The organism is Devosia riboflavina, from assembly GCF_000743575.1.
GTDB lineage: Bacteria > Pseudomonadota > Alphaproteobacteria > Rhizobiales > Devosiaceae > Devosia > Devosia riboflavina.
In genome coordinates this window covers 1-54,909 of record NZ_JQGC01000005.1, presented here as the reverse complement: position 1 = coordinate 54,909, position 54,909 = coordinate 1, and the positions used below count along the sequence as shown (strand labels likewise).

The 54,909-nt window shown below is 61.6% G+C and carries 65 protein-coding genes and 1 tRNA gene (1 of these 66 only partly in view); 17 read left to right on the top strand and 49 right to left on the bottom strand.

Going from position 1 to position 54,909, the window contains the following annotated elements; genetic code table 11:
* Positions 1-261, bottom strand: partial view of a 30S ribosomal protein S7 gene (rpsG, locus tag JP75_RS06660; RefSeq protein WP_035080814.1) — the 5' portion only. The gene continues 210 nt to the left of window position 1, outside the view; the window shows 261 of its 471 coding nt (coding positions 1-261); the start codon lies at positions 259-261; its stop codon lies off the left edge, out of view.
* Positions 262-275: 14 nt separating this feature from the next.
* Positions 276-647, bottom strand: coding sequence for a 30S ribosomal protein S12 (gene rpsL / locus JP75_RS06655; RefSeq protein WP_035080811.1), 372 nt, complete (start codon positions 645-647; stop codon positions 276-278).
* Between the two features lie 417 nt (positions 648-1,064).
* Between rpsL and JP75_RS06650 the strand changes: the two genes are divergently transcribed.
* Positions 1,065-2,246 (top strand): NAD(P)-binding domain-containing protein, encoded by a 1,182-nt coding sequence (locus tag JP75_RS06650; protein WP_084587521.1) that lies wholly within the window; start codon positions 1,065-1,067, stop codon positions 2,244-2,246.
* 82 nt (positions 2,247-2,328) lie between these two features.
* Here JP75_RS06650 and JP75_RS06645 read toward each other — a convergent pair whose 3' ends face one another.
* The 13 genes from JP75_RS06645 to secE all read right to left on the bottom strand — a co-directional run bounded on the left by JP75_RS06645 (position 2,329) and on the right by secE (position 20,307).
* Positions 2,329-3,456 (bottom strand): Gfo/Idh/MocA family protein, encoded by a 1,128-nt coding sequence (locus JP75_RS06645; RefSeq protein WP_035080806.1) that lies wholly within the window; start codon positions 3,454-3,456, stop codon positions 2,329-2,331.
* Positions 3,457-3,504: 48 nt separating this feature from the next.
* Positions 3,505-4,287 carry an ATP-binding cassette domain-containing protein gene (locus tag JP75_RS06640; RefSeq protein WP_035080801.1) on the bottom strand — a complete coding sequence of 261 codons (783 nt, stop codon included), beginning with the start codon at positions 4,285-4,287 and terminating at the stop codon, positions 3,505-3,507.
* Between the two features lie 3 nt (positions 4,288-4,290).
* Positions 4,291-5,415, bottom strand: a complete 1,125-nt coding sequence (locus tag JP75_RS06635) for an ABC transporter permease (protein WP_035080799.1) — start codon at positions 5,413-5,415, stop codon at positions 4,291-4,293.
* 81 nt (positions 5,416-5,496) lie between these two features.
* Entirely contained in the window at positions 5,497-6,438 is a 942-nt protein-coding gene (locus tag JP75_RS06630) for a sugar ABC transporter substrate-binding protein (RefSeq protein WP_152565755.1), read from the bottom strand.
* Between the two features lie 212 nt (positions 6,439-6,650).
* Entirely contained in the window at positions 6,651-7,736 is a 1,086-nt protein-coding gene (locus JP75_RS06625) for an esterase-like activity of phytase family protein (RefSeq protein WP_035080795.1), read from the bottom strand.
* Between the two features lie 338 nt (positions 7,737-8,074).
* Positions 8,075-12,259: a DNA-directed RNA polymerase subunit beta' gene (rpoC, locus tag JP75_RS06620; RefSeq protein WP_035080793.1), complete on the bottom strand. Its 4,185-nt coding sequence runs from the start codon at positions 12,257-12,259 to the stop codon at positions 8,075-8,077.
* Between the two features lie 79 nt (positions 12,260-12,338).
* Entirely contained in the window at positions 12,339-16,472 is a 4,134-nt protein-coding gene (gene rpoB / locus JP75_RS06615; RefSeq protein ID WP_035080790.1) for a DNA-directed RNA polymerase subunit beta, read from the bottom strand.
* 485 nt (positions 16,473-16,957) lie between these two features.
* The gene (rplL, locus tag JP75_RS06610; RefSeq protein ID WP_035080787.1) at positions 16,958-17,332 is read right to left on the bottom strand and encodes a 50S ribosomal protein L7/L12; all 375 of its coding nucleotides are present in this window, start codon (positions 17,330-17,332) and stop codon (positions 16,958-16,960) included.
* A 57-nt stretch (positions 17,333-17,389) separates the two neighbouring features.
* Positions 17,390-17,908: a 50S ribosomal protein L10 gene (rplJ, locus tag JP75_RS06605; protein ID WP_035080785.1), complete on the bottom strand. Its 519-nt coding sequence runs from the start codon at positions 17,906-17,908 to the stop codon at positions 17,390-17,392.
* A gap of 298 nt (positions 17,909-18,206) precedes the next feature.
* Positions 18,207-18,899 (bottom strand): 50S ribosomal protein L1, encoded by a 693-nt coding sequence (gene rplA, locus JP75_RS06600; protein WP_035080782.1) that lies wholly within the window; start codon positions 18,897-18,899, stop codon positions 18,207-18,209.
* A gap of 5 nt (positions 18,900-18,904) precedes the next feature.
* Positions 18,905-19,333, bottom strand: a complete 429-nt coding sequence (gene rplK, locus JP75_RS06595) for a 50S ribosomal protein L11 (RefSeq protein WP_035080780.1) — start codon at positions 19,331-19,333, stop codon at positions 18,905-18,907.
* A 212-nt stretch (positions 19,334-19,545) separates the two neighbouring features.
* Complete coding sequence (gene nusG, locus JP75_RS06590; protein ID WP_035080778.1) at positions 19,546-20,076, bottom strand: transcription termination/antitermination protein NusG; 531 nt, start codon at positions 20,074-20,076, stop codon at positions 19,546-19,548.
* A 36-nt stretch (positions 20,077-20,112) separates the two neighbouring features.
* Positions 20,113-20,307, bottom strand: coding sequence for a preprotein translocase subunit SecE (gene secE, locus JP75_RS06585; RefSeq protein WP_035080774.1), 195 nt, complete (start codon positions 20,305-20,307; stop codon positions 20,113-20,115).
* A 257-nt stretch (positions 20,308-20,564) separates the two neighbouring features.
* On the opposite strand from secE, the gene JP75_RS06580 reads away from it, so the two are divergent.
* Positions 20,565-20,831 carry a hypothetical protein gene (locus tag JP75_RS06580; protein ID WP_035080773.1) on the top strand — a complete coding sequence of 89 codons (267 nt, stop codon included), beginning with the start codon at positions 20,565-20,567 and terminating at the stop codon, positions 20,829-20,831.
* A gap of 7 nt (positions 20,832-20,838) precedes the next feature.
* On the opposite strand, the gene JP75_RS06575 is transcribed toward JP75_RS06580, so the two are convergent.
* Positions 20,839-21,540: a carbonic anhydrase gene (locus tag JP75_RS06575; protein WP_035080772.1), complete on the bottom strand. Its 702-nt coding sequence runs from the start codon at positions 21,538-21,540 to the stop codon at positions 20,839-20,841.
* Between the two features lie 137 nt (positions 21,541-21,677).
* Between JP75_RS06575 and JP75_RS06570 the strand changes: the two genes are divergently transcribed.
* Positions 21,678-21,753 (top strand) — tRNA-Trp (locus tag JP75_RS06570).
* 438 nt (positions 21,754-22,191) lie between these two features.
* On the top strand, positions 22,192-22,881 hold the full coding sequence (locus tag JP75_RS06560) for an SOS response-associated peptidase (RefSeq protein WP_035080769.1): 690 nt from the start codon (positions 22,192-22,194) through the stop codon (positions 22,879-22,881).
* Here the strand turns inward: JP75_RS06560 and JP75_RS06555 are convergent.
* Together JP75_RS06555 and JP75_RS26475 are read right to left on the bottom strand one after the other, a co-directional pair.
* Positions 22,878-23,300, bottom strand: coding sequence for a hypothetical protein (locus JP75_RS06555; protein WP_152565752.1), 423 nt, complete (start codon positions 23,298-23,300; stop codon positions 22,878-22,880). The two genes, JP75_RS06560 and JP75_RS06555, sit on opposite strands and share 4 nt — an antisense overlap.
* Before the next feature lie 130 nt (positions 23,301-23,430).
* Complete coding sequence (locus tag JP75_RS26475) at positions 23,431-23,604, bottom strand: hypothetical protein (protein WP_160194653.1); 174 nt, start codon at positions 23,602-23,604, stop codon at positions 23,431-23,433.
* A gap of 122 nt (positions 23,605-23,726) precedes the next feature.
* Here JP75_RS26475 and JP75_RS06550 point away from each other — a divergent pair, with 122 nt between their 5' ends.
* The gene (locus JP75_RS06550; RefSeq protein ID WP_035080767.1) at positions 23,727-24,176 is read left to right on the top strand and encodes a hypothetical protein; all 450 of its coding nucleotides are present in this window, start codon (positions 23,727-23,729) and stop codon (positions 24,174-24,176) included.
* Here JP75_RS06550 and JP75_RS26470 read toward each other — a convergent pair whose 3' ends face one another.
* Positions 24,177-24,386, bottom strand: coding sequence for a hypothetical protein (locus tag JP75_RS26470; protein ID WP_160194652.1), 210 nt, complete (start codon positions 24,384-24,386; stop codon positions 24,177-24,179). It abuts the gene before it with no gap.
* Between JP75_RS26470 and JP75_RS26465 the strand changes: the two genes are divergently transcribed.
* Positions 24,387-24,848 (top strand): hypothetical protein, encoded by a 462-nt coding sequence (locus tag JP75_RS26465; RefSeq protein WP_160194651.1) that lies wholly within the window; start codon positions 24,387-24,389, stop codon positions 24,846-24,848. It begins immediately after the preceding gene.
* Positions 24,820-25,140 (top strand): hypothetical protein, encoded by a 321-nt coding sequence (locus tag JP75_RS26150; protein ID WP_160194650.1) that lies wholly within the window; start codon positions 24,820-24,822, stop codon positions 25,138-25,140. The genes JP75_RS26465 and JP75_RS26150 overlap by 29 nt, the downstream gene beginning before the upstream one ends.
* A 65-nt stretch (positions 25,141-25,205) precedes the next feature.
* Here the strand turns inward: JP75_RS26150 and JP75_RS06530 are convergent, their stop codons facing one another.
* The 30 genes from JP75_RS06530 to JP75_RS06380 all read right to left on the bottom strand — a co-directional run bounded on the left by JP75_RS06530 (position 25,206) and on the right by JP75_RS06380 (position 50,593).
* Complete coding sequence (locus JP75_RS06530; protein ID WP_035080761.1) at positions 25,206-25,724, bottom strand: lysozyme; 519 nt, start codon at positions 25,722-25,724, stop codon at positions 25,206-25,208.
* Between the two features lies 1 nt (position 25,725).
* Positions 25,726-25,935, bottom strand: a complete 210-nt coding sequence (locus tag JP75_RS06525) for a DUF7940 domain-containing protein (protein WP_035080760.1) — start codon at positions 25,933-25,935, stop codon at positions 25,726-25,728.
* A 23-nt stretch (positions 25,936-25,958) separates the two neighbouring features.
* Entirely contained in the window at positions 25,959-26,990 is a 1,032-nt protein-coding gene (locus JP75_RS06520; RefSeq protein ID WP_051960442.1) for a phage late control D family protein, read from the bottom strand.
* A gap of 2 nt (positions 26,991-26,992) precedes the next feature.
* Complete coding sequence (locus JP75_RS06515) at positions 26,993-27,217, bottom strand: tail protein X (RefSeq protein ID WP_035080759.1); 225 nt, start codon at positions 27,215-27,217, stop codon at positions 26,993-26,995.
* The gene (locus JP75_RS06510; RefSeq protein ID WP_051960441.1) at positions 27,214-27,633 is read right to left on the bottom strand and encodes a phage tail protein; all 420 of its coding nucleotides are present in this window, start codon (positions 27,631-27,633) and stop codon (positions 27,214-27,216) included. The genes JP75_RS06515 and JP75_RS06510 overlap by 4 nt, the downstream gene beginning before the upstream one ends.
* Positions 27,630-29,816 carry a hypothetical protein gene (locus JP75_RS06505; RefSeq protein WP_035080757.1) on the bottom strand — a complete coding sequence of 729 codons (2,187 nt, stop codon included), beginning with the start codon at positions 29,814-29,816 and terminating at the stop codon, positions 27,630-27,632. The genes JP75_RS06510 and JP75_RS06505 overlap by 4 nt, the downstream gene beginning before the upstream one ends.
* A 104-nt stretch (positions 29,817-29,920) precedes the next feature.
* The gene (locus tag JP75_RS06500; RefSeq protein ID WP_051960440.1) at positions 29,921-30,313 is read right to left on the bottom strand and encodes a hypothetical protein; all 393 of its coding nucleotides are present in this window, start codon (positions 30,311-30,313) and stop codon (positions 29,921-29,923) included.
* 2 nt (positions 30,314-30,315) lie between these two features.
* Positions 30,316-30,852 (bottom strand): phage major tail tube protein, encoded by a 537-nt coding sequence (locus tag JP75_RS06495; protein WP_035080748.1) that lies wholly within the window; start codon positions 30,850-30,852, stop codon positions 30,316-30,318.
* 15 nt (positions 30,853-30,867) lie between these two features.
* Positions 30,868-32,364: a phage tail sheath protein gene (locus tag JP75_RS06490; RefSeq protein ID WP_051960439.1), complete on the bottom strand. Its 1,497-nt coding sequence runs from the start codon at positions 32,362-32,364 to the stop codon at positions 30,868-30,870.
* A gap of 71 nt (positions 32,365-32,435) precedes the next feature.
* Positions 32,436-32,795 carry a DUF1353 domain-containing protein gene (locus tag JP75_RS06485; protein WP_035080746.1) on the bottom strand — a complete coding sequence of 120 codons (360 nt, stop codon included), beginning with the start codon at positions 32,793-32,795 and terminating at the stop codon, positions 32,436-32,438.
* A 2-nt stretch (positions 32,796-32,797) separates the two neighbouring features.
* Positions 32,798-33,301 (bottom strand): hypothetical protein, encoded by a 504-nt coding sequence (locus tag JP75_RS06480; RefSeq protein ID WP_035080745.1) that lies wholly within the window; start codon positions 33,299-33,301, stop codon positions 32,798-32,800.
* Positions 33,302-33,310: 9 nt separating this feature from the next.
* On the bottom strand, positions 33,311-34,345 hold the full coding sequence (locus tag JP75_RS06475) for a hypothetical protein (protein ID WP_035080744.1): 1,035 nt from the start codon (positions 34,343-34,345) through the stop codon (positions 33,311-33,313).
* 9 nt (positions 34,346-34,354) lie between these two features.
* A complete protein-coding gene (locus JP75_RS25165) occupies positions 34,355-34,885 on the bottom strand; it encodes a phage upper tail fiber protein (RefSeq protein WP_051960438.1) in 531 nt (176 codons plus the stop codon).
* Complete coding sequence (locus tag JP75_RS06465; RefSeq protein WP_035080742.1) at positions 34,885-38,085, bottom strand: DUF4815 domain-containing protein; 3,201 nt, start codon at positions 38,083-38,085, stop codon at positions 34,885-34,887. The genes JP75_RS25165 and JP75_RS06465 overlap by 1 nt, the downstream gene beginning before the upstream one ends.
* Positions 38,085-39,200, bottom strand: coding sequence for a phage tail protein (locus JP75_RS06460; protein ID WP_035080740.1), 1,116 nt, complete (start codon positions 39,198-39,200; stop codon positions 38,085-38,087). Before JP75_RS06460 ends, JP75_RS06465 begins: the two co-directional genes overlap by 1 nt.
* The gene (locus tag JP75_RS06455; RefSeq protein WP_035080735.1) at positions 39,201-40,061 is read right to left on the bottom strand and encodes a baseplate assembly protein; all 861 of its coding nucleotides are present in this window, start codon (positions 40,059-40,061) and stop codon (positions 39,201-39,203) included.
* A gap of 26 nt (positions 40,062-40,087) precedes the next feature.
* Positions 40,088-40,468, bottom strand: a complete 381-nt coding sequence (locus tag JP75_RS06450; protein WP_035080732.1) for a hypothetical protein — start codon at positions 40,466-40,468, stop codon at positions 40,088-40,090.
* Entirely contained in the window at positions 40,468-40,656 is a 189-nt protein-coding gene (locus JP75_RS06445) for a hypothetical protein (protein ID WP_035080729.1), read from the bottom strand. Before JP75_RS06445 ends, JP75_RS06450 begins: the two co-directional genes overlap by 1 nt.
* Before the next feature lie 10 nt (positions 40,657-40,666).
* On the bottom strand, positions 40,667-41,236 hold the full coding sequence (locus JP75_RS25160; RefSeq protein ID WP_160194649.1) for a phage baseplate assembly protein V: 570 nt from the start codon (positions 41,234-41,236) through the stop codon (positions 40,667-40,669).
* Positions 41,229-41,936 (bottom strand): hypothetical protein, encoded by a 708-nt coding sequence (locus JP75_RS06435; protein ID WP_035080727.1) that lies wholly within the window; start codon positions 41,934-41,936, stop codon positions 41,229-41,231. The genes JP75_RS25160 and JP75_RS06435 overlap by 8 nt, the downstream gene beginning before the upstream one ends.
* Positions 41,933-42,343 (bottom strand): hypothetical protein, encoded by a 411-nt coding sequence (locus JP75_RS06430; RefSeq protein ID WP_035080724.1) that lies wholly within the window; start codon positions 42,341-42,343, stop codon positions 41,933-41,935. Before JP75_RS06430 ends, JP75_RS06435 begins: the two co-directional genes overlap by 4 nt.
* Before the next feature lie 3 nt (positions 42,344-42,346).
* Entirely contained in the window at positions 42,347-43,372 is a 1,026-nt protein-coding gene (locus JP75_RS06425; RefSeq protein ID WP_035080722.1) for a major capsid protein, read from the bottom strand.
* Between the two features lie 11 nt (positions 43,373-43,383).
* Positions 43,384-44,052 (bottom strand): head decoration protein, encoded by a 669-nt coding sequence (locus tag JP75_RS25155; protein ID WP_051960435.1) that lies wholly within the window; start codon positions 44,050-44,052, stop codon positions 43,384-43,386.
* Between the two features lie 15 nt (positions 44,053-44,067).
* Positions 44,068-45,285 (bottom strand): S49 family peptidase, encoded by a 1,218-nt coding sequence (locus JP75_RS06410; protein ID WP_051960434.1) that lies wholly within the window; start codon positions 45,283-45,285, stop codon positions 44,068-44,070.
* A gap of 20 nt (positions 45,286-45,305) precedes the next feature.
* A complete protein-coding gene (locus tag JP75_RS06405; protein WP_035080719.1) occupies positions 45,306-45,557 on the bottom strand; it encodes a hypothetical protein in 252 nt (83 codons plus the stop codon).
* Complete coding sequence (locus JP75_RS06400; RefSeq protein WP_160194648.1) at positions 45,557-47,263, bottom strand: phage portal protein; 1,707 nt, start codon at positions 47,261-47,263, stop codon at positions 45,557-45,559. The genes JP75_RS06405 and JP75_RS06400 overlap by 1 nt, the downstream gene beginning before the upstream one ends.
* 22 nt (positions 47,264-47,285) lie before the next feature.
* Positions 47,286-49,133: a phage terminase large subunit family protein gene (locus tag JP75_RS06395; protein WP_051960433.1), complete on the bottom strand. Its 1,848-nt coding sequence runs from the start codon at positions 49,131-49,133 to the stop codon at positions 47,286-47,288.
* Entirely contained in the window at positions 49,123-49,644 is a 522-nt protein-coding gene (locus tag JP75_RS06390) for a hypothetical protein (protein ID WP_035080716.1), read from the bottom strand. Before JP75_RS06390 ends, JP75_RS06395 begins: the two co-directional genes overlap by 11 nt.
* On the bottom strand, positions 49,641-49,811 hold the full coding sequence (locus JP75_RS26460; RefSeq protein WP_160194647.1) for a hypothetical protein: 171 nt from the start codon (positions 49,809-49,811) through the stop codon (positions 49,641-49,643). The genes JP75_RS06390 and JP75_RS26460 overlap by 4 nt, the downstream gene beginning before the upstream one ends.
* 203 nt (positions 49,812-50,014) lie before the next feature.
* The gene (locus tag JP75_RS06380) at positions 50,015-50,593 is read right to left on the bottom strand and encodes a hypothetical protein (RefSeq protein WP_035080712.1); all 579 of its coding nucleotides are present in this window, start codon (positions 50,591-50,593) and stop codon (positions 50,015-50,017) included.
* A 747-nt stretch (positions 50,594-51,340) separates the two neighbouring features.
* Here JP75_RS06380 and JP75_RS26145 point away from each other — a divergent pair.
* The 10 genes from JP75_RS26145 to JP75_RS06340 all read left to right on the top strand — a co-directional run bounded on the left by JP75_RS26145 (position 51,341) and on the right by JP75_RS06340 (position 54,885).
* Complete coding sequence (locus JP75_RS26145; protein ID WP_152565748.1) at positions 51,341-51,526, top strand: hypothetical protein; 186 nt, start codon at positions 51,341-51,343, stop codon at positions 51,524-51,526.
* Between the two features lie 99 nt (positions 51,527-51,625).
* Entirely contained in the window at positions 51,626-51,886 is a 261-nt protein-coding gene (locus JP75_RS25150) for a hypothetical protein (RefSeq protein ID WP_051960432.1), read from the top strand.
* Between the two features lie 84 nt (positions 51,887-51,970).
* Positions 51,971-52,105, top strand: a complete 135-nt coding sequence (locus JP75_RS27190) for a hypothetical protein (protein ID WP_280113986.1) — start codon at positions 51,971-51,973, stop codon at positions 52,103-52,105.
* Positions 52,106-52,116: 11 nt separating this feature from the next.
* Positions 52,117-52,668, top strand: a complete 552-nt coding sequence (locus JP75_RS25145; protein WP_051960431.1) for a hypothetical protein — start codon at positions 52,117-52,119, stop codon at positions 52,666-52,668.
* A gap of 2 nt (positions 52,669-52,670) precedes the next feature.
* On the top strand, positions 52,671-53,081 hold the full coding sequence (locus JP75_RS06365; protein WP_035080709.1) for a hypothetical protein: 411 nt from the start codon (positions 52,671-52,673) through the stop codon (positions 53,079-53,081).
* Positions 53,082-53,083: 2 nt separating this feature from the next.
* Positions 53,084-53,320 carry a hypothetical protein gene (locus tag JP75_RS06360; protein ID WP_035080708.1) on the top strand — a complete coding sequence of 79 codons (237 nt, stop codon included), beginning with the start codon at positions 53,084-53,086 and terminating at the stop codon, positions 53,318-53,320.
* Positions 53,320-53,535 (top strand): hypothetical protein, encoded by a 216-nt coding sequence (locus JP75_RS06355; protein ID WP_035080706.1) that lies wholly within the window; start codon positions 53,320-53,322, stop codon positions 53,533-53,535. The genes JP75_RS06360 and JP75_RS06355 overlap by 1 nt, the downstream gene beginning before the upstream one ends.
* An 89-nt stretch (positions 53,536-53,624) precedes the next feature.
* Entirely contained in the window at positions 53,625-53,888 is a 264-nt protein-coding gene (locus JP75_RS06350) for a hypothetical protein (RefSeq protein ID WP_035080704.1), read from the top strand.
* The gene (locus JP75_RS06345) at positions 53,885-54,070 is read left to right on the top strand and encodes a hypothetical protein (RefSeq protein WP_035080703.1); all 186 of its coding nucleotides are present in this window, start codon (positions 53,885-53,887) and stop codon (positions 54,068-54,070) included. The genes JP75_RS06350 and JP75_RS06345 overlap by 4 nt, the downstream gene beginning before the upstream one ends.
* Positions 54,067-54,885, top strand: a complete 819-nt coding sequence (locus tag JP75_RS06340) for a hypothetical protein (protein WP_035080702.1) — start codon at positions 54,067-54,069, stop codon at positions 54,883-54,885. The genes JP75_RS06345 and JP75_RS06340 overlap by 4 nt, the downstream gene beginning before the upstream one ends.
* The last annotated feature ends 24 nt before the right edge of the window (positions 54,886-54,909 follow it).

Sequence of the window (54,909 nt, the reverse complement as noted above, 5' to 3'; positions counted from 1 at the left end):
AACCTGGTACGTAGCACCGCCAACGCGGCGCGAACGGACTTCAACGGCCGGACGGATATTGTCCAGGGCGTTGTGGAACACAGTGATCGGGTCCTGCTTCGTCTTGGTCTCGACGATGTCGAAGGCGCCATAGACGATGGATTCTGCAGCCGACTTCTTGCCGTCCTTCATGAGCGAATTCATGAACTTGGAAACGACCAGATCGCCGAACTTGGGATCAGGAATAACTTCACGCTTCTCGGCGCGGTGACGACGGGACATCGCTCAATATCTCCTTACTTCGGACGCTTCGCGCCATACTTGGACCGGCGCTGCTTGCGGTCCTTCACGCTCTGCGTGTCGAGGACGCCGCGGAGCACGTGGTAGCGAACGCCCGGCAAATCGCGAACGCGACCGCCGCGGATGAGCACAACGGAGTGCTCCTGCAGATTGTGACCCTCACCCGGGATGTAGGAAATCACTTCGCGCTGGTTGGTCAGGCGAACCTTGGCCACCTTACGCAGAGCCGAGTTCGGCTTCTTCGGGGTCGTGGTGTACACACGGGAGCAAACGCCGCGCTTTTGCGGATTGGCTTCCATGGCGGGAACTTTGTTCCGCTTTGGCTTGCTGGCGCGTGGTTTGCGGATCAGCTGATTAATGGTGGGCATTGCGCTCTTTCCATCGTCCAAAAATTCTAGTTCGGTCTACACAAGCAAACCAAAGTGGCGCTCATCCGAACCTACAAAGGATCGGGCGGCGCCCCAATTTGCAGCGGACCAGCCCCAAAAATGAGGACGGTCATGCGCACATTGATTTGCTTCGTCTAGTTACCCGACAGTGTGTTTGATTGTCCTGGATTCCCGCGCTAGATGGCAGGGACCCGGTGTGACAACCACGACCGACCGCTAAGGTAGGCGCTGTTTAGAACCGTTGACTCGCTCAGTCAAGGATTCTTTCGCGTAAAAATTCGCGGGAGAGCTATGCATTCCGGGACGTTTGGCCGGTTTGGCGGTCCATTGGCGCAATGGACGGATTCGCCCGAAGGCGTTCGGCAAGGGTTAACAGAGTCTCATTTTGAGTCACACATGGGAGCCCTGCCCGCTTCACCGGCTTGCCTCTCTCTATTGCTGCACCTAACTCTGGGCGGCCCGCCGGAGTTCTCCCACGTGACCGACCAAACACCACGCGCCGCCCTCAAACTCGACATCGTGGTGATCGGCGCGGGACAAGCGGGATTGAGTTCGGCGTATCATTTGAAGGCATTGGGTCTTGTTCCGCAGCGCGATTTTCTGGTTTTGGACCAGGCGCCGCAGCCGGGTGGTGCGTGGCAGTATCGCTGGCCGTCGCTCACGCTATCAACGGTCAATCGGGTGCATGACCTCCCGGGGATGGGCTTCGCCGAGTTTGCAGGTGGTGATGACAGCGTGCAGGCCTCGGTGGCCGTGCCGCACTATTTTGCTGCTTATGAGGAGCATTTCGAGTTGGGCGTGGTGCGACCGACGCATGTGAGCGTCGTTTGCGACCGGGGCGAGCGGTTGCGAGTCGAGAGTGACCGTGGACTGTTTTCGGCGCGCGGAATCATCAATGCGACGGGGACTTGGGAGAAGCCGTATATTCCGGACTATCCGGGGGCTGCGAGCTTTGGCGGTGGGCAGTTGCATACGCGCGACTATAAGACTGCCGAGGAATTTGCCGGAAAGCATGTGCTTGTTGTTGGGGGCGGGATTTCGGCGGTGCAGTTGTTGGGCGAGATTTCCAAGGTAACGCGGACGACCTGGGTGACACGGACACCGCCGCGCTGGCGCGAGGGGTCGTTCAGGGAAGAAGACGGGCGCGCGGCCGTGGCGCTGGTGGAAGAGCGGGTGCGGGCTGGATTACCGCCGCGGGCGGTTGTGTCGGTGACGGGACTGCCGGTGACGCCGGCGATCGAGGCGATGCGGGAGCGCGGAGTGCTTGAGCGGAGGCCGATGTTTTCGGAGATCACACCGACCGGCGTGCGCTGGGAAGATGGATCGAGGCTCGATGTCGATGTCATTCTCTGGTGCACGGGATTTCGCAGTGCGCTCGATCACCTCGCGCCGTTGCAGTTGCGCGAGGAGAGTGGCGGGATCGTCATGACCGGGCGGCTGGCGACGCAGGTGGCGAAGGACCCGCGGGTGCATCTGGTCGGGTATGGGCCTTCGGCTTCGACGATCGGGGCGAACCGGGCCGGCAGTGCGGCGGCCCGGGAGTTGACGCAATATCTGGGGTTGGGGCGGAGGAGTTAGGCGGGGTTGCATTCTCATCCACCGGTTGTCACCCCGGGGTGACAATCGAGTTTGGGGCGCTTTTCGAGCGGAATTAAACGATCTAGGTGCCAGGTCTTTCGATGGTGACCCAGCCCTGCTGGTCGTGGCTGCGCGCCATGGCGTGGACGGTGCGTTCGATTTCGAGGCCGTGGGTGAAGTCCACTACCCTGCCCTTTTCGCCGGCAATGGTGCGCAGCAATTCGTGGCATTCGATGACTTTTAGGTCATTGAAGCCGAGGCCGTGGCCGGGTGCGGGGATGAAGCGATCATAGGGCTTGTGGGCGGGCGCGGCGATGATGGTCTGGTAGCCCTGGGCGGATGCGGGGCCGGTGGCGCGGTAGATTTGCAGTTCGTTCATGCGCTCCTGATCGTAGACGATGCTGCCGTTGGAGCCGAAGATTTGCAGGGCAATGCGGCCCTTGCGGCCCCAGGCGGAGCGATTGACCGAGAGGACGCCGCTGATGCTGCCGATCTCGAAGAGGACGCTGGCGATGTCGAAGGTTTCGACGGTGCGGCGGGTGCCGTCTACAGTCGGGCGGTCGGGATAGGGTTTTGACTGGTGCGCGAAGACGCGGGTCGGGTTGCCGATGAGCGTCCGCAGGAGGCTTAGCGGGTGGACGGCGAAATCGTCGAGGGCGCCGTAGCCGGAGCTGGCTTCGCTCTTCCAGTAGAACTGGGCTTCGGGATCGGCCATGAAATCCTCGTCCATTTCGACGCGGACGTGGTTGACCGTGCCGATGGCGCCGGAAGCGATGAGGTCGCCGATCTGCCGGACGAGCGGGTTCTGGATATAGTTGTAACCGAGAATGGCGACCTTGCCGCTCTTGCGGGCGGCGGCTTCCATGCGCTGGGCTTCGGAGAAGCCGACAGCCATGGGCTTTTCGCACCAGACATGCTTGCCGGCTTCAAGCGCGGCCACGGCCATTTCCGCGTGGAAGGCGTTGGGGGTGGTGATGGAGACCACCTCAACTTCGGGATTGGTGATGAGGTCGCGCCAGTCTGCGGTTGCGCGTTCGAAGCTGAATTCTTCGGCGCGCTGGCGGGCCAGGTCGATATTGGCTTCGGCGAGGTGGACGAGGCGCGGCCGGGGGCCGGAGCCGAAGACGGGTTTTGCCGAGGTCCAGGCCAAGGCGTGGCATTTGCCCATATAGCCGGTGCCGATGAGGCCGACGCCGATGGTGTCTGTCATAGAATCCTCGAAATGAAAGCGGGGCGCCGGAAGCGCCCCGGATGATTGCTAGATGGTGCCGCCGAGGGAACTGCTGAGTTCGGCGAGTTCGGCGCCGCCGGCCATCATGTCCTGCAATTCCTCGGGCTTGAGTTCGCCCTTGCGGGCGGTGCCGAGGGTCTTGCCGCGATTGAGGACAGTGAAGCGATCGCCCACGGCCATGGCGTGGCGGACATTGTGGGTGATGAAGATGATGCCGACGCCGGTTTTTCGCACGCGGTCGATGGTGGCGAGGACATTGGCGGTCTGGCGGACGCCGAGGGCTGAAGTTGGCTCATCGAGGATGAGGACCTTGGCACCGAAATAGACGGCACGGGCGATGGCGACGGTCTGGCGCTCGCCGCCCGAGAGGGTGCCGACGGCCTGGTCGGGCTCGCGCAGGTTGATGCCCATGCGGCGCATTTCTTCAAGCGTGACCTGATTAGCCTTTTCCATATCGAGGAACTGGAAGGGTCCCCAGCCCTTTCGCGGCTCGCGGCCCATCCAGAAGTTTCGCGTGACCGACATGAGCGGGATCATCGCCAGGTCCTGGTAGACGGTGGCAACGCCTGCGGTCATCGCATCGCGCGGATTGGCGAAATCGACCTTCTGGCCATTCATGCGGATTTCGCCCGAGGTCGGCTTGTGGACGCCGGCCATGGTCTTGATGAAGGTCGACTTGCCGGCACCGTTGTCGCCGAGGAGGCAATGGCATTCGCCGGGCATGACGGAGACCGAGACGCCATTGAGGGCGATGACGGGGCCGAACTGCTTCTTGATGTCGATGAGTTCGATGAGGGGTGTATCGGCCATAGCTCAGCGCTCCCCCGTGATGAGGCGGCGAATATAGGTATTGAGGATCACCGCGAAGAGCAGGATGACGCCGAGGAAAACGCGGAAGAGCGAGCTTTCGACGCCGGCGAAGAACAGGCCCTGCTGCACGACGCCGAAGATCAGGGCGCCGAGGGCGGCGCCGATGACAGAGCCATAGCCGCCGGTGAGCAGCGCGCCGCCGATGACCACGGCGATGATGGCTTCAAACTCTTTTAGGAGGCCGCGGTCGGCGGCGGCGGAGCCGAATTCCATGACCTGGCAGGTGGCAAAGACCGTGGCGCAGAAGGCGGAGAAGACGAACATGGCGATTTTCACGCGGTTCACCGGGACGCCGACGTAGCGGGCGGCCTTGGCATCGCCGCCGGCAGCGTAGATCCAATTGCCGAAGCGGGTGCGGGTGAGAAGGATGTGCGCGAAAATGATGAGCGCCAGGGCCCAGACCATGAGCATGGGGATGCCATCGACGACCGGCTGCCCGGCCTTGTTGCCGGCAGTGAAGGTGGCGATAAGGCCCATATCGGCGAGCCAGGTGAAGAAGAAGCCAAGAATTTTGCCGCCGAAGAGCGGGGCGAGCCAATCGCCTTCGGCCGCCTCGCGGACGCCGCCGATGATGGTCTGGCGGGTGGTGGCGATGGAGAAGTAGATGGTGAGACCGCGCAGGATATAGAGCGAAGCCAGGGTGACGATGAAGGATGGCAGGCCGGTCTTGATGACGAGGTAGCCATTGGCCATGCCGATCAGCATGGCGACGATGAAGGCGGCGATGATGGACGCCCACATGGGCCAGCCCAGATGCACGCTGAGAAGCGCGATGACGATGCCGGCAAAGCCGATCATCGAGCCGACGGAGAGGTCGAATTCGCCCGCGATCATCAAGAGACAGGCGCCGACAGCGATGATGACGAACTGGGCGGAGACGACGCCCCAATTCATGATGCCATCGGCGGCGAACATGCCGGTGCCGCCGGCTACGATAGCGAAATAGACGAAGACCAGGACCGTTCCGGTCATGGCGCCCAATTCGGGGCGCACGAAAGCTCGGCGCAGGGCCGACTGGCGCTGAATGCGCTCGTCGGCGGCCGCTACGCCCGAAGGCTGCTCAACCATTTTCTTGACCTTGTGCTGAAGGGGGCGCGAAGCGCCACTCGGGCAATCGGGGCCGCCGAAGCGGCCCCGAGCTCGTAGAGATCAGCGGTACTGACCGGCATATTGCTCGACGAGAGCAATATTATCCTTGGTGATGAAGCCCGGGCCGGAATTGATGGAATTGCCCGGGACCACGCCGTAGCGGGCCAGATTGGTGAGGATGACCACCGGCAGGTAGCCCTGCAGGTAGGGCTGCTGGTCGATGGCGAAGTTGATGGTGCCATCCTTGATCGCCGTGGCGATTTCGCCCGAAAGGTCGAAGGTGCCGAAGAAGATGGCGCCGGCCTTGCCGTTGTCGTTGAGCGCGGCAATGGTCGGATGGGCCGAGGTGGGGCCCAGGGTCAGGATGCCGTTGGTATCCGGATTGGTCTGAAGATAGGCGGCGACCTTGGACTGGATTTCGCCGGGGTCCTGGCCGGCATCGATCATCTGATTGCCGAGGTCGACGCCGAGTGCGTCAGCAAAACCCTGGCAGCGTTCGACCGAGGCGGGATTGGTGATGTAGTGATTGACGCAGAGGAAGCTGGTGACGCCAGCCGCCTTGGCCTTTTCACCGGCACCAAAGCCAGCGTCGTATTCGGGCTGGCCGACATGGAGCAGCGCGCCGATCTGCTTTGACTGTTCTTCCGTGCCCGAATTGATGGTGATGACCGGGATGCCGCGCGCGACGGCGTCGGAGAGCGGGCGGGAGAGCACGTCGAAGTCAGCGATGGTCGAGATGATGCCGTCCGGATTGGACGCGGCAGCCTGCTCGATGATGCGAGCCATATCGGCGAGGTCGCCGGTCGGCGGATTGCGGTATTCGACCGTCACGCCCATCTGCTCGCCCGCCAGGGCGATAGCGTTCTTGATGGTGTTCCACCAGCTATCGGAATCCGGCGCGTGCGACACGAGTACGAACCGTTCGCCCTCGGCTGCGGCCGGGATTGCAACGGCCGGCAATGCAATGGCAGCCAGCGCCAGGGCCGCCAGGCCCTTCGTCAGAATGTTCATCGATTTCCTCCCTTGTGAACGAAGATCACAAATGGCTTATACATTCCATTTTGGATCCTTCACGAAACAAACATTCCATTTTTATCTGTCACGGTCAAGAGCGGACTTTTTGGCCAAAAGAAAGGGGCCTCAAAGGCCCCTTCCCTGTCTTTAGCAATGTTCGGCTATTGGCGCAGCGCGCCTATCCGGTTGATGCGCAGCGATTATTCGATGGTCAGAACTATGAACTGGGTGAACTGGCCGATCGGATTGAAGTTGTTGTCCGAAGCTACGACCAGAGTCTTCTTGCCATCCACCTCCGGCCCAAAAGTCACGGATTCGATATTATCGATGTCGAGACCAAAATCGCCTTCAGCAAGGGTGAAGGCTAGCTCCTTGGTCAGGGCGACGGCGTCGGTCGCGGCTTTTTCCTGGCCGTTGATGTCGGTGGCGCCTTCGAGGCTGGCAGCGAAGAAGTTGATCTGGTTGCCGACGCCGGAGGCGAAGGAGCGTTCGACGACGAGGAAGCGGCCGTCTTCAAGGGTCAAGAATTCGGAGACGCCGTTGTCGTTGAAGATGTCGCCGGTGGTCGCGGTCGGGGCGATGGCGATCGGGTTGGTTTCGTAGAGGTATTCGGCGGTCGGCTGGCCCGAGGCGAGGTCGAAGGCGATGACGCGGGACGGCGAACCGGCTTCGAGGGTGGCCTTGGCGCCATCCTGGGCAAGGGCGTTTTCGGTGGCGGCGTAGAGGGTTTTGCCGTCGGTCGAGAGGGCGAGGGATTCAAAGGCCAGGTTGCCGTAGACGCCGACGGTGCCGTCGGCATTGGGGGCGTAATAGTCCGGAACGGCGAAGGAACGGAGCATGGTGCCGTCGAGGCGGGCTTCGTAGATACCGGGACGGCCGGAGGTGTCGCCTTCGCTCGACCAGAGAATGGTGCGGGTGGCTGGGTTGAAACGGATGGATTCGGGGTCGATGCCATTGTTGGGGAAAGCATTGCCGGCGAGATCGCGCAGGGTTACGCGGCGAATGACGTCAACGGCGGAGAGGCCCTTGGCGTCGATCTTGAGGCCGATTTCGTAGTAGCGGGCCGGAGCGAGCTGCGAGCGATCGTCGGAGATGGCGTAGAAGAGGCCGGAACGGGCGTCGTAGTCGAGGCCCGAAATGCCGCCGAATTCTTCGCCGGCAATGACGAGGCCCGTCGGCAGCGTGATCGAGCCGAGGAGGTCGACCTTCATGGCCGCATCCTGGGCGAAGGCGGGCGTGGCGAGGAGAATGGCAAGAGCGGCGAGAGAATGGGTCTTGAGCAGCATCGAAAACCTCCGTCGGGCGATGGTGGGATTTTCTAGGCCCGGGGGATGAAGCGGCGATTGCAGGGCGGTGAATGGGGGATGACAGAGGGGACCATCACCCCTTCCCAACATCCTCCATCAAGTGAATTTTCACTTTAGACGCGCGCTGCTGTTTTAGTTTTCACGGTGTCATCCCCGCGAAAGCGGGGACCTCCGTTTCCAAACAGGGGTTCCCGCTTTCGCGGGAATGACACCGGGGATGGAAAGCAGAGTTCGAGGCAGTCCGCAGCAAACATCGAGACAACACAAACAAAAAGGGGCCCTTGCGGGCCCCTTTTCTATTCTTTGGTCCGAAAACCTTACTCGGCGGCGGGAGCCGCGAGGCGGGTGGTTTCGGCCTGGCGGCGGCGTTCCTCGAGGATGAGGTCGTCGCGCTTGGCGGCGATCTGCTTGGCCTTGGTCTGGCCGGCACCGGTACCGGCCGGGATGAGGCGGCCGACGATGACGTTTTCCTTGAGGCCTTCGAGAAGGTCGGCCTTGCCGGACACGGCAGCTTCGGTGAGCACGCGGGTGGTTTCCTGGAAGGAAGCCGCGGACACGAAGGAGCGGGTCTGGAGCGAAGCCTTGGTGATGCCGAGCAGAACCGGGTTGGCGGTTGCCGGCTTCTTGCCTTCGCTGACCAGCGCGTCGTTGAGTTCATCGAAGTCGAGCTTGTCGAGCTGCTCGTCCTTGAGCAGGCCAGACTCACCCGGATCCACGATTTCGACCTTCTGCAGCATCTGGCGAACGATCACTTCGATGTGCTTGTCGTTAATCAACACGCCCTGCAGGCGGTAGACTTCCTGAATCTCGTTGACGAGGTAGCGTGCCAGTTCCTCGACGCCCTTGATGGCAAGGATGTCGTGCGGAGCGGGGTTGCCGTCCAGGATGTATTCGCCCTTTTCGATGGTGTCGCCTTCCTGGAGATGGAACGGCTTGCCCTTCGGGATCAGGTATTCGACGGGATCAGCACCGTCCTCGGTCGGCTCGATGATGACGCGACGCTTGTTCTTGTAGTCGCGGCCGAAGCGGATGGTACCATCGATCTCGGCGATGATGGCGTGATCCTTCGGACGACGGGCTTCGAAGAGTTCGGCAACGCGCGGCAGACCGCCGGTGATGTCCTTGGTCTTGGCGCTTTCGAGCGGGATACGCGCGAGAACGTCACCCGGAGCAACCTTTTCACCCGGCTCGACGGCGATAACCGCGTCGACGGAGAGCAGGTAACGGGCGTCGCCACCACGATCCACCTTGGCAACCGAACCGCCGCGGGCAATCGCCAGTGCGGGCTTGAGGCCCTCACCGCGCTGGTTGCCGCGCCAGTCGATGACAACGCGCTTGGTGAAACCGGTGGCTTCGTCGGTGTTTTCCGCAACGGAAGCACCGTCGACCAGATCCTCGAACAGGACCTCGCCTTCGACTTCGGCCAGGATCGGACGGGTGTACGGATCCCATTCGGCCAGACGCTGGCCACGACGAACGGTGTCGCCAGCCTTGACGAGGAGCTTGGAGCCGTAGGTCACCTTGTGGGTGGCGCGTTCCTTGCCTTCGCCATCGAGAATAACGAGAGCGACGTTACGGGCCATGACGACCTGCTTGCCACCTTCGACAGTCGCGAGGTTCGGGTTGCGAACTTCGATCTTGCCTTCGGCACCGGCTTCGAGGAACGAGCTATCGACCACCTGGGCCGTACCACCAATGTGGAACGTACGCATGGTGAGCTGAGTGCCGGGTTCACCGATGGACTGGGCGGCGATAACGCCGACAGCTTCACCGATATTGACCGGAGTACCGCGAGCAAGGTCACGACCGTAGCAAGCGGCACAGCAGCCCTGGCGGAGATCGCAGGTCAGCGGCGAACGGATGCGGATCGACTGGATGCGCGCTTCTTCGATCACGTCGACATGCTTTTCCTCGAGCAGAGTGCCCTTCGGAGCGATCAGGTCGCCGGTCAGCGGGTGGAAGACGTCATCGGCAGTCGTACGACCGAGAACGCGCTGGCCGAGCGAGGCCACGATCTGGCCAGCGTCGACGATCGGTTCCATGGTCAGGCCGCGTTCGGTACCGCAATCATTTTCGATGATGATCGCGTCCTGAGCGACGTCGACGAGACGACGGGTCAGGTAACCCGAGTTTGCGGTCTTGAGAGCCGTATCGGCCAGACCCTTACGGGCACCGTGCGTCGAGTTGAAGTACTCGAGAACGTTGAGGCCTTCCTTGAAGTTCGCGGTGATCGGCGTTTCGATGATCGAGCCGTCCGGCTTGGCCATAAGGCCGCGCATGCCGGCGAGCTGCTTCATCTGAGCCGGTGAACCACGAGCACCGGAGTGGCTCATCATGTAGACCGAGTTGATCGGCTTCTGACGACCCGTTTCCTTGTCGATCTGAACGGCAGCAATGCCCTTCATCATCTCTTCGGCGATCTTGTCACCGCACTTGGCCCAGGCGTCGACGACCTTGTTGTACTTTTCGCCCTGAGTGATCAGGCCGTCATTGTACTGCTGCTCGAATTCTTCGACCAGCTTACGGGTGTCTTCCACGATCGTGTACTTGGACGCAGGGATAACCATGTCGTCCTTGCCGAACGAAATGCCGGCGTCGCAGGCGTTCTTGAAGCCGAGCTGCATGACGCGGTCACAGAAAATGACCGTCTCCTTCTGACCGCAACCGCGATAGACGGTGTCGATCATCTTGGAGATCATCTTCTTGGTCATGAGCTGGTTCGCCGTGGCGAAGGGCACAGCCGGATTCTTCGGCAGAATCTGACCGATCAGCATACGGCCCGGAGTCGTGTCGACGATCTGGGTGATCTGCTTGCCGTTTTCGTCCCAAGCGGGAACGCGAGCCTTGATCTTGGTGTGGAGCGTGACGACCTTGTTGTCGAGCGCGTGTTCGAGTTCGGCATAGGAACCGAACGACATGCCTTCGCCCGGCTCACCCTCTGCCACGATGGACAGATAGTAGAGACCGAGAACAATGTCCTGGCTCGGCACGATGATCGGCTGACCGTTCGCGGGATGCAGGATGTTGTTGGTCGACATCATGAGCACGCGGGCTTCAAGCTGGGCTTCCAGCGAGAGCGGAACGTGCACAGCCATCTGGTCACCGTCGAAGTCGGCGTTGAAAGCCGAGCAGACGAGCGGGTGCAGACGGATGGCCTTGCCTTCGATCAGGATCGGTTCGAAGGCCTGGATGCCAAGACGGTGCAGCGTGGGCGCGCGGTTCAAGAGAACCGGGTGCTCGCGGATGACTTCGTCGAGGATATCCCAGACTTCGGGCTTTTCCTTCTCAACCAGCTTCTTGGCCTGCTTGACGGTCGAAGAGAGACCCTTGGCTTCGAGGCGCGAGTAGATGAAGGGCTTGAACAGCTCAAGCGCCATCTTCTTGGGAAGACCGCACTGGTGCAGCTTCAGGTACGGACCCACGGTGATAACCGAACGACCCGAATAGTCGACGCGCTTGCCGAGCAGGTTCTGGCGGAAGCGGCCCTGCTTGCCCTTGAGCATGTCGCTGAGCGACTTCAGCGGACGCTTGTTCGCACCGGTGATGGTGCGGCCACGGCGGCCGTTGTCGAACAGCGCGTCCACAGCTTCCTGCAGCATGCGCTTTTCGTTGCGGATGATGATGTCCGGGGCACGCAGTTCGATCAGGCGCTTCAGGCGGTTGTTACGGTTGATCACACGACGGTAGAGGTCGTTGAGATCGGACGTAGCAAAGCGGCCGCCGTCCAGCGGGACGAGCGGGCGGAGTTCGGGCGGAATGACCGGGATGATGGTCATGATCATCCATTCGGGCTTGTTGCCCGAAACGATGAACTGCTCGACGATCTTGAGGCGCTTGGCCAGCTTCTTGGGCTTCAGCTCAGTGGTCGACTCGGCGATCTCGACGCGAAGGTCCGCAGCGATCTTTTCGAGGTCGAGGTTGAGCAGGATATCGCGAATGGCTTCGGCGCCGATCTTGGCGGTGAAGCTGTCGGCACCATACTCGTCCTGGGCATCCAGATACTGTTCTTCGGTAAGAAGCTCGTTCTGGGTGAACGGGGTGAGACCGGCATCGAGAACGACATAGTTCTCGAAGTAGAGGATGCGCTCGATATCCTTCAGCGTCATGTCGAGCAGCAGGGCGATGCGGCTCGGCAGCGACTTCAGGAACCAGATGTGGGCGACGGGAGCGGCCAGTTCGATATGGCCCATGCGCTCGCGACGGACGCGAGACAGGGTGACTTCAACACCGCACTTTTCGCAGATGACGCCCTTGAACTTCATGCGCTTGTACTTGCCGCAAAGACATTCGTAGTCCTTCACTGGGCCAAAGATACGCGCGCAGAAAAGACCGTCACGCTCAGGCTTGAACGTACGGTAGTTGATGGTCTCGGGCTTCTTGATCTCGCCGTAGGACCAGGAAAGGATCTTTTCCGGCGAGGCGATGGAGATCTTCATCTGATCGAAGGTCTGCACCGGGACGGCCGGGTTGAACGGGTCCATGACGTGGGAATGATGGTTCATCAATTCTCTCCTCTATCCGCCCCGACCGCAGCCAGGCTGACGGTCGGGTTGAAAGGTGAATGGGGGTGGAAGTGCCGGATTATTCCGCCGCTTCCTGAGGAGGTGCGAGCTCCGCCTGATTGGGGTCTTCCACTTCGCGCATGTCGAGTTCGACATTGAGACCGAGCGAACGAATTTCCTTGACCAGAACGTTGAAGCTCTCGGGGATGCCCGCTTCGAAGGTGTCGTCGCCACGGACGATCGCTTCGTAGACCTTGGTACGACCAGCCACGTCGTCCGACTTGATGGTGAGCATTTCCTGCAGCGTATAGGCGGCGCCATACGCTTCGAGGGCCCACACTTCCATCTCGCCGAAACGCTGACCGCCGAACTGCGCCTTACCACCAAGCGGCTGCTGGGTGACGAGCGAGTAGGGACCGATCGAACGCGCGTGGATCTTGTTGTCCACGAGGTGGTCGAGCTTGAGCATGTAGATGTAGCCAACCGTCACCTGACGATCGAACTGCTCACCGGTACGGCCGTCATAGACGGTCGACTGACCCGAAGCCTTGAGGCCTGCCTTTTCGAGCATGACCACAATGTCGGCTTCCTTGGCGCCGTCGAAGACCGGGGTCGCGATCGGCACACCCTTCGAAAGGTGTTCGCCGAGGCGGACCAGGCCGTCGTCGTCGAGATCGGTGATGGCGGTGTCGCCAGCAAAGAGCTCGCCGATTTCGCCACGGAGCGGCTTCAGGTCGCCCGAACGCTGATAGGCGCGGACCATCTGGTCGATCTTCTTGCCCATGCCGGCGCAGGCCCAACCCAGGTGGGTTTCAAGGATCTGGCCGACATTCATGCGCGACGGCACGCCGAGCGGGTTCAGCACGATGTCAACCGACGTACCGTCTTCGAGATACGGCATGTCTTCCACGGGAACGATGCGGGAAACCACACCCTTGTTACCGTGACGGCCGGCCATCTTGTCGCCCGGCTGGATCTTGCGCTTGGTGGCGATGAAGACCTTGACCATCTTCATCACGCCCGGCGGAAGTTCGTCACCGCGCTGGAGCTTGTCGACCTTGTCGATGAAGCGCTGTTCAAGCAGACGACGGCTTTCTTCATACTGAGCATGGAGGGCTTCCATCTCGGTCATGACCTTGTCGTCTTCGATCGCGAACTGCCACCACTTCGAACGCGGCTGCGCTTCGAAAATGGAGTCATTGAGCTTGGTGCCGACGACATAGCCCTTCGGGCCAGCCGTGGCGGCCTTGCCGAACAGCATTTCCTTGAGACGTGCATAGACGTTACGGTCGAGGATCGACTGTTCGTCGTCGCGGTCCTTGGCGAGGCGTTCGATTTCTTCGCGCTCGATGGCCATGGCGCGCTCGTCCTTGTCGATGCCGTGGCGGTTGAACACGCGCACTTCAACGACAGTACCAGCATCGCCCGGCGGAACGCGGAGCGAGGTGTCACGAACGTCCGAGGCCTTTTCACCGAAGATGGCGCGGAGGAGCTTTTCTTCCGGCGTCATCGGGCTTTCGCCCTTGGGGGTGATCTTGCCGACCAGGATATCGCCCGGCTGAACTTCAGCACCGATGTGAACGATACCGGCTTCGTCGAGGTTCTTCAGCGCTTCTTCCGAAACGTTCGGAATGTCGCGGGTGATTTCTTCCGGACCAAGCTTGGTGTCGCGGGCCATGACTTCATATTCCTCGATGTGGATCGAGGTGAAGACGTCCTGCATCGCGATCTTTTCGCTCAGGAGGATGGAGTCTTCGAAGTTGTAGCCGTTCCAGGGCATGAAGGCGACGAGCACGTTGCGGCCGAGGGCGAGATCGCCCAGTTCGGTCGACGGGCCGTCGGCGATGATGTCGCCGGCATTGACATGGTCACCCACAACGACCAGCGGACGCTGGTTGATACAGGTCGACTGGTTCGAACGCTGGAACTTCATCAGGTTGTAGATGTCGACGCCCGACTTCGACGCATCGGTTTCTTCCGTTGCGCGAATAACGATACGGGTCGCGTCCACCTGGTCAACCACACCCTTGCGCTTGGCAACGATGGCGGCGCCGGAGTCACGGGCCACGACCGGCTCCATGCCGGTGCCCACGAAGGGGGCCTCGGCGCGCAGCAGCGGCACAGCCTGACGCTGCATGTTCGAGCCCATGAGAGCGCGGTTAGCGTCGTCGTTTTCGAGGAACGGGATCAGCGAGGCGGCGACCGAAACCATCTGCTTGGGGGAAACGTCCATAAGGTCGACGTTTTCCTTGGGCGTCAGGCCGTTGTCACCGGCGTGGCGAGCCACGACCAGATCGTCGGTCAGCGTGCCGTCCTTGTTCACCTTGACGTTGGCCTGAGCGACGTAGTGCTTGGCCTCTTCCATGGCGGACAGATAGACGACGTCCTCGGTCACCTTGCCGTCGACGATCTTGCGGTACGGGGTTTCGATGAAACCGTACTTGTTGACGCGGGCAAAGGTCGAGAGCGAGTTGATCAGACCGATGTTCGGGCCTTCCGGCGTCTCGATCGGGCAGATGCGACCGTAGTGGGTCGGATGCACGTCGCGGACTTCAAAGCCAGCGCGCTCACGGGTGAGACCGCCCGGTCCAAGAGCCGAGAGACGGCGCTTGTGGGTGATTTCGGAGAGGGGGTTGGTCTGGTCCATGAACTGCGACAGCTGGGACGAGCCGAAGAACTCGCGCACAGCGGCGGCAGCCGGCTTGGCGTTGATCAGGTCCTGGGGCATGACCGTGTCGATTTCGACCGAGCTCATGCGCTCCTTGATGGCGCGTTCCATGCGGAGCAGGCCAAGGCGATAGGAGTTTTCCATGAGTTCGCCGACGGAGCGAACGCGGCGGTTGCCGAGGTTGTCGATGTCGTCGATTTCGCCGCGGCCATCGCGCAGGTTGACGAGGGTGCGAACGACTTCGACGATGTCTTCCTTGCGCAGGGTACGCATGGTGTCGGGAGCGTCGAGCTCGAGACGCATGTTCATCTTGACGCGACCAACGGCCGAAAGGTCGTAGCGTTCGGCGTCGAAGAACAGCGACTGGAACATAGCTTCGGCCGTGTCGACGGTCGGCGGTTCACCCGGACGCATGACGCGATAGATGTCGAAGAGAGCGTCTTCACGCGTCTCGTTCTTGTCCACGGCGAGCGTGTTGCGGAGGTAAGCGCCCACGGTGATGTGGTCGATGTCGAGGATCGGCAGCTCGTCAAAGCCGAGGTCGACCAGCTTGGTCAGCAGCTTTTCGTCGAGCTCGTCGCCGGCTTCGGCGTAGATTTCGCCGGTCTTGAGGTTGACGATGTCCTCGGCAATGTAGGTGCCATAGAGGTCAGCATCGACCGCGAGCAGGTGCTTCAGGCCTTCTTCAGCAAGCTTCTTGGCCTGACGGGCCGAGAGCTTCTTGCCACCTTCATGGACGACGTCGCCGGTCTTGGCGTCGATGAGATCGTGGGTCGGCTTGGCGCCCTTCCACTTCTCGGCATCGTAAGGAACGCGCCAGCCCTTGTCGGTCTTTTCGTAGTTGAGGGTGTTGTAGTAGGTCGCGAGGATTTCCTCGGCGTCCATACCCAGAGCCTTGAGCAGCGAGGTGACCGGAATCTTGCGGCGACGGTCGATACGCGCGAACACGATGTCCTTGGCGTCGAATTCGATATCGAGCCAGGAACCGCGGTACGGGATGATGCGGCCAGCGAACAGGAGCTTGCCCGAAGAGTGGGTCTTGCCCTTGTCGTGGTCGAAGAACACGCCCGGCGAACGGTGCATCTGCGAAACGATGACGCGCTCGGTGCCGTTGACGATGAAGGTACCGTTCGAGGTCATGAAGGGCATGTCGCCCATGTAGACGTCCTGCTCCTTGATGTCCTTGACGGAGCGAGCACCGGTTTCTTCGTCCACTTCGAACACGATCAGGCGCAGCGTGACCTTGAGCGGGGCAGCGAAGGTGATATCGCGCGCACGGCACTCGTCGATGTCATACTTGGGCTGTTCGAATTCGTAGCGAACGAATTCAAGCGAAGCAGTGTTCGAGAAGTCGGTGATCGGGAATACCGAACGGAAGACGGACTGAAGCCCTTCATCGCCGCGACCGCCCTTGGGCTCGTCGACCATGAGGAACTGATCGTAGGAAGCCTTTTGGACTTCGATCAGGTTGGGCATCTCCGTGACTTCGCGGATGGAACCGAAGGACTTGCGAACCTTGCGGCGGCCGTTGAACGTGGTAGCCATGAAAGCTCCTGTTTCTGGTTGTCGCGCCCTGCCCCATCGGGCATTGCGCTCCATTTTTGCTTTGTCTCGGAGGCAGATATCCAAAGACCCGACTATCAGCCGTCGGCGCTCGGGATATATGCCTGGTAGTCATTTTCGCCCTCAGCGAGAGCGCTTTAGTTCCTGCATGTCTTTATCCAGAAACCGGTACCCACTTTCGGGAGACATGCCTTAGTCAAGGTCCAACCGATGTCGCGCCAACCGCACCCACGGACCGATGGGCACGATCACAGCTTCGTGAGAAACGACTAAAGCCCCGCTTCGGGCCATGCCCAAGGCGAGGTCAACAGAGGCTTCAACGTGCCTGCGACATCAAAAATCGTCATAAATTTCCGCAAATTGGCGCCAGAACCCATCCAATCGGCCCGGCGAATCGTTCCGTAAAAACAGAACAGCGAGATGGCACATATAGCGCCATCTCGCCGATTTCAAGTGCTAAAGCGAACTTACTTGAGTTCGACCTTGGCGCCAGCTTCTTCAAGCTTCTTCTTGATGTCTTCGGCTTCAGCCTTCGAAGCGCCTTCCTTGATGGCCTTCGGAGCGCCTTCAACCAGGGCCTTGGCTTCGCCGAGACCCAGGCCGGTGATGGCGCGGACTTCCTTGATGACGTTGATCTTGTTGTCGCCGAAGGAGGCGAGGATCACGTCGAATTCGGTCTTTTCTTCAGCAGCAGCGGCCGGAGCAGCACCGCCAGCAGCGGCAACAGCAACCGGAGCAGCGGCGGAAACGCCCCACTTTTCTTCGAGGAGCTTGGACAGTTCGGAAGCTTCCAGAACGGTCAGGGCAGAGAGGTCATCAACGAGCTTGGCGAGATCGGCCATTTTTTACTCTTTCCAGATTGTGTTTCAGTTCGAACAGGTAGTTTTGGTCGGAACGGCTTATGCCGCTTCGCTCTTTTCGGCGTGAGCCTTGAGAACGCGAGCAATGCCCGCGCCCGGCTGCACGAGAATGGAAGCGATGTTCTGTGCCGGCTGCTTGACGAGACCCGCGAGCTTGGCGCGCAGTTCGTCGAGCGAGGGCAGAGTTGCCAGGGTCTTGACGCCATCGACGTCAAGCGCAGTCGTACCCATTGCGCCACCGAGAATAACGAACTTCTGGTTCTTCTCGGCGAAAGCCGCTGCGATTTTCGGCGCAACGATCGGGTCTTCCGCATAGGCAATCACGGTCGGGCCGGTGAACAGGCCCGAGATGTCCGCGACATCGGTTTCCTTCAGAGCGAGCTTGGCAAGGCGGTTCTTGGCGACTTTGACCTTGCCGCCTGCCTTCTTGACCTGCACGCGCAGATCAGTGAACGCAGCAACGGAAAGACCAACGTTCTGCGCGACGACGATCGACCCAGCGCCCGCAAGGGCTTCCTGGAGCGACGCTACGACTTCGCGCTTTTCCGCTTTTTCCATGCTAGTCTCCACTAGACTAGGCCCAGTATGCCGAAGCATGCAGGGACCATTGCCAATTGCTGCCCCCTCCCCTTTTGGGTTCGGAGAGCAACGGTTAGGTGCCTGCCAACTGAGCGCCCGAGGGCCTCTGGTCTAGGTTCGAACCGAAACCGAAATTTCGGTGTCTCACCCCGTCTATTGCTGGCTCCAGATGGAATTAACGATCCTTTCGGATCGACCGGCAGTCTCGGACAGGACTTTTGCCTTTCATCGCTGAAAGGCGACACCGGGCGGCCGAAACCGCCCGGAATAGGAATTCTTAGAGAGCCGTACCCGGCTCGACATGGACGCCCGGGCCCATGGTGGACGACACGGACACCTTCTTGACGTAGGTACCCTTGGCGCCAGCGGGCTTGGACTTCACGACGGCGTCGGTGAAGGCCTTGATGTTCTCGAGAAGTGCTTCTTCCGAGAACGAGACCTTGCCGATACCGGCATGGATGATACCGGCCTTTTCGACGCGGTACTCGACAGCACCGCCCTTGGCAGCGCCGACGGCACCCTTGACGTCCATGGTCACGGTGCCAACCTTCGGGTTCGGCATCAGGTTGCGCGGCCCGAGGATCTTACCGAGACGGCCGACCAGCGGCATCATGTCCGGGGTAGCAATGCAGCGATCGAAGTCGAGCTTGCCGCCCTGGATGATTTCCAGGAGGTCTTCGGCGCCGACGATGTCAGCACCGGCAGCCTTGGCTTCGTCGGCCTTGGCGCCACGGGCGAACACGGCGACGCGAACGGTCTTGCCGGTGCCGTTGGGCAGGTTGACGACGCCACGAACCATCTGGTCGGCGTGACGCGGGTCAACGCCGAGGTTCATCGCGATTTCGACGGTTTCGTCGAACTTGGCCGAGGCCTTCGACTTGACGAGCTTCACAGCGGCGTCGAGCGAATAGAGCTTGTTGCGGTCGATGCCTTCACGGGCAGCGGCGACCTTCTTTGCGATCTTTACCATCTAAATCAGCCCTCGACCTGGATGCCCATGGAACGGGCGGAGCCGGCGATCATCGAGATTGCGGCCTCGACATTGTCGGCATTGAGATCAACCATCTTCTTCTCGGCGATTTCACGAAGCTGAGCCGTCGTGATCGTGCCGGCCGATTCCTTGCCCGGGTTCTTCGAACCGGACTTGAGGTTGACGGCCTTCTTGATGAAGTAGGTCACCGGCGGCTGCTTCATCACGAAGGTGAAGCTCTTGTCGGCGTAAGCGGTGATCACGACCGGAATCGGAGCACCCTTTTCGATCTCCTGCGTAGCCGCATTGAAGGCCTTGCAGAATTCCATGATGTTCAGACCGCGCTGACCCAGAGCCGGGCCGATCGGCGGGGAGGGAGTTGCGGAACCCGCAGCAACCTGCAGCTTTACGTAGCCAACGATTTTCTTTGCCATTTTCTATCCTCTATGTGCCGAAACCGGCAGTTGAGCCGTGGTGCGGGGTTGATAGACGGCTTGGCGACCGCCATCCCCTTCCACGGGTTTCGAAGCACCGAAGTGCCCCGTTATCCGGCTCGCGCCGGAATTTCTTGTTCGTCGTGCGAGAAGTCGCGATTTTCGGCTGACGCCAAAAACGCTGGGGGCGATTTTGGCTTGCGCCAAAACGCTTAGACCTTCTCGACCTGACCGTATTCGAGCTCCACCGGAGTGGGGCGCCCGAAAATCGAAACTTCCACCTTGAGGCGGGAGCGCTCTTCGTCGACTTCTTCCACGATGCCATTGAAGCTGGCAAAGGGACCGTCGGAAACGCGAACGCTTTCGCCAACCTCGAAGCTGACGGAAGGCTTGGGATGCTCGACGCCTTCCTGCACCTGCTGCAGGATCGACATGGCTTCCTTCTCGGAGATCGGCATGGGCTTGTTATCAGCGCCCAGGAAACCGGTCACCTTCGGCGTATTCTTGATCAGATGGAAAGTCTGATCGGTAAGATCCATCTTCACCAGCACATAGCCGGGGAAGAACTTGCGTTCCGTATCGACCTTACGGCCGCGACGGATTTCGACGACCTTCTCGGTCGGCACGATGACGTCGTCGAACAGGTGTTCGAGCTTGGTCTGGGCGACCTTTTCCTTGATCGCGTCCGCTACCTTGCGCTCGAAGTTCGAGTACGCCTGAACAATGTACCAGCGCTTGGCCATGCCGCCTTGCCGCTCCTCGTTAGTCGCCTGACCCGCTTAGCGGATCGAAAGCATCATAGACACCAGCCACGAGATGACCTGATCTGCGAACAGGAAAAACAAGCTCGCAAAGGTCACCAGCACCAGCACCATGATGGTCGAGATCACAACCTCGTTCCGGCTCGGCCAGGTTACCTTGGAGGTTTCCGAGCGGACCTGCTGAAGGAAGGTGATCGGATTGGTACGGGCCATAGTCGATTCCGGTTGTTTTGGTGCAAAACCAAAGGCCGCGCAGGATTCCCGCACGGCTGGATTGGGGGTATCTATTCAATCTCGAATGCAATTGCAACCGTCATTAACGGGACGCAAGGCTTTCAACGTCACATGGCCGGCGCGCAACAGGCATAAAGCATATTTGGAAAAACCTGTGGAAGCCTCTTGCATCCGAATCAAGGTTGGAATTGGATTGAATTGCGACCAAAAGGTGGCGCCGCCGGGGGAGGCATTCCATGTCTTTCGACATCAAGTCTTGCCAGCTTATGCATTTCGGCCCGCACAAGGCCATTTCGGGGCGCGTCGTCGGCGCAGTTCGCGTGCGGATCGGCGAGGATTTCCTCGGAACCCATACCGACTACACGCTTGACCTCAAGGTGAAGGCCGATATCGGGACCGCCAGCTCCGAGGCCATCCGCCATGCCCTCCTCGGTCACGCTGCGCGCCAGCTCAATAAGCTGAAGCTGCGGCACCAGCAGCGCATGCCGATGGCGGCAGAATAGACTCCCCCTAGAGAAGAGCGACCTGCCCCGTTTGCAGATCGTATTGCGCGCCGACTACGCGCAGGCTTTTGCTGTTTACGCGCGCCGCCAGGATGGGTTCGGCCGCTTCGAGGCGCGCGACCGCATTCTGCACATTGGCTGTAATGGCAAGGCCGAGTGGATCGGATGGCGACTGGGCCAGAGCCGCTTCCGCGGCCGGGCGGATCGGTTCGATCATGTCGGGTAGATGGCCGGGCAAGGCAAGACCGTCGCGGACGACTTTGATGGCCGCATCTACGGCACCGCAATTGGAATGGCCGAGCACCATGATCAGCGGCGTTTCGAGGAAATTGATCGCGTATTCGAGGCTGGCAAGGCCGTCATCATTGACGAAATTGCCGGCGACGCGGACGACGAAAAGGTCGCCCGGCCCCTGATCGAAGACGAGTTCGGGTGCCACACGGGAATCCGCGCAGCTCAAAATGGCGGCGAAGGGGCGCTGGGTCAGTGCGCGGGAAGCGCGGCCCACAGAGAAATCGGTATTGGTGCGCTGGCCGGCGACATAGCGGGCATTGCCGTCAAGCAGGCGTTGCAGGGACTCGTCGGGCGACGGGGCCGCTTGCTCCTGGGCAAAGGCCGGCAGCGCGCTGGCCGATAGGGCCGCGAGGCCACCCAGCAGCACGGAACGGCGCGACGGCGTGACGATTTTTGAATTGCAGGCCAGGCACATGACAGATCCCCCAATTTGCCGGAAGCAAATCTGGCGCAAGGAGATTGCCAAGTCGTGACCAGGGAGCAAACTGTGGGTGAACTGGCATCACCCACTTGCACGGCGCGCGCTTTGCTATTAGACACACCCTCGCCTGAAGGGGTTTAGCTCAGTTGGTAGAGCATCGGTCTCCAAAACCGAGGGTCGTGGGTTCGAGTCCCCCAGCCCCTGCCAGGCACTAGTCGTTGATATCGTTGAGCTTCGCTCCGATTTGCTTCCAGAACATTCTAGAACAGTTAGACACCTCCCACCGGAGGTTAGACACTCTCGTTCTCGCTTCGCTCCCCCAGCGGCTCGTGGCTATGACCAAGGCGGTGCCGCCGCCGGCACCTTTCCGCCATCCTCCGCCCTACCCTTCCCGATGCACATCGCCCTCCCATTCAACCAACCGCAATAGCTTTTGCGCCCATCCCCTTGCTTGATGCCAAAGGCGGCGTGCGGCGCGTCGCATTCCTCACAAAAATAGATCGGGAACTTGTGCTCGTCATCGGCGGTCAGGGAGATGGAGCCCGTGGCGGATTGATATTTGGTCGGCATTGTCAGGGGTGGAATCGAAACAGGGATGTGCCATTGTCGCCGTGTGGCTTGACTGTCTCAATCGGAAGTTGGCGCATGTGCGGACGTTATACCCATGCCATGACCTGGGAACAGGTTCATGGCCTCTACAACATCCATTCTGACGCCCGCCGCGCGAAGAACACGGCGCCGCGCTACAATATTTGCCCCACCGACATTGTGGAGTTTGTTCGGCTCGAGGGCGAAGAGCCGATCTATGACGAAGGTCGCTGGGGCCTCGTCCCTACCTTCTTCAAGGAGGTGAAGGGCGCGCCGCTGATCAATGCGCGCATCGAAACGGTTTCCGAGCTCGCCGTCTTCCGCAGCGCATTCTCCAAGACGCGCTGCCTGATCCCGGCCGATGGCTACTACGAGTGGACCAAGGCCCTCGATAAGGGCAAAGACCCGCACTGGATACACATGCCGGGCGGCGAAGGTTTTAGCTTCGCAGGACTTTACGCCATCAACACCCAGGTCAACAAGGATGGAACGCCGCTCAAGAGCTGCACCATCATCACCGGGCCGGCTGAGCCGCCCGTCGACCAGATCCACGACCGAGAGCCGCTGGTGCTGAACCGTGCCGACTATGACGCATGGATGGACCCCAGAACCCCATTGGACGAGGTGCGTGCGATCCTCGGCCGCTGCATCAACCGCAGCATGGTCCACCACCGGGTGGACCGCCAGGTCAATTCGAACCGTTGGCAAGGTGGCTCGGAAGGGATTGCACCGCTCAACTCGCTCTAACGCCGCCGGCGTCGTCGAAAGGTCGGGCTCGATTGGTAGGGCTCTGGCTCTTTGTATTCGCCTGCCTCGCGCCGCCGAAACAGCTCAGCCGATAGCTGCTCGCTAAGGTTCTTCAGCGCGGGCACCCCAGCCGCAATTTCGTGGCGATAGACCTCATGCAGGTGCCAATTCACCTTCTGGAGAAAATTGGCGTCCTCTCCGAAAAGACTGTTGGGCACCGGCATCACCAGCGCCCGTGCGACAATCATGGCGACTTCCATATCGACATCGCGCGGAATATCGGTCTGGACGCACCGCCACCAGGCCTCGGTCGCCTTGTCAGCGGCGCCTTGCTTGTTGTCCCAATAGCCGTGCTCGACGAACCACCCCTCCCACTTAACCAGCCAGAGCCAGCTTTCGAAGCGTCTGGGCGGCGTCACGTCGGTGTTCCATCCGGAATTGTATAGGCGGAGCGACGCAAAACGCTCGTGATGATCGGTGGCGGTTGGATGGGCAATGAAGCCGTCCGCTCCCTTTCGCCATTTCAGACGGGCCGGCACGTCCATGGCGTCATGCGCGCTTACGGCCGGGCTTCTGGCCAGGGTTTTTGTAGGCCAACGCGGCCTTTACCTGGCCTGCCGTGACACCAAGCGTTGAGACCATCTCCTGCTCCGTAATGGCAGGATTTGCGAGCTTGGCACGGCGAATGCGTTCAGCATTGTTGAGTTTGATTTCGATGGGCATAGGGACACCTCAGTTCATGAGGTCAGGACTCCTACACCGTGAACAGACGCGGAACAAGCGCTTGACTCTCGCTCCTGCATGTTCTTTTTTGGTTCTCATCGAAACCGCATTGGAGAAGGGACATGGAAAGCCCTTGGAAGTGGATCTATCCGCATAGAAATCCGAACCATGCGGACCTACGGGGTATGTGGCCGAGCGAGGCCGAGGCGCGGGAATATAGGGGATTGGTGCTGGTGCCGTTTTACGATCCCCACAGAGGCAGCAACCTCTGGGGATGGTGGGAACTGCGGCACAAAGTCAGCAATGACTCGATCCTGTTCATCCGTGCCGATGGCGACGAGATGGCAGAAGAGTATGGGGCGAAGGTCGCCGAGATGGCGAACTGGGAGCATATGCGCACCGTTCCAGAGTGGACTGCCCCGCCTCACTCGTATGCGCTGATCGACTACTTGAGGTCGACCTATCAGGTTTTCTACCAGCCCAACCACAAAGCCCTATGGGAGCAGCCGGTGAGTGATGTGGAGAAGGTAGAGGATTGGGACGAAGACGTGCCTTTCGGCGCGTCCTCATGATCATGGTATGCGCAGCCAGTGCCGGATGGCGCTGACCAGCGTCTCACCCGCATAGACCGCCATTGCACCGATCGACAGACCTCCCAGGGCAAGGATGCCGCCCAGTCCGATTCCGAAAGCGCGAATGCGCTTCCACTCGTCGATTGTCGGTTGCGCGTCTTCCTGGTTCTGATTGACCTTTGCAGTGAGCGTCTGAACCTCCGCGCGCACTTGGCCATCGACCTGTCCGAGGATCCGGACGTCGCCCTCAATACGTCCGACGCGATCGACGACTTCGTCCATGCGTTCATGGAGCCGAGCACGGCTTGCGCGCTCGGTCTCACGTTCAGTGGCGATGTCGTCGCGCACCTGCTCGAGCATCTTGAGCAGCAGCTTCTCGTTCTCTTCCACGACCTATTGGGCTCCCTGCCGCAGGCCGTTGGCCAGGTTTTGGTTGAAGAGGTAGCAGCGCCTTTTGGAGGCGTTGGCTGCATCCAGTTGGACGCGCTCAAGTCGCAGGGCGACGATCGCTTCCTGTCCGACAAAGAGCGGAGCGTGCTGGGTATCGACGGCGCATTCGCCGGGCTGAGGTTCAAGCGTCACCTGGGCCGCGGCAGCGCCGATGCGGCTGCCGGCATCAATCTGAGCGCGGCGGGCCAAGTCCGTGCAGCCACTCAAGATCAGGGCCAGTAAACACGCAAGAGCGGCCTTCAAGGGCGAGTTGGGCTGCATAGTCGGCATTCTCCTGTTCAAGGCGGGATCGCTCCTCCTCGGCTGCCCGCCGGCTGTTGGTGAGTGCTTCCCGATAAATCCGGGCAGCTTCGGCGCCGACGCGCTGCTGGCGCTCCCGCTCGGCGTCTTGAGCGCGTTTCGCCGCGTCCATGACCCGGATGGTCGCCGCGTCGTTGGCCTTTTGAGTTGCGGCTTGCTCGATCTGCGGGCGCTCAATGCGGTCGAAGACAACCCCTCGCGCGAACCACCCTGAAGGAGCCGCAACAAGGGCAGCGAGGACCGCGGAGCCTATGATGGCTGCCATGGGTGCCTGGAGCATCACGAGAGCCCCGCCAGGCAGATTTCCCGATCGCCGATGCGGTGAGCGTCGCCGTCCTCTCGACGAAGCTGCAGGCCGCGCACGACGCGTCCACCAGCACGGTTGAACCAGGTCATTGCCTCGCAGGCCCCGACCCAGTTCTTTGCTGCGGCGCGTCGAGCGGCCGTCGAGCCGCAGACGGCGCCGACGCCGACGTTGTAGGCCAGATCCAGAAACGAGGCCTTCACGCTGAAAGGGATCGACGAATAGTTCGGGATACAGACCGCCAGGGGCCGCTCGTAGTCACGCTCCATGCGGCGCAGGAGCATGTCGAGGCACTGCTGATCGGTATATGCATCGCCCTTCTTCACGCCCTGCGTTTCGCCATAGCAGACGGTCCATACGGAACCGAGCGCGTCCCAATAGGCGACGTTACGCTTGGATTCCCACGGCATCGTCAGGTTCGTGGCGGTGAAGGCCACGACCGAAAGTCCAATGGCCATAGCGGACGCTAGCGCCGTTTTCGCGCGCTTGCTCATGTCAAATATCCTTCTGAACGAGGAGGCGCGCGATCGCCGCCGCGATCACGGTCAAGAAGATGAGAACCGCAAAGGCGCCCGGCCGCAGCGGCAGAAAGTCTTGCAGAAAGGGAAGCGCGACCTCGAGAGCACTAAGCAGGATCGAGATTGCCAGTGCCCACATGGACCACGCGCGTACGAGCACCTTCCGCCAGTCGGGGAGGAGTTTCATAGATTTCTCCGATTTGGATGGGGTTAGGCCCGGGTGTCTTTGCCGGCGCCGCCGGCAGGAGCCTTCAGGGTGAGGGCCGTCGTGAAGCCGCTCTTCTTGTCGAGTGAGTGCGTCAGGCTGTCGATGACGTAGTCGCCGTCAATGCCAGGCCGCGCTCCGGTGAGGATGAACTTGGCCTCGGGCTCGGCCGTGTGGTCGCCAAGGATGGTGGCGCTGCCATCGCCGCGCTCTCGTTCCGATTCCTTGGCGCGAGACTTTGCGGACTGGCCGGCATTGCCCTCATTGGCGGCGCCCAGCAAAGAGCGGAAATCGACATCGATGCCTGCTTCCCGAACGGCCTCTGCGACCTCGCGCCATTCGGCAGAGTTGATGTCGTAATATCGGGCCTTTGCGGTCCCGTATTGGGGCCGACCGATAATGGGAGTGACGTCGATGTCTTCGACGTTCTGGCCGACGATGCCGTAGACGGGGGTTAGCGTCTTGCCGGACGCCGAGATGCCCTCGTTCAGCGGCGCGAAGAAGCCGCGGCGGCCAATGATCTTGAACGACGCGCCGAGATCGCGGGCCATCCGCTGCCCCCAGCCCATGTAGCTTTCGTGTTGCATGAGCCAGTAGGGCCGGAAGACGCTCCCCAGCTCGCCCGCCACGACCATGTCGAGGCCGACTTTGCTGCCCCACTCCTTGGCAACGTCGGAGAATGTTTTGTCGGCTGCGCTTCTGAGCGCACCGGCCTTCACCTTTGACTTGTGGTCGACCGAAGATCCCTCAATCGAAATCTCGCGACCGCTCGACTTGTCCATGCGCCAACGAACGCTGTCGACGAACCCTTCAAACACCTGCCCCAGCCCATCGGCAGAGTTACCGAAGTGAACGACTAGGTCGTCACCGGTACCCGGCAAGAAGGTCTGGCCGCCAGGGTCGGCAAGGGTCAACTGTGCTGTGTCGGACGCTTCACGGGCGCCCCGAGTTACCGATGCGCTCTTCAAGGTAGGGTTCCACCTGCTGGTGACGTCGACACCGCCGACGAACACCTTGAAGCGACCGACCAAAAGCATAGCTAATCCCAGAGTTTGACGACGGTACGCGCATCGGCCGCAGAAGGGATGCTGTCGAGCGGCATCAAGATAAGGGTTCCAACCGGCAACGTGGTGGTGTCAGCGATCCCGGGGTTCGCCTCCAGAACTCGCTCCAAATAGCCTTCCGGCTGCCGGCGCAAGAACTGCCAGATCACGCGCGATAGCGTGAGCCCTTCAGACCGGACGGTGATGGTTTGGGTTGTCATCGGAGCAAACTCAGTATGGAGCCGGCCATACCGACCGCTGGCGTTCCAACCGCCGCGAGCGACGCCGTGAAGTTGATTTCCATGCCAACGCCAAACTGGCCGATCTCCTCCTCATCGACGGTCAGCTTTTCGATGACGACCCAACCAACCGGCGATAGCGTGCCTCGCATATAAGGAACAGGGATGCGCGCTTTGTGAGCGACATCTAGCGCTGCAAGCCCGTCCAGCCCCCCAAAATGGTGAGGGTGGATCACACCCGTGATTTCATAGGTTGTGTCCCCTTCCCCCATATCTTCGCGCACCGGTGCGGCCCCGACCACGTCGTGGACCGCAAACGATGCTTCAGAGGTGCGCGAGAGCTTTTGCGGGTTGAGCTTCATGTCGAAGGCCACGGGGCCCAGCATCATCAGGCTCATGGCGTTACCCCGTAGTCTGAGTAGAGGCCGTCAATCGACTGCCGGGCAGCAGCCCCCTGGCGGGCTGTGATGCCACCAATGGACTGCAAAGCGGCAGCCAGCCTTTGGGCGACGCCAAGGGCACGCTCAAGGTCTGCGGTGTCGATCCGGGGCGAAACCGGAGAGTTCACCCCGTTCATTTGGTTGGTCAGGCTATTCAAGATGGCCTCTGCGCTCATGGCTTCGGCCTTCAGCGTGGACATGTCGGCAGCGGCCTGCTCGCCCACCATCCCGCTCGACCCGGGCGTGCGGGTTGGGTTGAACCATCCGCCCATCCAACTGGTCGCGTCGTCGATTGCACTCCACATCTGCTGCTTTATGCGGCCCTGCTCGGCCACTTGAGCGTCAAACTCTTCTATCGAAGACGGGCTGCCAGACGTCATCTCGGAAAGGATACCGGGACCGCCGGCGACGGCGAGCGACGTGATGGTTGTGGCGAGGCCGCCTAGTAAACCGCCACCCTTGCCCTTGGGCTGGCCAGCGCCAGGCAGGCCTTGGCCGCCGAGCGAGGTTGCAGCGCCCTGAAGCATAATGGCCGCAGTTTGCAGGGACGGGCCTGCCGTTGTGAGGGCAATCAGGCCTCCGATTGCTGCAGTGCCAACCTTCCACGCGCCGATCGTGCCAATCAGGAGGGCGAGGCTCCCAAGCCCCACCTCGAGTCCCCCTGCCCCACGAACGCCGGCCGCCATACTATTGATGGTGTCCGTCATCGTGTTGAGGGCGGGAATGATCACGGGCATGACGTGCTCGCCCATCGCCGCGGACAAATTGCCCAGCGAACTCGTCAAGCCCTTCAACGTGACAAATGGATCCCGTTCCCTCGCCTGGTCGCCGGCTTCCGGCCCCATAGCCTGGGAATACATACCGATCAGGCGTTCGATCTGATCGCTCTGGGTGATCATGCGCGTCAGAAGACCGGTAGCGTTGGTGTTGCCGGAGAGCTTGCCCACGGCAGCAGCGACATCGGTCTCATTGCTGAGATCCACCCCTGCCGCCTGTAGCGCCGGCACCAGATAGGCTTTGGTCCACTGATAGGGGTTCTGTCCCAGCATATTGCCGTCAACGATCTCGCCATCCTCGCCCCGAATGCCGAGATCCCGCTGCCGGGCCTTGTAGACCTTGCCGTTGATGCTGGCATCGCCAAGGACGAAAGACTTGAACAGCATGGCCAGCGCATTGCCGGCACCCGAGGCTGTCATGTCCTGCATAATGGCCGGAGCGGTCGTGGCCAAAAACTCGTCGGAAAGAGCCGGTCCCGCAACTTTGGCGCGACGGGCAAACTCGAAATATTGCCCGACGTCGATTTCCCCGCCTTCGATCTGGGCGGCGCGAATGGCGCCCGCCATGACTTCCCGCATAGACGCGAGGCCTACTTCGCCACCGGCGTTGAGACCGAGATTGTCGAGACCGCGAATGAGCCGCATCATCGATGCTGAACCGGCGTCGACACCCTGCGACGACTGGAGGGTCACAAGGCCGCGAACCATATCTTCCAGGATGGCCAGACCGTCTTCGGTCGTGCCCATGGTGTTCCGCGCGGTGCGCGCCATTTCCATAATCTCGGTCATACCGACCGAAGGATACTTTGCCGTCAGCACCTGGGCCTGCGCAGCGATCCTCGTCTTCTCAAGCTCCGGAATACCGGCCATGTCCTGGCGAAAGTCTTCGCGGGTCCGCTCGCCAGCAGCGTTGAACCCCTCGCGCATAGCAACGCCGGCAGCATACCAGCCCGTATAGGCCCCCAGCGCGACCAGCGCCGGCTTCATCACGTTGCCGGCTAGCCCCTTCGCGCCGTTGATGGCGGCGTGCATCTGCTTGGCCTGGTCAGCGGTCTGCTTTATCCCCGCCCGGACCTGCGCCAAATGGGCGAGAGTGCCGTGGCGCCAAGCGGCAAGATCGGCGCGGTTGATCTTGCCATTGATGTCACGAGCCAGGCGATCATACGAGGCGGCAATCGCCGCTCGCTCGGCCGGCGATACTTTGAGCCGGTCCAACTGCCGTTGGAATTGGGCGCCCCACTGGGCGTTCCCGAGGCGCTGTGCCTGCTGCTCGATGGACCTGATGGCCGCGTTCACAGCCGGGGCCTTCTGCGTCACATCCTGTTTCAGCAGGAGCTGCAGAATACCAACGATTGTGCGGGCCATCAGATCTCACCTTCTCGCAAGTCGAGCTTGAAACTTGGCCTTCTCCCGCTCGATATGCACCGCATCGGTGTAATCGAGCCAGATGTCGTGCCAGTCCTGCGCCATTATTTCGGCGCGACCTCCGCCGAGGGTGTGGCGGATTTGGTTGACGTACTGCCGGAGACTTCCGGGGTAGGCTCGGTCGCCTCCCGGAAGCGACGGGGCAAAAAATCGCGCACCACCTTGTCCACTTCGTAGAGGTCGTCGTCGTCCAAGGCGTCGTAGACTTCCTTGGGGCAATCGACGACCGGCGGCATGACGTCCTGCCCCGCCGCGGTCGCAATCACATACTCGGAGATCTCGGTCCCGGTGCAGCGGCGGATGGTGATGCTGTCATAGAGCCTGCCACCGAACTCAAGCGGCCATTCCAGCGGCACCTGCTTAGACCGCGGGCGGTCGGAGGCGAAACGAACTGCCGGCGCCGGAGCGGCGACAGGTTCTTCAGCGGGTTCTGCCATAATCACACCAGCCCGAGGTTGGAGGCGACGGTCCGGAACACCTGCAGACCATCAATACGGACGCCGGCATAGCCTTCGAGGAAGTTGAAGTAGAACTTCTCCTGCTCGTCGAAGAAGACCTGGTAGTAGAAGACTTCGGAAAGCTGGTAGTCGCTTTCGACACCATCGTCGGTACCGAACTCGCCAATGTCCACTTCCATCATCCGGGCCTGGATGATGGCCTTCATGGCGATGTCGCGCTGAGCGGCGACGTCGCGGATGTTGGCGCGCATCGTGAACATTTGCCGCTGGGGCAACATGAACTTGTTCATCACCGAAGGGTTGGGGCCTTCAAGCTTGAAGGTCGGCTTGGGGGCCTCGATCTTGCGCATGCCCAGTTCGATGGCGATTGGGCCGCCACCAGGCGCATAGCCGCGGGTTTTCTCGGTCAGCGCCGGGATCTTTACGCCCTTCAGGACGAGATGCAGCGAATTGGTCGGGTCGTCGTCGCCCACGAACAGCGTCGCTGCGTCGGCATGATATACGGATGCAGCCGCCATGGCGCATGCTCCTTTTTAGAAGGTGGACTGGATGGCGCCGAGGCGGACCGAAATGGCCTGGGCGAGCGCTTCGAGCGCAGCGCGGTGACGCCGCGAACGGATCAGGATGCGACGCAGTACCGGCGGCTCTTCGGCCGCAAAGCTGATGTCGATCTCGCCAAGCCGCAGCTCCTCAGGGAGGTTCTGATCGGGGTCAAAGCCGACCAGGAATGGCGACAGGATGTGACCGTCGAAATGCAGCTTAGTCAGCCAGAGGCGAAGGGTATTGAGCACCGCTTCCACCGACTGCAGCGTGATGTTCTGCTTGCCGAGATACTTCTTCTGCGCAGCAACATTGCCCGCTTCGATATAGGAGCGCAGGCGCACTACGTGAGCGAAGAGCCATTCCGTCTCGGCCGCCAGCGTATCGCTGCCCCAGAAGGTGAACCCAGTCGAACCCGGGGCCGACACGTCGCCGACGTCGCCACGAGCGACGATGCCGCCGGAAACGGCAAGGTCCATCTGCCCTTCCGACGTTTCGTCGGTGAGCGATAGGCGGATCGAAGGCGTGACACCGACGAGGCCATAGATGCTCTGGTTCATGATCGAGCCAGACGGTACCCCGTTCCGCTCGCTGTCACGGCGCGCGTAGAGGGCAGCGACATAGGGCGACAAGGGTTTGGTGACCAGGTCACCCTCGGCATCAGTGGTCTTGGCGTCCTGACGAAGCGGATGGAAGATCCAGCGGCTGGCCGGAAGGGTTTCCAGCCAATCGAGCCAGGCCTGACGGCTGCTGGTCGGACCTTCGGGGATGAAGCCCGCCTCGAGCCGGTCCAAGACGGTCGGGATTGCGGCCATGATGGGGTTGGCCAGTTGCTCGAGATCCACCGATGCAGTCGCCCCGGTCAGGCCGGCCGAGTTGGTCAAGGTGAGCGTCGGCTTGACGGTATAGCTGCCCGGGTTGGTGATGGCGATTGCCGTAAGCGCGCCGCCGGTGACGGTGAAAGTGCCCGCAGCACCGGACCCGGTGCCGCCAGTGAAGATGAGCGGGAAAGTGCCGTTCGCGCCCCCGTCGCCTGGTGCGGTGATCACGGGATCCACAAGACCTCGCACCGCCTGCGAGGTAAAGCCCGGCGCCACGATAAGGCCGATCTGCAGTCCCAGATCCTCGGTCGCATCAAGAAACGCCCAAATGCCGGTCTTACTGGCTTCGCTGCCGACGATGTTTGCAATCGTCTCTGCCGGGGTTGCGCCCTCATCGACGAGGACGACGACAAGCTGCGCCGCCTCGGCGCTGCCTTCGAGCTGAGCCGAAATGCCTGCAACTGCATCCGGTACAGTGCCGCTGGAGCCCAGAAGCAAGCGTAGCGCAGCATCGTTGGTGCGCAGCGCCACGGCGCGGTTGAGTGGGAAGGCCTCAGCATCCGCGGCGCCGGCAGTGCCGATGATGCCGATGACGCTACGGTCGCCGAGGATGACGGACTGGGGCTCCACGCCATCGCGCAGATGCTTGATCCCAACGGTGAGTGCCATGAGAAAACTCCTGAATGGCGGGCAAAGAAAAGCCCGGCACTGAGGCCGGGCGGAATGCAGTTCGGGCTGCGCTATCGCCGAGCGCTGTTGAAGATCACGACGGCCAAATACATGGCCACGGCCTTCCAGCGTTCGACGCCCAAAATGAGCAGAGCGTCGAGGAAAATCGCATGCGCGGTCGTGAGATCGAAGCCTGGCCAATCGCACAGATAATCGTGCAGCACCGCTGCGGCGGCGTATTGCGGGTCATGAGGAGCTACCAACCACCAGAGCCAGCGCGGAACGGAGGCCAAGTCGGTTTCGAAACCTTCCGGCACCGTCACGGTCAGACCGGAACCTTTGACGCCGATGTCAAACGAAAAGGGGCGCTCCGTGCGGTAGCGCCCCTTACCGCCTGGTGTGATCACCAGCGGATTGGTGAAGCTACTCACGGCTAGACACCGTACTGATTGCGGAAGGCAGACAATTCCGTCTGAACATTGCTCTCAATTTCGAAAAGAGCAATTTCACTGGTCGCCGCCGCAACCTGATCATCCATCCGAGCGCGAAGGCCACAAAGGAAGGCGGAGAGCGCCGCCCAGACATCGGACTTGCCCTTGACAAGCACGGCCTTGTCCCAAAGGCGCTGCGCGCGAACAGCATCGTCCGCCTCGGCGCCGTAGTGGCCGTCGCACATATCGACGAGGAATGGTGCCACCCCGATAGTTTGTTCGGATGTCAGCGCCAAAGCGGCAGTCTCGCCAAGAGCGATGATGGCCATTGCCTCTGCGCGCTGGATTGGCCAACTCATAACCTCGGCGATCGGGTAGGCATTAATAATGCTGGCCCCTACCCCATGCATGTGGCTGACAACACGCTCGCGGGTGGCGGTTTTGAAATGCGCAAGGCGTGCGGCGGCCGCGACCTCTTCAGGGGTCGGCCCGGGTTCTTCGCTCATCAGGTTTCCTTAGGCTGCAAGGCGGCCGAGCACTGTGCCGCCAGTGTTGGTGAAATTGGAATTGGCAGCGCCCGTCAGGTAGAAGCCGGGAAGCCCGCCAGCCGCCCCGGCCGTGCCACCTGTGTAATTGCCGGTGGAACCGTTCGCGCCTGTTTGACCCGTGCCACCATAAGCGGCGCCGTCGCCACTCTTCCCGCTGGCGCCAGCATTGGTTCCGCCCCCTGCAGCGGCTGCACCGACCGCTGCCGCGCCATCGCAACCTTGGCCTCGGCCGCCGTTGCCGGCCACACCGCCAGCAGTGTAGTTCGGCACGTCGTAGACCAGATAAGTGCGGTAGATATAGTAGTAGGTCTCTGGGCCGTCACTAGTGCTTGCTGATGATCGATAGTAAGTGTACCCGCCAGATGCAACGGCGGTAGTGGATGATGAAGTAGTCGCAACAAGTGTGGTATTCCACCACACCTGAGCCTGTAAGGTGCTGGTGTTGGCGTACCAATAGTATGCCGGAGCCCCTAACTGGTAGTATGGCCCCTCAGTCACGGTGCGGGCAGAATACCACAATCCCTGTCCGCCATTGCCGGCCCTGCCTCCGCCACCGCCACCAGCGCGCCACGTCCCACCAATAAGATTGAGCTGTAGCTTTTCGCCGTTTCGGCCGGTGAAGTTGACATTGATCACCGACCCACCAACGCCGGAATTGGCGGCGCCACCGATCCCCGAAACGGTTCCCCTCACCTCAAGCGTCAGCGAGCCCGCCCAAGAGCCAGCCAGCCCGTCCGCCTGAACGGTGGCAAGGATGGCGAAGGCATTTACTGTGGCCTTGACTTCAACGCCCACGGGGACAACGACGCGCTTTTTCAGGTTGACGTTTGCCCACTGAACGCTGGTGAAAAGGTTCTTGAGGGTTACGTTGCTGGTATTGGCCAGCACCACGACCACTTCGTTGGCCCATATTTGCGTGGTTCCGAAGCGGACCTGCTGAATTTGGGTACTGCCAAGCAGGATGGTAGCGAGGGCAACCGTACCCTTCGGAATGCCGGGCACGTTCGCCTCCTAATAGATGAAATAGAGCGTGTCGGGGTCTTTGGTCAGCGCGTCATAAGCCGCCTGTGTAATCGGCACGATTTTTAGGTTCGCCCGGGCGGTGAGCACGTTGGCAAGATCCGACAGGTTAGCCGACTTCGCCGTTTTTTCGTCCAGCGCAGTCGAAAGCCCAGTCACCTGTGTAATTGTGTGATCGTGGTCGCCAAGGGCCGAAACAGCGGCCTGAAAGACGACCTGATCCCCGACCTTCACCGGAATGTATCCATCCGGCGCATCGGCCATGCCCACAACGTCGGAGAGCGATGCCAGCGTGAACGTCGTCTCTGCCGGCATCTTGCCTTCAAGGGCTGCGATCAGGCCCTCGATTTGCGCAATTGCATGCCCGTGACCGCTGTCAGCCTTGCCGGCCACGGCCTCGATCAGATTGTGGATGTCGAGGTCAATGGCCGGCAGGACTGTCAACTGGAAAAGGAAGAACTCTTCGTCGATGTCGCGCGCTACGTCCGGCAGCGGGTAGCCGCGATGAACGGTGTTCGCCATCAGATGATTCCGATCCCAAAGTCTGCTGCTCGCGGACGGGCAGCCGGGCCGCCCGTCAGCTTGATTTCAATCCGCATCAGGTCGCCCGAGATGCCTTCGATCTTGTGCTCGTGCTCGACCCATGTAGGGTCCGGCGACAGTTCGGTGGCGGTGACTGCAGAAGTCGACCAAGCCCCGCCATCAACCTGATAGCGCAGGGTCTTCGCCGAACCGGAAGGCAGGGCAGCTTTCACCGCCGTGGTCACCCGAATAGCGTCTTCAATCGGAAACGCCGTGGTGACGTAGAGGGCTTCACTTTCGATGCTGCCGGCAACGACCTGCACCTGGCCAAAGAGCACAGGAGACAGGGTATGCGTGCCCGTGAGGAGCGCGCGTACCGACACCGTCTCGGTGAGGTATTCGGGGAGCTGCAGCACTTGGTAGGGCTGCAGTCGGTAGACCGTGCCGTTGGCGCGCTCGACCTCGAAAAGAACGGAGCATGCCGAACTGGGCAACTCTGCGACAGCGCGGATCTGCAGATCGCTACAGGCAACCAAGTCCACGTCGTCAAGCTCAACCACCTTGGTGGTGACGGGGTAGTAGGCGGCAACCACCCTGAAGGTCTGCGCCTCCTTCTGGTGTGCCGTCCACGTGCGAGCATTGACCGAGTCCAGCCGAGGCCCGATCGGGTAAGGGTGAGCCGTAACCGCCTGCTGCCGCTCCGCGTCGAAGCCGCCCAGGGCCGCGATCGATACCGAGTGGTCGCCGTCGTCCGTCTTGACGACAAACGCGGTATCCCGATCCGGATAGGTCGTCACCGGCACAGAATAGCGAGCGCTTTTCCAACCCACCACGGCGCCGACCATCGACACCAGCGCCTCCGCTTCGACCTGGTTGGTCGGGAAACCGTTTTCGACGGTCGTCTGGTGGATCAGGATCGCGTTGCCTTCAGCACCGATGGCGCAAAGGCGGAAGTCCACCCCGACAAGCTGGCGCACCGCCGGCGGGACAAAAATCTGCGCCTGGGGGTCGCCCGAACGGACGCCCTGGGCGCCAGTCTCACTGCCGCCGGTGCTTGCCGGCATGGTCCACGTATTGATCGTGGTGGTGCGACGCATAACATCGACGACTAGGGTGCCCTGACCTGTGAAGACACCTTCGGCTCGGGTTACGCTACCTTCGGCGATGACTTCCTTGCTGCCGGCCGTAATTCCCGCCGGGATGGTGAAGGCGCCGCGCACAGTGCCGTCTTCGTCGGCCGGGTCCAGCCCGGCAGGAAGGATGTCGACGCCGTCGAAGGTGAGGCTTACCAGCTCCTCTGTGGGGTAAAACCCAGCCACCACGAAATCGACGCTGCGTTCGCGTAGGAACGGCAGAGCGGCCTCGTCCCTGCTGGCCCGGTCCACCCGAACGGTAGTTTCGGTTAGGGGTCCGCCCCAGTTTTGCACGCCGCGCAGGAACTCAAGCGTTTGATCATCGGCCCACACGGTGGACGAGACCGTCCAGAAATCCACTGCAGGTGACAGCGTGAGGATGCCCGGCAGAGGGGTGAAGTTCTGATACGGGTTGATCAGAACGCAACCGGTCACCAGCGGCTGGTCAATGATAACCTCCTCGACCCAATCAAGGGTGATCGGGCCGGGTAGAGCTAGGTCATAGAAGGTCGGCTCGATGGCGAGCTGCAGGATGCCATTTCCGACGGCCCCGTTCTGGGGAATGCCGGCGTCGCGGAACGAACTGTCGGTAAACGGGTCGACAAATATGCCGCGCTTGGCGGCAGGGTCGCGCTGGTCGATCTCCAGCTTACGCCGGTTCTGCTGGATCAGTCGGTCGTGGTCATCGATACGACCGACGTAGCGCCAGAACTCCGACCAGGTCGGAGCGATGACGCCGGTATTGATCTTGTCAGTGACAATGATGGGCTCATTGAACCAGTCGTTGCGGATCTCGCAAAGCGGCAGCACATCTGCCGGCACCAACGGGCGCACCGGGTTGGCACGGGCGGAGATGCCTTTGACATAAGTGGACGCGCCCGACGGCAGGAGCCCCAGCACATCGATGCGCGGCAGCTTGTAGGTGTAGGCCACAATGATGTCGCCGCCGGCTACGCCACCAGAAACGGTGATGGTCGTCGGCGTCGTCGCATCCGCCACGACGCTTGCGCGGTAGCGATACGTCACACTGTAGAGCGAGCCGATCGCCGGCTCGGCGCCAGCGGCGGCCCAGTCGACACCATTGCCCGTACGCTTGTAGTCGGCCGGGCTGGTGTAGGTCGTCCCACCCTGTGTCACCGAGCTAATCGAGATGACCGAGTCATCCGGAAGAGCGTCGATGCCATTGGTCAGAGCCCCGCGAGTGACGTTGACCGTCCGCTCCTTGGTGAGGAGGATGGACGTCACCGCGTTAAGCGGGAAAAGCGCCAGCGTAAGGGTGTGGCTGCCTCCGCCGGCATACGCGTGGGTTTCGCCGGGAACCGCGCCGATATCCCAGACTTCCGGCTGGTTGTGGCGCAGAGAAGCGTGTCGGGTGACCTTTCGGCCCCAGATGTTCGCCTCACCTTCCTCGATTGAGAACGTGCGCTGACCGGCGTTGACACCGAGGTTGGACACGCGGCAGCCCTTGACGATGTAGTGCCCGTGCGGGCGATCGTAGAGCTGCAGTGCCTGCAGGTAGCCTTCGAGCAGCGGAGGCGGGGTTTGGTCGAGCGCAGTGCCGTCCTGCAGCAGATAGACCTGATAGAATTCGCCTTCACCACCGTCGTCGGCGAGCGCCCAGGTGATGTGCGCAATCTCACGCGCCGCACCCTCTTCGCCTTCCGAGTCCGCGCCCGCAACCAAGCCGAGGAGAGATGGATCGTCTTCCGCGGTGACATATGTGCGATGCATGCGAACACCGACCGAGACGCTGCCGATCATGGCAACATCCTCAATGAAGGCCGCGCCGACGGGCATCAGGTCGCCAGCGACGTAGATCTCGCCCTCAGTGAGGGTGACGGTGCCGGCATCTCGGTCCACAATGATGGCAGCACCGCGGTACCGGTCGCCGTCTTCGGCGATCAACCGCCCCATACGCTCCATGCGGTTCCGCATGACGTCTTGGAGGTCGTTAAACTCGGTCGTTTCGAGATAGGGGCGCTTGCCATGGAACACGAGCCCCTGAACGTCGCGCTGACCGCGATGCCGAGCATACGCGTACGGCAGGCCACTGGGGTGCTCAAACATCAGAACCTCATCAAGAACTTGAATTGCTCCCGCACGGTGGTGCGGAGCGGAATGTCGACGGCCTGCCCGGCAATGCCGGTGCCGCCCAACAACTCGCCAGGGGCGAGCCAAAGCCGACCCGGCTTCACACCATCTGCGAGCACCCCACCGACAACCAGGTCAACCAGGGCGCTGGAAGCGGCGTTGGCGTCGCCAAATCCCGTCATCGCTTCCACGTAGAGTTGTTGCCCAGCCACTACTGGCTCATAGGCAAGCCCGCCGTGGCTATAAGCCCCGCCAAGCTGGGAGAGCACGGGCCGGACAGCGCGGCAGCGGCGAAAGCCGATGACATCGCCGTTGCTATCGCGAAGACGGCACCAAAGCGTGCGAGTGGCGAACCACCCGGCCATGACGGATCGGCGCAGACTGGCCGGGTTCTCCGCCCACCGGTAGTGGGCATCGACCCACGGAACCGTCATGTCGACCCATTTCAGGCCGCCGCTTTCCACTGGATCAATCCAGTTGCCGATGGCCATGCCCTCGGCTTCCGTCAGCGTGTGCTCAAACTCATAAGAGCGTCCGAATGACCACAGCGTCCCCACCTGGGTGACAGCGATCCCGCTTTCGAAATTCCACATCGAGCGATTGTGCCGCGAGTGGTTTGCTTGCGCGGCCTCGACATCATATCCGAACACGCCGCGGCGCAGCATGGAGCGCAATGGGACGGACAGCCGGGTAATGCCTTCGATTCGCTCAAGATCCGGACTGTCATTCGCCGGCAGGGCGGCAAACCGAAGCTGAAACGAATTCCACCAACGCCGGCCGGACCACGCTTCCTCAACCGAAGCGCTGTAGCCGATCCATGCCAAGCCGATCGCAATTGCACTAAGAGTGCCGCGCAGCCTCTGCCACTTGGGCCCCTCAACGATCAGGACATTCTTGTTCGAAAAGTAGGGCGTGAGCTCGCCCAGTCCATACTCGTAGATCAGGGCGTCCAGCATCGACGGACGCGGAGAGACGTACTTTGCACGCCTCATTGCATTTATGGCGCTCTGCACCGTGACCGATGGCCCTAGCGCGTTCGCAACGGCCTTCTCCCAGTCGGTCGAATTTTGCGGAAGCAGAGCCGAGGTCATTTAGTACGCACGCCCCACAAGGTTGAGCGTCACCGCACCAAGAGCGGCCGCCTGATTGGATGGGATGGCCACGTCGGCAAAGCCCACGAGCTCGACTTTCTGCACGCCGGCAACCTGCAGCTTGGACAGCACCCACGACCGGATCACGTCGCGACCGAGGACCATGTCTGCGGCCCACGCGGCCGCAAGGCTGGCCCGCATCGCCGCCTCCACCACGACCTGATTGGCCGACGGCAGAAGCCAGTAATTTGCAGTGATCGTGCCGGCCTGGCGGGCGGCGCTGGCAACCACGATTGTGTCGTTGACCATGCGAACCGCTGAGCTCTGTAGGGCAGCGTCGACCTTGGCGAGAAGGGTTGCGTCCGCGACGCCGGAGTTGTCCGTCGAGAAGACGGCCACATGAACCGTTGGGTCGCGGCCGACCCGGTAGACCGAAGCGTCTGCCACCCGCACGTCTGCAGACCGGGCAATGAACTTGTAGCGATCCTCAGTGCCGCCGGGCGAGCGCCCTTTGATGGCGAGAACGATGCGCGACCGCAACGCGTCGTCGGTCTCGCCGACCATACGGGTCACGTCGTACCACTGGGCCAAGACGTCTAGGTCCCCACCCCTGGCATACGCCAAGAACCACGACTTGATCGCCTCATTGATGCGCTGGCGCAGGTTCGTGTCGATGTAGGCCGCCACCTGCATGAGGATGACGCCGGGATCGGTCTGGAGCATGTCGACGTCGTAGTCGATACCGACTGCGTCGAACTCGGCCTTCAGCCGCGCAATGAACGCGGTCTTGATGTTGGCGTAGCTCAGATCATCGACAAGCGCCGGCTCGGGCAGGCCCGCCAATTCTGGTGGTAGATCCATGCCCAAACCTGCTCTGGTATTGCCGACTAGCGGACCGAAGAAATCCTGACGGCACCGTCAACCACCGACACGAACAGCTCTGCTTGTTCCCAAGAGAGGTGCGCGTAGGGGCGGTACTCGCCGATAATGGTGAAGTCGATTGCCCCCACCCGGTCGATATCGTTGGGGACGAACCGCCGAATTTTGAACCGCGGCTCATAAAGCTCGACAAGAACCCAGATCACCGTGACCCACGCAAGGACGACCCGTTCAGTGCCGCTCTCGCCCAAGAGCTTGGTGCCGGGGTTCCCAACCCATTCGTGCATCGTCCGCTCGCCCACCATCGTGGTGATGAGCTTGTCGAGCGACTGGGCCACGTGTGGGAAGCCGGCCAACATCTGACCCGTCTGGGCGTCGATACCGGCCATTAGCGCGTCTTCTTGGCGCCGCCCGGCTTGCCGTCACCATCGTGGTCGGTGGGCAGGCGAATGTACCCCAAGCGAAGGGGATGCTCTGCCTGGGCTTCCGTGAGCCGGATAGGCTTGTCGGCGCCGGGGCTTGGCAGGCCGGCCACGTCGCGACCGGCTTTGTCGGTGACGATGTAGGTTTTCTTCATAGGTAGCTCCTCAGTGAGGGGTGTCGGTGTCTGATCCGCCGCGGAGAACTCCGCCGTGGACGTGCGTGTCACCGATGTTCACATCGTTATGGGTGTGGTCGGCGCCGGTGACGGCGACGAGATGGCCGTTGAGCAGTATCCCCGCCCCCGTGATTTCGAGGACGCTGTCGCCCACCTGTGCGCGGATAAACTCCGAGCCCCAGGTCACCGAAACTGACCCCATCTCCATCACCTTGACGTCCGGGTCATCTGACGGCGCCTCGTACCCTTCGGACCAATGCAGCGGCGTGAAGCGGGCTTGCTCGATATCGCCGCTGGCGGAGACGATCGCCCCTTGCTGCCCAACGCTTGGCAGGTCGTGGAACTTCATTGCTCCGGCGGTCTGCGTGACCGGCACCCAAGGACTGAGGACGTCGTCGCCCTCTGGCGTTTTTCCGATGACCATCTTGATGGCGTGCTTTGCCGCATCGACCTCTGCGACACGTCCGCGAAACTCAATTCCCGCGATCCGGCGGTCGCTCTCGGCCGTGCGCGCCAGCACAGCGCCGACAAGGCGAATAAGTCGACCAATCTCATTCAATTGGCGTGATCCCAAAGGAGTGCACGGCCGGAGCGCTCATGCCGAGGGCTGCCTGCACCTTTTGCCAATCGGCAAGCTCCTGCGGCGCGCTGATGGCGCTCAGCATCAACGGCGCCAGAGGCGCGTAGTCCTCGTCGGCCAACATAGCGTCATGGAGCTTCTGCCAGCCAGGCAGCATAGCGACGCCGAAATCAGGATCGGGGATCACCTTCAGATCCCACGTCACTTCAACGCACGGGATCTGAACCGTCTTGTCGACCTCATAGAGTAGCGGTCGGCTCCTGACTTCAAGGATGCTGACAACGAATATGTCCCAGATCTCCCTCCATTGCTGAGGGCCGAAGCGAAACGCTGCTTCGATCTGGCGGCCGACAAAGTCGATGACAACCGCCCCGCCCGTATTGGAGGTCTCCAGCGTCAGGCTGTTCTCGCCGTCGCCGACGGTAATCGTCGGAGGCAGAAAGACGGCGAAGGTGAGTTCGACAACGGCACCGGTGCCCTGTGTTGCCTTGCCAACGACACTGGCGACGCGCTTGCCGGAATAGAGTGCAATGCACGCCGTCTGCTCGCCTCGGTCGGCCTCAGCTTCCCATTGAGCGATAGGATCGACTGGGCTGTTGTAGATGCGGTCACCCGCCCAGGTTCGGCCCCGCAGGAGGCGCGAGGCCACCAGGCGGAGACCGAAACTGACGAGGCTCATAAGATCACTCCGTTGCCCAAAACCTTGCAGGGGCAGACAAACCGTCCCAGCTCGTCGGGCTCGGTTGTCACCACCTCAAAGGTGAAGGTGCCGGTTTTCAGTTCGGCGACCAGGCGGTCGCCCTGCCTCGGCCGCGCATCACGGCCGGGAAACGCATTTTCATCGAACGAGACGTGCACCTTCTCGCCCATCAAGTTCGGCTGAAAAGCGTCGAACTGCTCTTTTCCCTTAGGCGTCACCGTGCGTGGATTGAAGTCGACAACCCCCACTACCGTGACGATTGATCGGGTCGGGTCCGCCGACCCCGAGATCTCGCCACGGCGGCGGGGATAGTGGGTGACCGGGTCACCGAACGCTACATCCACGTGCGCCGAGACAAGCGTCTCGAGGTCTGCGAATAGCGACATTGATCAGGAGGCCCGGCCGCGCAGCAACATTTCGGGACGCGTGCAGATGAACAGCGGATAGCTGTAGAGTTCCGGGCGCCGCCACGCGTCACGATGCAGATCCTTGAGGATCAGCAGGTACTTTTCACGACCACGCTGGTTCACATAGGGGAAGAACTCGGCCGGAGCCCAGCCGACCTGGAAAGCGCCACGGGCGCCAACAGGGAAGAACTTCACCTTGTTGGTGTCGATCGCCATCGTGGTGCCGTCGTCGGTGCCACGATAGTTGATGAGCGTCACGCCTTCGAAAGTCAGGCTGGAGAAGCCGGGGATGTCTTCGAGTTCGCCCGAGCGGTTGTTGCCAAGGCGGGTTTCTTTGTACTGCGGGTGGTTGACCACCATGTCGAAGAACTGGTCGCCAGCAAGGCCGTAAACGCGGGTGCGGGTCGTCCAGACACCCTTGGCCTTCTTCTGCATTTCGCGCTTCAGGTCGCGGAACTTCTTCCGCAAGTCGCCATTCGCGTTGCCCAGATCGAAGTTGATCTCCGCCGGCTCCGCAACGCCCCACTGCTGATACCAGTTGTCGAGCAGTGTCGTGCCATCGGCGTCGTAAACCTTGCCGGTGATAGCGCCGAGGCGCATGTGCTCCCAGGTCAGTTCCATGTCGTCGGTGATGCGCTGGGTGCGATCAGCGATTTCCTTGCCGATTTCTTTCACCTGGTCGGCAAATGGCAGCGCCATAACGCCCTGGAGGGATTCGGCGTAGATGGTCGAGCCCTTGGCAAGGCGGCGGGTCTGGAACGGGCGGAGCTGAGTGCCCGAGACCTTCAGTTCTTCCGGCGGAGCGCCAGTTTCCGACGTCGGAATGAGCTGGAGCCCCTTGTCGCTATTAGCGATCAGGATGGTGCGCGAGCGGGAATAGATCGGCTCGAAGATGCCGAGAGAGCCAAGCAGCTCCGGCTTGTAGTCGACGCGGTCGATGACCTTTTCGTTCAGCTCGGCCGTGCGGAACGCCGCATGGTCGAAGATATTCATTACGGTTTCGGACATGTCTTCGACCCTTACTTAGAGCGCAGGATGACGTGACGCGCGGCGAGCTGCGCCTGCGCGGCGGCCTGCTGCTCGGCGGTGATGCCCTCGGGCCAGACAAGCAGGCCGGCGTGGACTTCGGTTTCGCGGATGTTGGCGACGGCGCGAACGGGGATCGGGTCTTCGTCCTCGCCGAGAACGACGTTGCGCCCCTCCCAGAGGACACCAACTGCCTCTTCGAGGCCGTTCCCGGCCGTCAGGTCGAGGGGGCCATAGGCGCCATCGGTCAGCTCGACGACGATATCGAACGCGTCTCCGGCCACGAAGGCGTTACCGCCGGCGGTGATGGTGAAGCCGAGATCGTCGTTGTAGGCGGTCCCGGTCGAACCGGACTTGATGCGGTACCCTTCCGGGTCGACCACGTCGAACTTGGTCGCTGCCGTGAAGTCGACGCGGTAGGTGCCCGCCTTGGCGCCCTTCTTGGCGGTCACGGCGCTGACGGTACCGTTGCCGGTGTTGCCGCCGGCCTTGGCCACAACATTGATGTCACCGACGCGGATCTTGCCGAGCACGGTGCCAGCAGCGAGCCAGCCGGCAGCGACGCCGAGCAGCATGATCTGCTCGCGCGAACGGTAGATCTCCTCGGAGACGATATGGTAGCCAGCGCCTTCGACACTGGTCGTGAGTGGTGCAGTGAACATTGCTGTTGCCCTCCGTTACTTCTTGCTGCGACCGAAGGCTGCATCCCAGTCGAAGGCGACTTCCTGATCGCCCGCTTCGGATGCGAAGGCGAGGCCATCGCCCTCCTTCTTCTTGTTCTTGAAGTCCTTGGCCGCATCGGCCTCGGACTTCTCGGTTGCGGCCGGGCCAGCGTCCTTCAGGATGGCGATAGCGGCTTCAGCGGTGAGACCCACCTGGCCGGCCAGGCTGGCGGCAAGCTTGGGGTTCGCCTTACCTTCCTCGCTGCCAAGGATCTTGGTGCGGCGGGCTTCGTGCGCAGCGATGCCATCGGCAACGGCCTTGTCGAGTTCCGCTTGGGTGAAAGTCTTTTCGTCGCCGGACGCGCCGGGTTCGTTCGCCATGGATCGTGCTCCTGTTGGCTTGGTTGAGCGGCGCGGGCCGCGTTGGGTAAGGCTGGCAAAAACGCTCTCAAAGGAACCGAGCTCGTCGGCCATCTTGAGTTTCACGGCGTTGGCGCCGATTTCGACGCCGCCGGCGCCGAAGTCCTTGATGACGGTGGCCGCGTCGATGCCGCGATGCCGGGCGACCGCGGCAATGAACACCGCCTCGAGGTCATCAACCCGGCGCTGGATCAGCGCCTTGCCAGCATCGGTGTCATAGTCCGGCCGCTTGCCGGGTGCGCGGGAGGAGACGAACTCCACCGTTTTGACGCCGCGGCGCTCGTCTGCCACTGTCCGATCCTCGATCCCGAGGATGACGCCAATCGAGCCGACAATGCTGGCGTCGCTCATGACGATCTTGTCGAATGCAGTGCCCAGCCAATAGCCGGCCGAGCACATCTGGCCGCTCACAAAAGCGACCATTGGCTTTTTCCCGCGAGCCGCGAATATGGACGCGGCGAGTTCGTCGCAGCCGTTCACTGTGCCGCCCGGCGTGTCGAAGAGCCCAATGATCGCATTGACCTTGGGATCATCGAGCGCGAGCTGAACATCTGTCGCCATCGTCTGGTACGACATCGCACCCGACATGGCTTGAAAGAGGTTGGCCTTCTTGAACATCGGGCCAGCGAAGTCGAGGATCGCAACGTCGTCGCGGATACGCAGCCCGGCGCCCTTCTCGTGGAATTTGGTGCGGTACGCTTCCAGAGCTTCGGGCGTGACTTCATTCGCCCGGCCGGCGATCGACAGGAGCGTTTCGAGCGCGTCAGCGCGCATTGCCCACGCCTCAGCGAGGGCAACGTCATGGATCGTCATGTCGGGTTCCTAATGTTGGATCAGTAGCCAGCCGTAATCGCGAAGCGACGGGGCGGAAGCCCTTTCTTTTCCCGGCACTGGCGCTCGAGGTCGTTCATAACCTCTGTCCACGCATTGAGGTCTGGCTTGTGGAACCAAACCTCACGGTCGCGGAACATGATTTTCTGAGGCTGCCCCTCGAGTCGCATTTTCATGAACGCCGGCCGAAGAGCAGCAAGAGCAGTGCACGGATCAAACGGCTCCGCAAAGATGAGGTCGAAACTGACCGCCATCAGTCGCCCTCCTCTGCGGGCTCGACCTCTTCGGCCAGAGCATCATCAGGATCACGCTCGGGGTCGTCCTTGACACCCTTACGCTTTCTCGCCGGCTTGTCCTTCTTCTCTTGGCCATCGTTGCCCGGATCATTGAGCGCCAATTCCTGCCCCTCCCTTGTCTGGAGAGGAGTGGTTGGGGCCCATGGCCGTGGCAGACCAAGCTCGTCGGCAAGTTTGTTTTCGCGAGCCTGCTGGCGCATCGCGTCGTCCCAGTCCATGCCGTAATCGGTGAAGATCTCGTCGAGGGTTGTGGCCCCCATCGCCTTCCTCACCTCGTGGGCGCGGGCGGTCTTGAAGTCATCGGCCTGCGGTTGCCGCGGGCCGGCCCACTTGGCACGACAGATCGCATCTCGGTGCTCGTAGAAGGTGTCGAGACCACCCGGGATCTTGATCCGACCAGTCGCGATGTCCTCTTCGAGAACGCTGTCAGCCGCCTCCTGGCAGAACGGCACAATGAGCGAATCGCGTCGACGAATGACGCCCAACCACTCCTTGGCACCGGCCATGCGAACCGACGAGTAGGTGGCACCACGGTAGTCGCCAGTGGCGCTCTCGTAGGAGACACCGGCCGCTGCGGCAATTTCCAGCCAGAGCCAGCGCGCGATGGGGTCGAACTCGTCGCCCGCCGCTTTCGATTCGACGAAATCCAGCTCGTCGTTCGGGAACATGTGCGCAATGCGCCCATGCGACGACAGGTCGATCCTTGACCCGTCATACCAGCCGGCCTTGGCCTCCCCAAACTTTGCGAGGTCCAGCACCGGTGACGGGTTGATCTGATCGGCCTCGGTCATCAGGCCCTCGAAGGCCGCGAGGCCCTGCAGGTTGGACTTTACGACCGCACCGAAAATGGTCCGGATCATCTTCTGCGTCAGGTTCGCGTCCGAATACTGGTCGAACTGCCGATAGGCCTTCATACCAGTAGCGACATCAGCCACGTTGCGAGTCTGCGCGACTGCCGGCATAAACCGGTGCATGACGCGCAAAAAGCCGTGCTTGTCACGGATTGGGACTTCCCGCTCCTCAAGCATCCCGACCGAATTTTTGGCATAGAGCCTGATAGCGATCGGCATGCCGTCGCCGTCAATCCGCACTCCCTGCACCAAGTTCATGCCGTCCGAGGTGTTCGCAATGCGAGACGGCGGCAGCAGCTTGAATTTGGTCAGATATTTGGACCCCGGACGCTCAATTGTGCGGTTGAGAGCCAGCCCTTCACCAAAGGCGAGCGCGCACCAGTAGAATGCCTGCTGCTGCTGGCCGAAGGCCAGTTGGCCGCTCGCATCGCAGTGATACGGGTTGCTCGCCCACGCCTGAAAGCTCGCTTCTCGCTTGCGCGCAAACTCAGCGCCAACCTCTTTCGACCAACCAAGCGTATCGGTGTCCGGCTGCGCGGACATGCGCAGGCCAGACCCCACGACCTGGGCCGTGCTGACGTCCAGTACGCCACGGATAAAGCCGGAGTGCTGATAGCCGTGGATGACTCGAGCGGCCTGCTTCTCCCACGAGCCGCCGACCACGTCCGACTGGTCGCGCAGCAGCGGCATGAACCCTTGGAGGAAGGTATTGGCCTCCCTCTGATACTGCACGTACGGCGCCTGGCGCTGGTCCAATGCCGTCGAAGCGAGGGGCGATGAGCCCGCCGGCACGCGAATGCGCGGCTTGGCCACCAATTCTCCGCTCATGAGCACCCTACCCGTTTAGCCTGCTGGCGATTGCTGATAGATCCGGCGCGGCTTTGGCCGCCGGTTTGCCTGCCAGTTCAATCCGGCGGGCGTCGTAGTCGAATTTGCAAAGGCTCTTCACCGCGATCGCATAGACCGCGCCGTCGAGAGCTTCTGCTTGTCGGTTTTCGATGCGCACGAACTCGATTTTCGGTTTGCCGTGCTTGTATTTCACCTGGCGGCGCTCCGATGTGATCTGCCGGAACCATTCCGCCGGCAGGCTATCGGAGAAGCGGAAAGCCTGTGGCGATTCCTCGCCCGCTTTGTTGATGCGCGGCACCGGCAACGTCACCAAGATATCGGTCTTGATCTGGTCGACGCCGATGTTGAAGAACGTGGCGCCGTGGTACCGCTTATGCCTTGAACGGCTGATCGAGATGATCGGCTTTGCCCCGCCCACGCCCTTGATGGCCACGACCTTTCGGTCGAGCTTCGTGGACGTGAAATCGTAGACGTATTGGGTTCGGTTGCCGTCGCCAGCGTCGATGCCCGCGGCCTCGATGCCAATTTCCCCACCAAGCGGGTGTTGCCACCTGGTCAGCAGGAAGGCGTCGCACTCGTCCCAAGTGCTCTGCAGGTTGGTTGGCCCCATGATGACATGGTGGCCGAGAAACACGCGCTGTGTTCCCGTCCATCCCATGATGGTGCACTCAAGTCGATCCACCTGCACGTCGATGCCGACGGTCAGATAGATCACCTCCGCCGGAATATCTTCCCGCCAACGGTCCTCGGCAGCCAGCCACTCGATGCCAAACGCTTCGACGCGGGCCATCAGTTCGTTTTCGCCGACATAGTTGATCGACGACGACCAAACCTTGCCCAATACGGTGTTGTAGAACACCTGCATCGCGGCGAAGCCGTCGCGCTTCGCGTCTTCAAACTCCTTCGCCAGAATATGCCACGCGGCATTGGCGAACAGCGAGATCAGGGCATTCCAGCGGAAGCCAGCGTGACCCTTCACCTCAGGCTTGGTGGCCCGCCACTCGCCGGCCTCCACCATCTCAGGCTTGAAGCGCTCCTCGATTTCGCAGCCGCAGAGCGGGCAGTCGCAAACCGCGCTCTCCGGGGCGGTCCCTTCGTAGCGGATATGCTCCCAAAGTATCTCGAAACGCTCGCTGCAGTGCGGACAGGGCACCTCGAAGATGCGCTGGTCCGAAGCCTCGTATCGCTTGACGATGATCGAAGCTTCGTCGTCCGTCGGCGTCGAGCCGGTGATAATCTTGCGGTCGGCGTACGACGTCGTGCGCTTCTCGGCCAGCTTGACCGGGTCGCCTTCCTTCGTGATCTCCATGCCGTCGACTTCGTCGACATAGAGCTTCTTCACCGTGTGACGGCGAAGGTTGCGCGGCGAACGCGCACTATTCACCTTCAGCGAGCCACCACCCACCATCGTGCGCTGCGTCAGCGTGTTTCGGCCGTCCATCCGGCCCTGCTTCATCAGGCCTTTGAGGGCAGGCGTGTCACGAAAGGCTGGATCCACCTCGTCGACCATGATGCCGCGGGCGTCGTCGTCCGTCGGCATCAGCAACATGATGGGCGACGGGTCATTGACCGCGTCCGCGCCGATGGCAGCGACCAGGCACGTCGTGTAACCGGTTCGTGTCGCCTTGATCACGTCGACCCGCGGCAACAGCGGGTCGCCCATGGCATCCAGCAGCCCACGCTGCGGCTTCCAAGGGCGAAACTTGCCCGGCGCCGCACTATTGCCACTGAGGCGGAAGCTCTTTCGGGCCCATTCAGAGTAGGAAAGCTTCTCGGGCGGAAGGATCGACTTTGCGAGCGCGTTCAGCAGGCTGCTGCGCGCATCAAGCATCATCGGGTTCGATATCCTTTGCGTCGGCGCCAACCACGCCGACGCTGATTTCTTCCGCCAACGCGGTTAGCGTGTCGGTGATGATCTCTCGGGCAGTTTCTTGGTCGAAGGCAGTCATGTGCGGGATCCGTGCCCGCAACTTTGCCGGGACCGCGAGGAACGCCGCCTTCAGGGAACGACCGAAGGCCGACCAGGCCTCGGCAACCTCGTCCAGCGGAAGCACGGCTCCACGAAGCTGCGACAGCTTGATTTCCGCAATCTGCCGCTCAATCGACGCCGTTTTGGCACGCTCTTCGGCGAGTGCGGTGTCTTTGCTTCGTCCGGCCGCCTTGTTCCGAAGATCTTCGAGGTAGGCAACCACCGAGGGGAGCGTCTGATACATGCCCCGCTGCTCGGCCGGTACAATGATGCCGGTCGCGATGAGGTTGTCGATCGTGCGGATCGAAACCCCGAACAGAATAGACAAATCAGCGCGGCTGCAGGTCGCTGGGATCCACTCGCCGCCGGCGCTCATGCGGCCCTAACCGCGGCAATAGCATTTAAGGCGGCCTGGACGTTCGGCCATGCGTCATAGTCACCGGATCGGATCATTGTGGCAACATCGGCATTGGCCTGCGCTTTAGCGGCGGCTTCGCGCGCCAACACAAGATCAGCGCTTTCCGCGCTCTTCTTCTTCGCCATTATCATTGTCTCCAGAGGGACCGAGGCCGAGGAGAGCCAAGCACTCTTCGAAGCCGCGATGCTGCGCCTCGCTCAGCGCGGTGAAAATGTCTGCCAAAAGCATGGGCGGGCAGTCGCCACCCGGAAAATGCCGGGAGGAGATATCTTTTGCCGCCTGATAGCTATTCCGCGGCCGGGTGGTCAGGTCGAGGGTCGTGCCCATACTACGGCGCGACCACCCGGAGCACGTGTCTAACAACCCTGCGCTCAAGGTCCATCTGGACGAAGGCCTCGGCGCCCAGCACGTTCCGCCATCCCGGCTTCGCAACTTCGTTGGCCAGGACAGTCGAGAAGATCTTGCGCAGTCGCCCGCTCGGCTCCCGCTTCCACACCACTCCCTTGGCGAAAAACGTGCCCCGGTGAACGCGCCGACGGTTCCACGCTGTCGCTTCAGCGCCAGCCATCGAACTTACCGAACCGCCGAACTTGCCATCGGCCACAGGATTTAGGTCACGGACCCAGTGCGGGTTGCCGTATTCCTCGAGCCCGATCGCCTTGTCGGCGGTCACCACCTCGGCGATCATCACGCCGCCGGGGCGAGCTTTTTTCACCTTTGTGACCTTGCTCACTCGGCCCGCCGGCACCCCTGTGAAGGCTGAGACTCGAGTGATCGTCTGTCGCCGCGTTTCCGAAGCGTGTTCGTTGAGGCCACTTGCAGCGGCGGCCACCATCTGCGGCGAGCCAAGGCGCTGCACCAAAACTGAGAAATCCGAGGTGCGGCTAAGCTCCGCGACCAGTTTCATGGCCTACGCTCCAATGCGGGTCGAACCCCTCAGGGCTGAACCCCCTATGAAAACAAAATTGCGCTCTTATCCGCGGTCGGGTGCCGCCCCCAAGGCAAGGCTGCTTCGTACGGTCCCTAAAGCCCTCGCCGGCGCAGAGCGGCGGGCAGCAGGCGGGGTGCAGCAGCATGCCCGCTACCCAAGCCCCACCTACTGGCCACGCCTGCCCTTGGCCCTGCCTGCGCCACGTGCTGCCGCTGCCCTACTGAGCTGGCACATCACGCACTAGCACCATGCCCCACCCTCGGCTTGCGCCGGGGCGGGGTTGGGATCTGGTCGTGCACATGTCAGGAAGGGCTTAGCGCCGTGTCGCAAGTGTTGCAGGCTACCAAGGAACACGGACAAACTGAGGGTATTTGGCTCACTGGTCTATAGGCTCTGGAGAGTCCGTTATGGCGTCGAACCTTTCATATCCTAGCCGTTCCATCGGAAAGCATTTTGTTACTAGGTTGAGCCATGAGCGTAGCTATGCACGGCACCAGGCGAGCGGCCTCTCCCCCTTGGAGCGTCACAAGTTTTCTGACGTGACACCATTTTATTGGTTGCGTCCTACAAAATCATTTGTTATGGTCACTACATCGAAGGGGAAACGGAAGCGGCACTTATGCCAACCCCTTCGCAAGGCGCTCATGCCGACCAAGTTGGAGACGACCATTGACCACTTCGGACCCCTCCCCAAAAGCCTCTCGCCCTGCTAAGGTTCACACCATGACCCGTGAAGAGCTTCGCGAAGAGCTGTCCCCTCTCCTTTCCCGCATGACCGTGCTGGAAACGAAGGTCTCCGCGCTGCCCGACAAGGCCGCTGTCTTCACTGCCGCCTTTGCCGTGCATGCCATGTTTTGGGGCACTATCGGCGGCACCATAGCTCTGTTGAAGGCATTCGGCGCCTTCTAGTCTCCCTCCCTCCCACATGCTTCTAGCCGTGCGCCTCGCTTGGGGCGCACCACTAGACGCACGTCTATAGGCACTCATGCCGCCCGAAAGGAAAATCAAATGCCCGGCCCACCAAAAAAGCCCGATCTGACCTATTCATGCCCTGACGGTATCTGGACCCGCTTTTATCCCGAAACCGCAGCCGGCGAAGACGCATGGCGCGTTATGGCAGCCGCCGACCCACAGGGCGTTGTGGCCTTCCTCCCGGGCCAGGTACCCGGCGTAATCGCCCAGTTGAAGGCGGCAGGCCTGATAGTGGGCAAGGCAAAGCCGATCAAGCCCGGCGATCTGGATGCCATCCTGAACGAACTAGACGGCTAGCCTCTCGCCCTGCCCTCCTCACCGAGGGCAGCACCGGACGCTAGTCCACCCAAGGGCGCTTATGCCCGCCGAAAGGAACAGACCATGCAGACCAACGCCACACCCATGTCTCGCCCTACCCACCCACCACGGGGCGACAACCGCAAGCTGTTCAAGCTCGATCGTGACGCCGCCCGCCGGGCCGCCGCTGCGCGCAAGCGCGGCTGGCTGAACCAGTAGGAGCGCGCCCGATGGTCTATAGCACACTCAAAGATGGCGCCCCGGCCCGCGACCCCAACAACATCGCCACCTGGCCCTTGCAGGAGCAGGCGAAGCGCCTCTGGGAAGTTGAGGGCGGACATTGCGTCTCCTCGCTGGTCCACACGCTGGCCGGACAGTTCACAGGCGATGTTACCATGGGTGACGACTTCGCCAGCCTCACCGAACAGGCCTTTGAGCTTTCCTGCCCGATTGACGATTGGGAGAGCGCGGCGCGTTGGGCGGGGTGGAAGCATTCAGAGGGAACGATCACTTGGATCAACCCCAATGACTTCCACGAACGACACAACGGCAGCGCGCAAGAGCTTTGCGAAGCCAACAACATCGAGCCCCACCAGCGCGAAGTCTACGAGCACTGGATTGTGTCCGACTGGCTGGCCGACATGCTCGAAGCCCACGGCGAGAAGATCGATAAGGACTTTTCCGGGCTGACCGTTTGGGCGCGCACGACCACCGGACAGGCAGTTTATGCCGACGGGGTCATCGAGCGCATCGCCGCCGCCACCTATGGGCGGGAGGGCTAGTCATGACAATCACCAACAGTGACCGCGCCGCATGGGCCGAGGCCGCAATAGACGCCTTTCGGGCTGTCTGCCCCACGGACGCCGAAGACGCCCCGGGCGACCTGGTCACAGACATTCTGCACTACGTCCGGCGCGAATGCGGCGTGGCCGACTTGCAGGCATGGCTGGCCGCTCGCCTCGCCATGCACGACATGGAAGTTTCGGAAGACCCGGAAGACGACGACGAAGAGGAAGTCTCAATCTGGCAGCTTGCCGAAGACAAGGACTATGGCGAACAGGCGGGGTGGTTCATCCTGACCAGCCCCGACGGTGAAATAGAGCAAGACGGTGGGCCCTGGCAGACCGAGGCTGAGGCGGAGCAATACGCTATCCGTAAGGGCTGGCGTGTAGTCCCCCTCGATGCGGGGGCATAACCATGCAGGTCGTTATCGTTCAGGCTGAGCACTTCAGCAATCCGGGAAGGGTCCTGAAGGCCTTCCGCGCCCACTCCGATGCAATCGCGGAGGCAGTCGACCTGGTCAACATCATGCTGAAAGACGACGGCCGCGAACCGTGCACCGCTGAGGACTGGGAAGACGCCCTAGAGCAATTGCAGGACGCGCACGGCGCCCAATATTGCTACGTCGATCTGGTGCCGCTGGAGGTTTTGTGATGCGCACCATCACCCGCTTCCGTCGCGACCCCACCATGGCAATCGTCATTGCCGCCGTCGTCTCCAGCTTCATCAGCGGCGCCGGTGTCGGCGTGCTGGCCTCAATGCCGGCCACGGCCCAGCCTGCCCAGGTTATCCCCTGCGCATCCGCCGCCGATCCGATTGCCTGCCTCATAGCGGAGGCCGACGAGGAAGAAAGCGAACCGCCGAAGTGACCCGCCCGCGATATGCGACCGGCCCACCATGCGAGGGCCCTGCCCGCCGCTCAGGCACTCATGCCGACCCGTAACAAGGAGATTTCAGAATGCGCCCACCAAACCCCGATTATTCCGTTTCGCCCGCCCGCTATGCCAAGGGTATGCTGGCAGTCAAATGCCCCTCGCCCAATGGCTACAAGACCCGCGCCGCCCGTCTCATCGGTGACGGTCTCAAGTGCCGCTGGTCCAATCGCGAGCGCGCCTACATCGTGCCGCCCACCAAACTTGCCCGCTTCGAAGTGCTGTTTGCCGAAGGCTGGGATGCCAGCACGTTCACCGGCAAGCTCGAAGAGCCGAGGGTGGCAGCATGAGCCTGCTCCCCCACCTTCACATCTTCCTCGCCGGCGTGGGCGTGCAGCTCTTCCTAACCGCCGCGCTTACCGATGCCGCGGGCTGGCATAATCGACTGCTATTCAAAGTGCTGCCCGTCGCCACCGGCGCAATGTGCCTGTGGCTGAGCGCGATCCTCTACATGGGGGCGAGCCTCATATGAGCCAGGCAATTACTGTTCGCCCTGAAGGGCATTACTGGGTCCGCTTCGGCACCTCCCCGCTTTGGGACGTCATGTACTGGCGCGACGGCTACTTCTGGGACACCGCCGACGGTGGGTACAAGGCCGACAATTTCGAGGTTGGGCCGCAGGTATTTCCTCCTGGTGGCCTCCGCGCCATTCCCGGAGCGGAAGCCCATCCCTTGGCCCGGTTTGGCAGTCCAGCCGCAGTCGACCCTGGACTCTACCGCGTTCATTGGAAGTCGGGAGGGACGTCCCTAGCCGCCATTGGCATGATGAGCGACGGCAACAGATGGATCGCACCGACGAATTGGCTACGCCCGTGCGAGATGCCGTCCGCGGGCGAGTGGGCGGAAATTGACCGCATTGAAAAGATCGAAGCGGAACAAGAACCGGTGGCGTGGCAGCGGAAGCACCCGCGCCAAGGGTGGCAGTTCGTTGACGCCCAGGACATCGAGCATTATCGGGCGCACGGCCAGGAAATCCGCCCTCTCTACCTCTCGCCTTCAGTCTGTGAGGGGAAGGTGACGGAGGAGGCGACCATGGATACCGCTCCTTTGGATCGAGACATCCTCGTTTGGTGGCCCATAGTCGCGATCGATGAAGAAACCGGCGATCTCACGGACACCGAGGTAGGCGGTCGATGGCTGGTGACCGAGTGGAACGGAGGATGTTGGCTTGAGCCGGACGTGCTGAACGCGCTCAACTCGAACTACTTCGATGACGACTGCGAGTATGCCCGCGCCCCGAAATTCTGGCGCGAGCTTCCCGCCGCCTTCTCACAGGAGGGCGTGTAATGGCCACGGAAAACACCGAACCAC

Coding starts and splice junctions, on each gene's coding strand:
- rpsL (WP_035080811.1), bottom strand. CDS start 647: ATGCCCACCATTAATCAGCTGATCCGCAAACCACGCGCCAGCAAGCCA.
- JP75_RS06650 (WP_084587521.1), top strand. CDS start 1,065: ATGGGAGCCCTGCCCGCTTCACCGGCTTGCCTCTCTCTATTGCTGCAC.
- JP75_RS06645 (WP_035080806.1), bottom strand. CDS start 3,456: ATGACAGACACCATCGGCGTCGGCCTCATCGGCACCGGCTATATGGGC.
- JP75_RS06640 (WP_035080801.1), bottom strand. CDS start 4,287: ATGGCCGATACACCCCTCATCGAACTCATCGACATCAAGAAGCAGTTC.
- JP75_RS06635 (WP_035080799.1), bottom strand. CDS start 5,415: ATGGTTGAGCAGCCTTCGGGCGTAGCGGCCGCCGACGAGCGCATTCAG.
- JP75_RS06625 (WP_035080795.1), bottom strand. CDS start 7,736: ATGCTGCTCAAGACCCATTCTCTCGCCGCTCTTGCCATTCTCCTCGCC.
- rpoC (WP_035080793.1), bottom strand. CDS start 12,259: ATGAACCATCATTCCCACGTCATGGACCCGTTCAACCCGGCCGTCCCG.
- rpoB (WP_035080790.1), bottom strand. CDS start 16,472: ATGGCTACCACGTTCAACGGCCGCCGCAAGGTTCGCAAGTCCTTCGGT.
- rplL (WP_035080787.1), bottom strand. CDS start 17,332: ATGGCCGATCTCGCCAAGCTCGTTGATGACCTCTCTGCCCTGACCGTT.
- rplJ (WP_035080785.1), bottom strand. CDS start 17,908: ATGGAAAAAGCGGAAAAGCGCGAAGTCGTAGCGTCGCTCCAGGAAGCC.
- rplA (WP_035080782.1), bottom strand. CDS start 18,899: ATGGTAAAGATCGCAAAGAAGGTCGCCGCTGCCCGTGAAGGCATCGAC.
- rplK (WP_035080780.1), bottom strand. CDS start 19,333: ATGGCAAAGAAAATCGTTGGCTACGTAAAGCTGCAGGTTGCTGCGGGT.
- nusG (WP_035080778.1), bottom strand. CDS start 20,076: ATGGCCAAGCGCTGGTACATTGTTCAGGCGTACTCGAACTTCGAGCGC.
- secE (WP_035080774.1), bottom strand. CDS start 20,307: ATGGCCCGTACCAATCCGATCACCTTCCTTCAGCAGGTCCGCTCGGAA.
- JP75_RS06580 (WP_035080773.1), top strand. CDS start 20,565: ATGTCTTTCGACATCAAGTCTTGCCAGCTTATGCATTTCGGCCCGCAC.
- JP75_RS06575 (WP_035080772.1), bottom strand. CDS start 21,540: ATGTGCCTGGCCTGCAATTCAAAAATCGTCACGCCGTCGCGCCGTTCC.
- JP75_RS06560 (WP_035080769.1), top strand. CDS start 22,192: ATGTGCGGACGTTATACCCATGCCATGACCTGGGAACAGGTTCATGGC.
- JP75_RS26475 (WP_160194653.1), bottom strand. CDS start 23,604: ATGCCCATCGAAATCAAACTCAACAATGCTGAACGCATTCGCCGTGCC.
- JP75_RS06550 (WP_035080767.1), top strand. CDS start 23,727: ATGGAAAGCCCTTGGAAGTGGATCTATCCGCATAGAAATCCGAACCAT.
- JP75_RS06530 (WP_035080761.1), bottom strand. CDS start 25,724: ATGAGCAAGCGCGCGAAAACGGCGCTAGCGTCCGCTATGGCCATTGGA.
- JP75_RS06525 (WP_035080760.1), bottom strand. CDS start 25,935: ATGAAACTCCTCCCCGACTGGCGGAAGGTGCTCGTACGCGCGTGGTCC.
- JP75_RS06520 (WP_051960442.1), bottom strand. CDS start 26,990: ATGCTTTTGGTCGGTCGCTTCAAGGTGTTCGTCGGCGGTGTCGACGTC.
- JP75_RS06515 (WP_035080759.1), bottom strand. CDS start 27,217: ATGACAACCCAAACCATCACCGTCCGGTCTGAAGGGCTCACGCTATCG.
- JP75_RS06510 (WP_051960441.1), bottom strand. CDS start 27,633: ATGAGCCTGATGATGCTGGGCCCCGTGGCCTTCGACATGAAGCTCAAC.
- JP75_RS06505 (WP_035080757.1), bottom strand. CDS start 29,816: ATGGCCCGCACAATCGTTGGTATTCTGCAGCTCCTGCTGAAACAGGAT.
- JP75_RS06500 (WP_051960440.1), bottom strand. CDS start 30,313: ATGGCAGAACCCGCTGAAGAACCTGTCGCCGCTCCGGCGCCGGCAGTT.
- JP75_RS06495 (WP_035080748.1), bottom strand. CDS start 30,852: ATGGCGGCTGCATCCGTATATCATGCCGACGCAGCGACGCTGTTCGTG.
- JP75_RS06490 (WP_051960439.1), bottom strand. CDS start 32,364: ATGGCACTCACCGTTGGGATCAAGCATCTGCGCGATGGCGTGGAGCCC.
- JP75_RS06480 (WP_035080745.1), bottom strand. CDS start 33,301: ATGAGCGAAGAACCCGGGCCGACCCCTGAAGAGGTCGCGGCCGCCGCA.
- JP75_RS25165 (WP_051960438.1), bottom strand. CDS start 34,885: ATGGCGAACACCGTTCATCGCGGCTACCCGCTGCCGGACGTAGCGCGC.
- JP75_RS06465 (WP_035080742.1), bottom strand. CDS start 38,085: ATGTTTGAGCACCCCAGTGGCCTGCCGTACGCGTATGCTCGGCATCGC.
- JP75_RS06460 (WP_035080740.1), bottom strand. CDS start 39,200: ATGACCTCGGCTCTGCTTCCGCAAAATTCGACCGACTGGGAGAAGGCC.
- JP75_RS06455 (WP_035080735.1), bottom strand. CDS start 40,061: ATGGATCTACCACCAGAATTGGCGGGCCTGCCCGAGCCGGCGCTTGTC.
- JP75_RS06450 (WP_035080732.1), bottom strand. CDS start 40,468: ATGGCCGGTATCGACGCCCAGACGGGTCAGATGTTGGCCGGCTTCCCA.
- JP75_RS06445 (WP_035080729.1), bottom strand. CDS start 40,656: ATGAAGAAAACCTACATCGTCACCGACAAAGCCGGTCGCGACGTGGCC.
- JP75_RS06435 (WP_035080727.1), bottom strand. CDS start 41,936: ATGAGCCTCGTCAGTTTCGGTCTCCGCCTGGTGGCCTCGCGCCTCCTG.
- JP75_RS06430 (WP_035080724.1), bottom strand. CDS start 42,343: ATGTCGCTATTCGCAGACCTCGAGACGCTTGTCTCGGCGCACGTGGAT.
- JP75_RS06425 (WP_035080722.1), bottom strand. CDS start 43,372: ATGTCCGAAACCGTAATGAATATCTTCGACCATGCGGCGTTCCGCACG.
- JP75_RS25155 (WP_051960435.1), bottom strand. CDS start 44,052: ATGTTCACTGCACCACTCACGACCAGTGTCGAAGGCGCTGGCTACCAT.
- JP75_RS06410 (WP_051960434.1), bottom strand. CDS start 45,285: ATGACGATCCATGACGTTGCCCTCGCTGAGGCGTGGGCAATGCGCGCT.
- JP75_RS06405 (WP_035080719.1), bottom strand. CDS start 45,557: ATGGCGGTCAGTTTCGACCTCATCTTTGCGGAGCCGTTTGATCCGTGC.
- JP75_RS06395 (WP_051960433.1), bottom strand. CDS start 49,133: ATGATGCTTGATGCGCGCAGCAGCCTGCTGAACGCGCTCGCAAAGTCG.
- JP75_RS06390 (WP_035080716.1), bottom strand. CDS start 49,644: ATGAGCGCCGGCGGCGAGTGGATCCCAGCGACCTGCAGCCGCGCTGAT.
- JP75_RS26460 (WP_160194647.1), bottom strand. CDS start 49,811: ATGGCGAAGAAGAAGAGCGCGGAAAGCGCTGATCTTGTGTTGGCGCGC.
- JP75_RS06380 (WP_035080712.1), bottom strand. CDS start 50,593: ATGAAACTGGTCGCGGAGCTTAGCCGCACCTCGGATTTCTCAGTTTTG.
- JP75_RS26145 (WP_152565748.1), top strand. CDS start 51,341: ATGACCCGTGAAGAGCTTCGCGAAGAGCTGTCCCCTCTCCTTTCCCGC.
- JP75_RS25150 (WP_051960432.1), top strand. CDS start 51,626: ATGCCCGGCCCACCAAAAAAGCCCGATCTGACCTATTCATGCCCTGAC.
- JP75_RS27190 (WP_280113986.1), top strand. CDS start 51,971: ATGCAGACCAACGCCACACCCATGTCTCGCCCTACCCACCCACCACGG.
- JP75_RS25145 (WP_051960431.1), top strand. CDS start 52,117: ATGGTCTATAGCACACTCAAAGATGGCGCCCCGGCCCGCGACCCCAAC.
- JP75_RS06365 (WP_035080709.1), top strand. CDS start 52,671: ATGACAATCACCAACAGTGACCGCGCCGCATGGGCCGAGGCCGCAATA.
- JP75_RS06360 (WP_035080708.1), top strand. CDS start 53,084: ATGCAGGTCGTTATCGTTCAGGCTGAGCACTTCAGCAATCCGGGAAGG.
- JP75_RS06355 (WP_035080706.1), top strand. CDS start 53,320: ATGCGCACCATCACCCGCTTCCGTCGCGACCCCACCATGGCAATCGTC.
- JP75_RS06350 (WP_035080704.1), top strand. CDS start 53,625: ATGCGCCCACCAAACCCCGATTATTCCGTTTCGCCCGCCCGCTATGCC.
- JP75_RS06345 (WP_035080703.1), top strand. CDS start 53,885: ATGAGCCTGCTCCCCCACCTTCACATCTTCCTCGCCGGCGTGGGCGTG.
- JP75_RS06340 (WP_035080702.1), top strand. CDS start 54,067: ATGAGCCAGGCAATTACTGTTCGCCCTGAAGGGCATTACTGGGTCCGC.